Genomic DNA, 57,671 nt, shown 5'->3' with positions numbered 1-57,671 from the left:
TTTTGTAATTAATCCTTTTATGTAGTTTTGGCGAACAGAGCATAAAAGGGTTTAGTTAAGATTCGAGTTAAGTATAGGGTTCATATTTGCACCCTGTCAATATAAAAAGATAAATATATGAAACCTTTTTTATTACGAGAAAGAGAAAGGCTTAACCTAAAACAAAAAGATGTCTTTGAGTCTGTAGGTGTGAGTAAGGTAACTTACTACCGCTGGGAGTCGGGTTCTCCAATCCCATCAGACAAATTAGCAGAGCTTGGAAAGATCGGATTTGATATACATTTTGTAGTAACAGGCGAACACTCAAAAGGGTTAATTAATGAAACCTTTAATGAGCAGGTATCAAAAAAGAAGCAATTAGTAAAAGCGCCTAGCGCTGATTTTCTGCCTGCAAATCTATTTTATGTACCAGTTGTTGATGTAGAAGCGTCAGCTGGTCATGGCGCAATTGTGATCAGTGAAGAATATACTGATAAGAGCATGGTGTTTGATTGCCAATGGCTATCTAAACGCAACTTAAATAAGAGTAACTTGGTGGTTATAACGGCCAAAGGTGACAGCATGCACCCAACCATTATAAGCGGCGAGTCACTAGTGGTTGATACATCACCGTTAGATAACTTTGTAGATGGTATTTATGTAATAGACTTAGACAGCCATCTACTAGTAAAACGTCTACAGAGGCAATTTACAGGCGGTATTAAAATACTGTCAGACAACCCAGCCTACGAGGCTCAACTCGTACCGCAAGAAAGCTTAGATCAACTACACATAGTTGGCCGAGTTGTGTGGATGGGGAAAGATTTATAAAAGTTAAATTACGATATATGGATTTAATAGGATAAAAATAATAAGCAAGGATGCGGCAACACACTTCAGTTACCCCTCCTTATAATTTAAAAATAAAAGTTAGGAACTGCTATGGCAATAAAGCATGTGATTGTTCATCAGGTTAGGCGTGATAAAACAGGTGATAAGTTAACAATTCAATTACGCGATAAAGAAAATAGCCTTGATGGTTTAGCTGGAAAACTATCAGAAGATTTACTCGATTTATTTAGCAGTGCAAGCCTAAGTATTGGTGAGTTTCAGGTTTTAGATGATAAAGAAGCTCAACCAGTTTTTGAGCAAAAGCTTAATAAATTTTATGATGAAAAAAATAATTGTTCTAACTTCCCTGAGTTAACAAAAGTACTAGCGAAACGCTATGAAAGTATTCTTGTAAGCAAGCAGTTGTACTCAGTAAAAGGAGGGTATTTAGTTTTTTATCAATACGAAAGTAGAGGGAACAACTGGCTCGCAGTTGCAATATTAAATAAAACGGATGGAATTGATATTTCAAATAAATTAGATGTAATTCCAAGCCAAGTTTTAGATCTAAAAAAGTTACACCTCGGTGCTGCAATTAATCTAACACAATGGCAGAGTGGTCTTAGTACCCGTTATATACGTTTTAGAACAGGTCTTGCTGTTGAGGTAAGAGACTATTTCGAAGACTTTATTGGCTGTCAACGTGATAAAGAGGCCGCTAAGCAAGAAACTAAAGCTCTTAAAACAGCAATAAGAACTTTCGCAACTGAAAAATATGATTTTAACGAAGCACAAATTTCAGGAAAAGTTAGTGTTGCGCATGATTTTATAACAGAACAACAAAAGCTGGGTAACCAAGTACTTTTAAGCCAAGTTGCAAATCATGTTTTCCCTGATAAGCCTGATGAGTTTATCAAAGATGCTCGGGATAAATTTGACTTACCAGAAGACCTTGCGATTCATAAAGCAAGTTTACGCTCATATAAAAAGATATCAGGGCGTGGCAAAGGTATGGCAATTAGTTTTGATAGTGATATGCTCGGCAAAGAAGTTTTATATAAAAACGATATACTTACAATTAAAGATATACCAGCTTCGTTGAAAACTTCTTTAGATGAAGAACTTGCTGCAAGAGAAAAAGATTTAGGCTAATCATGTCCGCTAACATAACCGATGTTTACAGCATAATATTTAATAGGCTCCAAGATAAAGTTTTTGGAGCTGATACTATTATGGGTTGGTTACAGCTTGATGCTGAGTTACTAGCTTACTTAGAGATGCTGGAAAATGCTGAACTAACGGATGGTGGTTCATATAAATATACTAAAGCAGGTAAACCATTGGGGGAAAAAGCTTTAGAGTATATTAGTGAAAAGTTCTTTGCTGAGGATATTCTTTTTAAGGTGGAACTGCATCGTAGAAAAATACATAAGAGCTTTGTTGTATGTAATAACTGGAATGAATTATTAGCTTATGAAGAGTGTGTGAAGAAACCTGTCGATAGTGTTTTTTTTGTTGATAAAAATGAAGTTTTTAACAAAGTACAAAGTTCTGAAAAGTTTGTTAACTACCACAACGTCAGTAAAGTTTTTAAATTAATAAGTAATTTAGCTAAGGAAACTGAAGGGGGTGATAGGACAATATTTTATGAGCGACCTTTAGTATTTGAGTTCACGCTGACGGAAACTGATTTAGAGCATCCAATTGATCTCGATGTGTTAAATAAAATACTAGGCAAAGATTTACATAAAGAAGCAATTACTTGTTTGTTTTGTAAAGAGTTGGTGAGTTTTTTAAAAGATGTTGATGTTAAAAAGCGTTTTAGTTATTTGATACAACATTTGAGCTCGCTAATATTCAACGTTCAGCTGAGCTATCAAGGGTATGTTGAAAACTATACTTTTGATAAGGTAAGAAAAGAGTACCAAGAGAAACGTTCTGAGTATACTCAGAAAGTTTATGATGTATTTGATAATGTAGCAACAAAGCTTTTATCACTCCCTGCCGGTATTTGGTTTGCTACAACGCAAGTTGAAGCCAGCACTTTTGGCAGTATGGAGTTTGCTAAAAATGTTACAGTTTTAGTTACGGTTGCTTCATTGGTCGCAATTTTAGTTTTTAATTTATTCGGACAATTATCAACCCTTAAAGTGTTAAAAACAGAATATGTGAGTGTATTTGATCAATTAGCAATTAGTTTTGAAGATGATGCTACTGATATTCGTAAAGCTAAAAATGAAATTTTAAGTGCGGAAACCAAAGTACAATTGAAGTTAGGTTTTTCGATATTTGTCTCATTTGTTTTACTTGGCTTAACATTTTGGCTGTTTTGTAAAGCTTATAGTTAATCTCTTCTATTTAAGCCTTCAAAACCTGAACCTACAAAACCTGCTAATTAACCCCCATTTTTACTAAAACCCTTTAATTTAGCCCCCCAACAAATAGCGCCACACTGGCGCTATGAAAAAACTTATTCCAGCCGACCTTACCCCGCATTACAGCCGTGCCTTTTTATTTTGCATGGACTGGATTTATGAGGCAGAAGGAGGCGACTCTGATCATAGTGCCGATAAAGGTGGCCGTACTCGCTTTGGTATTAGCAAAGGCGCTTACCCTGGTGTGGATATACCTACTTTAACGTGGCCGCAGGCTATGCGTATTTACCACCGTGACTTTTGGCGGGGTAGCCGCGCTAAAGAACTGGCTGAGCATGGCTTACTTGAACTTGCCTTTTTACATTGTGATGCCGCCATAAACCACGGCGTGCCACTGGCCAATATGCTGTTACAGCAAGTACTGGGCGTAAAGGTAGATGGTATTTTAGGCTCGCGCACCCTTGCTGCGGCCATTAACCACAACCAAGAAGATTTACTGGTTGATTACTTTGCCCGCCGTGCCAGCAAGTACAGCCGCATTGCAGTGAATGACCCTAGCCAAATAACGTTTTTATTTGGCTGGCACCGCCGCCTATTTAAGCTTGAAAACCGCATTGAAAAAGCCACTACGCTGGAACCTTTTTATATTGGGGTTGCAGCATGAAGAGCATTCCACTTTATGAAAAGCGCGGTTATGACCTGCGCATTAGCACCTTTGCTAATGGCGAAAACCCCGACCCTCAAACCGTTTGCCCCACAGGCAACCCCACATTAAAGAACGCCTTTTTAAAAGGTTGGCACTCAATAACGGGTGTGCGCCTTGACGTAGAGGCGCGTGTTTTGAATTCAAAAAATACAGTAAGGAGTTTGCCCCGTGGACGAATACGTTAAGTGGTACCCGTGGGTGCAAGGTTTTGTGTTGGTGGTGTTTTTTGTGGTGGTTTACGCACTTAAAAAATCGTTTGCCAGCAAAGACGATGTGAACAGCCAAGACAAGCGCCTGCAAACCGTTGAGCAAACCTATGTGAAAAGTGAAGACTTTACCAAAGTGAATCAAACCGTGCAGCGCATTGAGGTTGAGATAAAAGATTTACCGAAAGACGTAAGTAGGTTGACCCAAGAAGTCACTAAGTTGCAGAGCGAAACCAAACACCTACACGATATTTTAAAGCGTATAGAGCACCCACTTAATTTAATTGTTGAGTCAAAAATTATAGGTGATCGAAATGGCAAGTGAGTTTCAGGTAGAGGTATGGCTGCTTTTTTGTTTGCTCATTGCGGGTGCATTGTTCTTTTTGTATGTGTTTTTTCGGCTTGGTTATGTACTGGGTATGTTTTTAGGTGCGTTTATTTTTAAACGATTTTTTAAGGATGGGGACAATGAAAGAGCTATTTGAAGCTGATCAGCGTTTAGTTATTTTGCGTGCCTTAGCTGAGGCCGCAGGCTATAGCGCTAACTGTAGCATGTTGAGCTGTGTGCTTAGCTCGTACGGGCATCAATTAAGCCGCGACAAAGTACGCGCGCACATGCGTTTTTTAGAAGACGTTAACACCATCACCATTGATGTGGTGGGTGATAAAACCTTAGTGGCTAAAATTACAGAGCAAGGGGCTGATGTAGCCGCAGGGCGTAAGTTTGTAGATGGCATTAAACGCCCAGCACCTGGGGGCATTTAATTATGGCACGCGGCAATAAGATAGAGCGCCTGCCTGATCACTTACGTGAAAACCTACGTGAAATGCTGGCAACCAAACAACACACCTGCCAACAAATAGCCGATGCAATTAACGAAGAGCTAGCGGCGCTATCTGGCGTGCAAACTGATGTTGAAAGCATTGATGACAATACCGTGTGGCGTGAAAAAAAACGTATTGAGAGCATTGCTGACGAAATACGCCGCAGCCAAGCCTATGTTGAGTCGTTATCTAAACAATGTGATTTAACCAGTATTGGTGACACTGGCCGCGTGCTTATGAGTTTGCTGCAAAGTGCGGCGTTTAAAACAACCAGCAGCTTAATGGGCGGCGAAGACCCCATTGATGCTGACACACTTAACGACCTTGTAATGGCCGTTGCACGCTTACAACGCAGTGCAAACCACAACGCCGACTTAGAAAAGCAAATAGCAGAAAAAGCCCGTAAACAGGCGCTAGCTGAAGCACAAGCTCAGGCTGAAAGCGCAGGTAAAGCGGCTGGTTTAAGTTCTGGCAATATTGATTTAATACGCCGTGCAATTGCAGGAGAGCGTTTGTAATGGCTATGAATGAAGAAGAATTAACAGCGATTTTATTACCGTATCAGGCGGAATATGTGTGGGATCAATCGCCGGTTATTCTTTATGAAAAGTCGCGTCGTATTGGTTTAAGTTGGGGCGAGGCGGCGGCCAGTGTGCTTGATGCCGCTGCAAGTAAAGCCGCTGGCGGCATGGATTGCTGGTACATAGGTTATAACAAGGATATGGCCGAAGAGTTTATTCGTGACTGTGCCAACTGGGCTAAAAGCTTTAACGAAGTATGCGGTGATGTAAGTGAAGAGATTTACGCTGATGAAGGTAAAGACATTCTTACCTATGTTATTCGCTTTGCTAGTGGCTTTAGGATTACCGCGCTTAGCTCGCGCCCGTCTAATTTACGGGGTAAGCAAGGGCGAGTAATTATTGATGAGGCAGCGTTCCACGATAACCTAGATGAACTAATAAAAGCGGCATTCGCGTTATTAATTTGGGGCGGTAAGGTACGCATTATTAGCACCCATGACGGTGAAGAAAACCCCTTTAATCTATTAATTAAAGAGTGCCGCGCAGGCACTAAGCCGTATAAGGTTTACCGCACAACGTTTAGAGAAGCATTAAGCCAGGGCTTATATAAACGCATTTGTGCAATGAAAGGCACAGAGTATAGCCAAGCACTAGAAGACGAATGGGCCAATGGTATTTATGACTTTTATGGTGATGGCGCTGCAGAAGAACTTGATGTGATCCCAAGTGCGGGCGGCGGTGTTTACATTAACCGCTTATTGGTTGAGCGCTGCCAGCACCCAGACAGTAAAGTGATCCGCCTAGAAAAACCGGATGACTTTGTAACGAACCCTGAGCGAACTAGCATTATTGGTGACTGGTTAATCGATACCTTAAAACCATTAATAGATGCTATGCCTGGGCAACGCACTGTGTTTGGCCAAGACTTTGGCCGTAGTGGCGATTTAACCGTACTTTGGCCCATGCAGCAGCAAAGTCACATTAAGTACCACACGCCTTTTTTAGTTGAGCTGCGCAATATTCCATTTGATTGCCAAGAGCAAATAGTGTTTTACCTGCTGGATAACCTACCGCTGTTTTTTCATGGCAAGTTTGATAGCCGTGGTAATGGCCAGTCGATTGCTGAAAAAGCCATGCAACGTTATGGCCCAAGCCGTATAGATTGTGTGATGCTGTCGCGCCCTTGGTACAACCAATTCTTTCCTAAATACAAAGCCGCGCTTGAGGGGCAGTTTATTACTGTGCCTGAAAGTGAAGATGTAGTGGCCGACCACCGCCGTGTGATTTTAGAAAAAGGCCAACCCAAAATGGATGATGGCCGCGACAAAGGCAGTGATGGTAAATGGCGACACGGTGATACAGCCGTTGCTGGGGTGTTGGCTAATGCCGCCACATTAGAAGAAGGCGAACCCGCCGCAGGTGCCACGGTTGCAAAAAATAAGCAGTCAATTAAAAACCAGCCATCGCGGTTACAAGGGCGAACAAGACCAGGCGGCTTGTTTAAGCGAATTACCGGTTATTTAAAAAATTAACGCTGACGCGCTCAGCGCGATTTTAAGGCTGTGTTGAGTGCGTTGAATGGCATTGCACGCAAAAACGAATTTAAAGCCGCTTAGGCAAATGTAAAAGATTTACAAAAGGGTTGAAAAGCTATGTTTGGTTCTAAAAAACGCAAGGCAAAGCAAGAGGCAGAATTTGCGGCAAAAATTGCAGCAATTGTGACTGAAACAATTGCCACAAAAAATTCAGTAAATGAAAATACTAGCACGTTTAAAGAAGCCGCTGGGGCGATGGCGGGCAGTATTGACGCAGACGATCACTTGTATTCTAAGTTGTCGGCAGATTCTAACCGCAATTTAAGTGGCCCTACGCGGGTGCGCATGAACAAAATAGCCCCATACCTTTGGCAAAGTAACATGATTGCCAACCGTATTATTGAATTACCGTTGGCTTATTTGCTAGCCGAGGGCGTTAAAATTACCAATGACGATGAAGACTACCAAGCGGTAATAGAGGCGTTTTGGACTCACCCGATTAATAACATGGCCATTAAGCTTGAAAAGAAAGTGAGAGAGCTGGCGATATTTGGTGAGCAGTTTTACCCTGCGTTTGTAAACCCCTTGAGTGGTGAAGTGCAACTGAGTTATTTAGACCCCGCCCACGTTGAAGAAGTGATTTACGACCCGCGTAACCCAGAGCAGCCAGTAGGCGTTAAAACCAAGCGTATGAGCAATGGCCGTCATTATTTTTATAAAGTGATCATCAATGGCAGTGAATCGGTATTTACCAAGCAAACCCAGCGCCTACGTGAAGGTTTTGCTGATGGCGATATTTTTTATTTTGCTATTAATAGCTTTTGCGCCCATGGACGGGGCAACTCCGATTTAACCGCGCAGTGCGACTTTTTAGATTTGTACGACGACTTTATTTTTGGCGAAGGCGATCGTGCTGAGAACTCCCGGGCGTTTGTGTGGGACGTAACCCTTACAGGCGCAGATAAAAACAAAGTGACTGAGCGCGCCTCAGAAATCGAAAGTAACCCACCGCGCCCAGGCTCTGTAAATGTGCATAACGATTCAGAAGTGTGGAAGGCAGAAAGCCCCTCGCTTGGCACAGGTGATACCGAAGCTCTGGCAAAGTTATTTAGAAACCACATGCTAGGTGGTGCCACCATGCCCCCGAGTTGGTTTGCTGATGGTGGAGACGTTAACCGTGCGAATGGTGAAGCCATGGCCGAGCCAACCTTTAAAATACTTGCTATGCGCCAGCGCTATATTATCTACATGCTGCATGAAATAGCGACCTTTGTAATTCGCCAGTATTACAAAGCTACACTAGGCCAAGAGCCTGACCGCACGATTGAAGCCGATGTGTTTAAGTCAAAAGTGGTGATGCCAGAAATGACCGCTAAAGACATTAGCCGTTATGCCGCTGCGCTACAGCAAGTGGTGGTGGCTGTAAATCTTGCGATTACACAGGGCATTATTACTGAAGAAACAGGCTTAAGTGTGATTGCCTCAATTGCTGATCGTCTTGGTGTTGAGATAGACCCAGCCAAAGAGCTTGAGAACGTAAAAACTGAAATAGCGCAAAAAGCAAAAGACCAGGCAAAGGCCGATACCTTTAATGCCTTTGATGGCGCTGACGATGAAAACGCTGATGAAGCCGCTAATGAAACAAACAACGATACAGAGTTAACTGATGACGCCGAGTGAGCGCACAGCAGCGTTTAATAAAGCCCGTACCACTCAGCTCAAGGAGTTGCTTAAAAACAAGCAAGGGCTGTGGGATTCGTTATTGCGCTTATTAGAGCTGGCTGAAGAAAACACCCAAACCATATTGCAAGGACAACCAACCGATTGGCAGCAGTGGCATTACGGTAAATTGCAGGGGCAAATTAACCAGGTGATGCTGGAACTGGGTGAGCGCAGCGCGGCGCAAATTACGGCGTTTTCAAAAACCACATGGGTGGCGGGCATTAACTTAATTGATGTGCCACTTAAAGCCGGTGGTGTAACAGTTAATGCGATGACGCAACTTTTACAGCACCGCCAGCTTGTGGCCATTGACAGCTTTATGGTTGATCGGATTAAAAACGTACTCAGTGGTAAGGCCGATTTTATACGCTCGCAGCTGGGGCTGGTGATGATGGGCGCGCAAGATGCCAACACCGCTAAAAAAGCCATAGCGGAGAGCTTAGGTGATAAAAAGATGTGGCGGGCTAAAACCATTGTCAACACCGAGCTTAGCCGTTTATACAATGTTGCAGGGCAAATGCGTATGACCGAAATTGGCGATGCAGTACCAGGCATGGAAAAAGAATGGCGTATGGGTAAACGTAAAGAACACCGCGCTAATCACTTGGCTGTACGCAATACCCGTGTTGCTGCAAGCAAACCATTTACGGTAGGCGGTATTGAAATGATGCACCCACACGACCCCAAAGCACCTGCTAAAGAAACCGTGAATTGTAGCTGCTTTACAGTGCCGGCAATGGCGCATTGGAAAGTTGATCCGAAACTGACTGTTAAAACTTAGGAGAGAAAGATGGCTTTATTATTTTTGTATGCGTATTTTTTTGTAGGGTTTGGCTTTGCGTTAGCGTCGTGGTTAGAAGCGGCCTCTACCAATGCTAAAAGTAAAAAAAGTGTACCGGCCTTTTTTAAGGTGGGCACACTTTTTATTTTATGGTGGCCATTTATTGCAGTGTATTGTTACCGTGCTCATGTGAAGCGAACTGTGCCACCTATCGATTGGGATGAACTGAGTAAGTAAAAAACAAGTGTAATTATGGTGGCAAGCTGGGTATTATTTTAAAGGGACTTTTACTATTTTAAAATTAAGCCATCATAAGGACACGTTTAAATGGAAAGATTAAATAACGTTTGGCAGCAAGCTTTAGATAATAAAGATTCGGCCACTGCATTACTTGCGCTAATTAATGAACACAATGATTTGCTGTATTTATGGAAAGAACCAAGCTATGAAGATGAACCGATTAACTACCATGTAAAAATAATTGAAAAGCTCGATAACCCATACAGAAATGAGAACGATGAGTTGTTTGATGATTACCAACCAATTTTGATACCCGATACAAATAATGACCTTGCTTTATTAATAAAACAAAGCGGTGTTACGCCCATGAACTGGGGTAATGAACTCGCCTAATTTTCCTAAAACCCTTTAATTTAGCCCCTCCCCACATTCCCTTACATTAAAAACTCATTAGCCAAACTAACAACCATTGAGGGCGACATAATGAGTTTTTTTACCACCTTACTGCTGAAATTGCCTGCTGTATTAGACATTGCAGCCAGAGCACTCGACATTATTGAAGATGTGCAAGAGCTGGGCGACGACAACAAACCTAAAACCGATGACCGAGGTCAGCCGGTTATTAAACAACAAACCCGTAAAGTACAACCTGAAGAAGTGTTTGATTTTAAAGTTGAGCGCGAAACAGGCGTAGTTAGAGCTTTAACCAATGCAGGCCAACGCGTGCAAGGTGTATTAGCGGCTGCTGATATTGCCCAAGCGATTTTAGTGAGCGATGGCGAATACGCCGCAGACGCAAGTGCGGGTGAACTTGCTGAAAAAGAGGCTAAGGAAAAAGCAGATAAAGAAGCCGCTGATAAGGCTACTAAGGAAAAAGCAACAGCTACTAAAGCTGCGGCTAAGTAAGGGGCTAAATTATGTTGACCTTATTACCTGCTGGCATTGGCTTTTTAGGCAACCGCGCGTTTGTTGAGGCTAAAACATCTGATTACCGTGATGTGATGGACTTAGTGCGCCGTGAGCTTATAAAAGTGATCGTCCCTAATAATTCGCACCGTGATAGTTGGGTAGATATTACCGCTTTTTACCCTGAACAAGTGGTGGTTAATAAAGATGGCCGTTACTGGGCATACGCTTACACAGTGAACGAAGCGAACCAGGTTACGTTTGATGCACCAGTTGAAGTGGTTAAAGAGTTTAAACCCGCAGGTGTTGTAAAGCTGACCGAAGCCTGGTTTGACGAAAGCCGTTTTATTGAAGCCAGTAATATTAAGCCAAGTAAGTTTTTAGTGACGCTTATTGAAGTTGGCAAAAGCTTAAATGGTGTGAACTACCCAGCCCACGTTCTGCGTGAAGCGGCCCCTTTGTTTAACGGTGCCAAGTGTATGGTGAAATCAGATGATGACCATATAAAAGGCGGCGCTCAACACTTTAACAACCTGATTGGCCAGTTTGCTAATGCTCAGTTTGTTGAAGGGATTGGCGCAGGTAAGCAAGGTGCTCTGCAAGCTGATTTAACCGTGCTAGAAAGCTCAGGTTATGCAACTAAGCTACGTGAAGCCGTTGATAACAACATGCAAGAGCTGTTTGGCTTAAGCATTGATGTAGACGGTAAAGCCACTGGCAAAGGCGCTAACCGCACGGCTAAGCAATTCCTCAAAGTTAATTCCGTCGATTTGATCATGGTACCTGGTGCAGGTGGTCGGATCGTGTCATTTAAAGAAGCTCATAATCAAGGCAATGTCATGAATGAACAATTGTTGCGCCTAATCGAAGCGCTTAAAAAATCGAACCCCGCGTTAGCTGCATCTGTGACAGCTGACGATGATGAAACCGCTATTGTGCAATTAACCGAAGCGCTGGCAAAACACGGTGCGCCAGAGCCTAGTAACGGTGAAGGCTTAACGCTTGCTGATGTGAATAAAGTGATTGTTGCAAGCCAACGTTTAGTTGAAGCAAAGCAAAGCGCGGTGGCGTTGATTAACCAATCGACTTTGCCAGACGCCGCCAAAACACGCTTAGTAGAAAGCGTGCAAAGCAAAGACGACGTAACCACTGAAATGGTGAAGGGCTTAATTGATGCTGAAACCACGTATTTAAAACAGTTTACTGAGTCGGGCAAGGTGAATATGCCAGGCGGTGCGCAGTATTCAGATAACCCAAGCGGCATTGAAATGCTGAATGCGTTATTTGACCCAGCTAATAAAGACGTTGTGAGCTTAAAAGAAGCTTACATTGACCTTACCGGTGATAAGCACTGTACAGGGCGTTTAAGTGATTGTAGCCGCACCCGAATGGTTGAAGCGCTTGATAGCGATAGCTTACCTAATGTGTTGGCTGATGTAATTAACCGCCGTGTAGTTGAGGTATATACCAGCCTTGAGAAGTACCAGCTGTGGCGCAAGATTTTCCGCGTGAGTAATGCAACTGACTTTAAAGATCAGAATGTCACTGAATGGGGTGGCTATGGTGACTTACAAGCGGTGCTTGAAAGTGGCGCTTACCAAGAGCTGGCAAAACCGACTGACACGAATGCGAAGTACAAGGTGAGCAAAAAAGGTGGCCTTGCCACTATTACCATGGAAATGATTAAAAATGATGATCGCAACATCATTACGCAAATACCTAACAAGCTGGCCCGTGCTGCTGCACGAACGCTCAGTAAGTTTGCATGGGACTTTTACATTAACAACCGCAATGCACCGGATGCTAAAGCGCTGTTTCATGCGGACCACAACAACCTGTTTAGTGCTGCGCTAACGCAAGATGAGTTAATGGCTCACTGGCGCGCAATTATGAACCAGCAAGAGCTTGATACCGGTGAGCTGCTTGAAATTGAACCGGCATTTTTACTGTGCTCACTGGGCAATGTTGATGACGCGTTTAACTTGTTCCAACGCAATGACAACAACGACAAGGCGTTTGCTCAGCAACTTAACCTTGAAGTGTTACGTGTGCCTGGTGCGACTGATCCGAATGATTGGGGCTTAATGACCGACCCAGGCGAGCTGGCTAACTTTGAAATGGGCTTTTTAGATGGCATGGAAAACCCTGAAATCTTTACGCAAGACATGCAGAACGTGGGCTCGGTGTTTACGAACGACCAAACCACAATGAAGATCCGCCATATCTATGGTGGCCAATGTACTGACTACCGTGGTGCGACTAAAGCGATAGTTATTTAATTTCCTTGGTGAACTGGTGATGGGATGACACGTTGCGCACGGATGCGCTTTATAAGGGTTTTTATTATGTATGCAACACGATTGCCAAGTTATGTACAAGACGAGCAAGGCATTTTAAGCGCTGAAGAAATCAATAACGCGTATGCCGATATGCTTGCTAAGTACCAAAAAGACACGGGCAATTTAGATATTGCAATTGAACATGTTGATGCCTGCTTAAAGCTGGCCGCAGCAAGTTGTATTGATATGTTAGCGACCTATTTTGCTAACAATGATAACAGCACAATTTCCAGCGATAGCGTTGACCACGGCAGCAAAGCCGACAGTTACCGACGCATCGCAAACGGCTACCGCAGCCAGTACAACGCGGTAGTGATCAATGACAATAAAAGCTCTGCGTATGGTAAGCCGGTTGCGTTACCTAAACGCCAACGGTTGCGCTGATGACGGTACGAATTACAGCAAAGGGCTTTGATGCCTTAACTGAGCTTTGGCAACACTCCCCCGCGATTGTGCAAAATGAGTTGTCGAGCGCGATGAATGAAGCCGTGGCTTATGCACAGTACCAAATTGTAAGCCGTACACCCACCGGTGCCGGTGAAGGTGGACACTTAGCGGCCAGTATAAACAGTGAGGTGATAATTAACCCGAGTGTGCAAATTGGTTATGTGGGTACCAGTAAACTTTACGCTGAAGCGGTAGAGCTTGGCACTAAGCCACACATGCCACCCATTGAGCCGTTAGTGAACTGGGTAGAGGCAGTGCTGAACCTTGAAGGCTTAGAAGCTGAAAAGGTAGCCACGTTAATAGCACTCAAAATTAAGTCACGCGGTACTGAGGGGCAATTTATGTTTAAAGAAGGCTTAGAGGCCAGTGAACCTTATATTCAAGAGCGTTTTAACCAAGCAATGAAAACGCTGCTGAATACATTGGGAGGCGGTAATGCTTGATCAACTTAGAGCGGCCATTGTAGCGGTATTAAACGGAGCCAACATTGGCACGTTTTACCCTAAAGAGCGTTTTAGTAAAAACATGAACACGCTGAAAGAGATGTATGGCCAAGGTGAGGGCATTGCCGGCGGTTATATACGGTTAAAGCGCCGTAAGCGCCAAAACCCGTACGCTACCCGAACCACTAAAACCTATACGTTTGATGTGGTGTTTTTACAAAGCTTTGTTGATGAAGACAGCAGCCAAGTTGCCTTTGAAGATGCCATTGACGCATTAGATGACGCTTTTGCGGTTGATCCGCTGTTGAGTGATTTGGTTGACGATTTAGACGATGGCGACGACACCGGCCTTATTTTAGATGACCAAACACCGGTGATGTTTTGTGGCGTGTTATGCCACCAGGCACGAATGCATTTAACCGTGAACGTGAGTAGTTAGGAGAACATGATGAGTAAAACACCCAGCCACGGCGGCAGCTATACCAAAGATGCAAAAGGTGAGTTAACCCTAGTTGCGCGTACACAGCTGGTTGCCACGGTTAAAAAACCAGTTACTAAACCCGTAAAAGCAAAGGGGAAAGACAATGATTAAGTGGAGCCAAACCAGCCTTTTAGCCGCAATAGAAGCGACCTATGGCACGTTGCCAGCGGTGCTAAATGCGATGCTAACTAAAGATATTGAAGTACGCCCATTAGAAGGCGAAGAGGTTGAACGCGGTTTAAATACGCCGTATTTGGGCGCTGAAGAAACCATGTTTACCAACGAGTATGCGGGGATCAGTTTTAAGGTTGAGCTTGTTGGCTCGGGCACGTTGGGCTTAGCGCCAGCGTGGGGGCCACTAATGCGCGCCTGTGGTATGGCTGAGGTGATTGTAGCTGATACCAGTGTTGAATATACGCCTGTGTCTGACTCAGTTGAATCGGTGGCGATGCACTTTCAGCTTGGCCGTAACAAGCACACGCTGTTAGGTGCCCAAGGCAGCTATACCATTGAGCTTGAAAAAGGCATTCCTTATTTGTCGTTCGATTTTAAAGGGCTTTACGTGCCACCCAGTGATAACGCATTGCCGGCTGCTGACTTTAGCGCATGGCCTAAACCAATCCCGCTGGGTGCTGGGCGTACTACTGACTTTTTACTGCATGGCTTTGAGGTTGTGCCGTCAAAACTGAGTATTGATAGCGGTAACGAAGTGGAGTTTGACCCAACGCTTACCACGGCAAAAATTGAATTTTTAGACCGTGCAATGTCTGGCTCGGTCAATATTGCTGCGCCTAATGTGGCTGATATCGACTTTTTTAGCCGTGCTCTTAACTCGCAAACAGGCAACTTACAAATTAAGCACGGCCCTGCAGGTGGCCACCGCGTAACGATTAGCTGCCCTAAAGTGCAAGTAAAACAACCTAAGTATGTTGAGCGCACTAAAAAAGCAGAGATTGAGATGGCACTGGCTATTTTACCAAGCGCCGGCAATGACGAATTTAGCTTGCTACTCGATTAACTTTTTTAAACCAATTTAAACACCAGGAGAAAACAATGGCTTTTTCAATCGTGACTATGCAGAACCTAGAAGTTAAGCAGCCGGTTAAATTTACTTTTGACGGTGATACTCATGAGTTTACAGGCAAGTTTAAGCTGCTTGATGATGACAGTAATGAGCAGATGGCCAATGGCGGCGACCATGATTTTATTAAAAAGATTTTGGTGGGCTGGGGTGATGACTTTGTAGGCGAAGACGATAAGCCATTGCCATTTAATGCAGAGAACTTGGCTGCGTGTTTAAAAATAAGTTGGTGGCGCACCGCTGTGATTGACGCTTATTTTGTAGCGGTTGCCACGGCCGGAAGAAAAAACTACTAGAGGCTGCACGCTATTGGGTAGCCGATGAACACCCAGACACAACCCATTTAATAGATGTATTAACTCAGCAAAACGCACCAAAGCATGTAATTGACCAAGTTAAAGCGCTCGACCCAGACAAAGAATTTAATGTGTTTAGGTGCAATGCGCTGGCCCTTACTGCGTTTTTAACGGTGTCAACACAATGGCAAGGAGACGGAAACGGCATTAGTTACAGCAATGCCGCCGTGGCATGGAAGCTGGCTGGGTTAGAGATTACGCCTGATACGTTTGCAAAGTTTCAGGTATTAGAAGTTGAAGCAATCAACGCAGCACGAGAGCAACATGAGCCGATATAATTTGAGTTTAAAAGTACTGTACGATGGCCGAGCAATTAGCCAAGGTACGCGTACTAATGCAAACGATATACGCTCGTTACAGCAACAAGCGCAGCAGCAAGTTGCGCAAAATCGTGCGTTAGCCACCAGTAATAACAGCGTAGCGCAAAGCTATAGCGGTTTAGCTACGGCCGTTGGTGGCTTTATGGCGCTTAATTTTGCCAAGCAACAAGTGCAAAATATTGGCCAAATTCAATTACTCAATGCCCGTTTACAAGGGCTTACCTCATCAAGCCAAGAATACGCCCAAGTGCAACGTTACTTGATAGAAACAAGTAATAAGCACAGCCAAGTGTACTCAGCCATGGCCGATAGTTACACCAAATTACTCGCACTTAGACGTTCAGGCATTGTGACTGATACTGAAAGCAAGCAATTGCTTGAGGGTATGAGTAATGTATCTAGTCAGTTAGGTGCAACAACAGCACAATTATCACAAAGTTTATTTGGTATGGCGCAGGGTTTTACAGCTGGCACGTTACGCGCTGAAGAACTTAACCAAGTAACAGAGCCTTTACCTGGGTTATTGCAGAGCCTAGATAAAGCAGCTGGATTAGTGTCTGGTGGTTTTAGGCAAATGGTTGTCGACGGGAAGATTAGCAGCCAATTCTTTAAAGAAACCTTGATCAAGGCATTCACAGATTATGAAGGAGCTGCTGAGCGTATTGCTACAACAATACCTGCGGCACTTAACCGCACAGAAACCGCCTATGAGCAGCTAATTAACCGTGTTGAACAGCCAGTAAGTATCGCGCTTGTGCCGGCGATTGATGCTGTGGCAAGTGTGTTAAATGAACTGACAACCAATCAAGAATTGGTTGAGGATATTACCACTGCCGCCACAGCTCTTGCCATTGTATTGGGTGGGCGTTTAGCAACGAGCCTTACTGTTAGCGCTGCTGGGTTTGCGAAAAGCACAATTGCAAAAGCACGGCTAGCCCAAGAAACTGTTAAGTTGACTGCAGCAGAGCTTGCAGCGGCACAGGCGAACTTACGCAGTGTACAAACAACCGTTAATTTAACGGGCGCGAGTAACATTTTAGCCCCCGCGAAAGCGCGGTTAACTGCGGCTACTGTTGCTCATACTGCGGCTGTTCGTGGTTCTAATGTTGCAATGCGAGCACTCGGTGGCACCATGAGTTTACTAGGCGGGCCTGCTGGTTTGATCATGTTGGCAGCGTGGGGGATTTATGAATTTGCGAGCAGCTCTGATGATGCCACTGAATCAGTTAACAAGCTAAAAGAAGCCAGTAAGGATTTAAACCCGTATGCAAATTTAACGGGCAAACAAGCACAGGGCTTGTTGTTGTTGGCGCAAGGACGTTTACAGGGAGCGATTCAATTAGCTGATGAAGCCCGCCAGCGTTTTAATAATCCGTTTTTAAAAGGCAAGTTTGACGATGTGCAAGCAGCAGAACAACGTGTTACTGATTTAAAAAATGAAATTGTTGCGCTGCAATCTGTAGTGGGTAAGCCAGCAGGCAAAGCGCCTGAAAAAGGTCAAGACCCAAAAGAATTAGCTAACTTTCAAAAAGCGAATGTTAATTATCAGCAGCGCTTGGCATTGCTGGGTAAAAATACCGAGCTTGAAAAAGTTAACTATGAAATTGCCAGCGGTAAATACGCCAAGTTGTTACCTGCTCAGCAAAAGGAGTTGCAGAACCTTGCTGCGTTAATCGACCAAAAAAACAAACAAGCTGATACAGAAAAAGACTTTAGCCAGCTTGAAACTGATTTACTGACTGAAGAAGACCGTATTCGCCAGTCGTACACGCGCCGCGTTGATATTGCACGCACCGCACTTGATGAGCAAGGTAAAGACAGCACCCGTTATGCTGAAATTGAGCTGCAACTACGCACGCAACGTGATGCCGCACTTGATAAGTTAGAGGCTGATAAAGCTGCACGCGATGCACAGCGCAAAAATGAATTACGCCAACTTGAAGACCAAACCCGCCGCGACCGCTACGAAACTGAAATAGCTGAATTACAGGGCTTTCATAGTCGTTTGGAAGCCGAAGAAGCCGCACACGAAGACCGTAAACGCCAAGTGCAACTTAGATACGCTGGCAACTATGGCCAAGTAGTACAGCAATTTGTTGATTTAGACCGTGCCAGCTGCAAAGACCGTGTTGCGATTGGTTTAGATATTGGCTCAAACCTTGCTGAGCAAGCCGGAAAACACAGTAAAAAAGCCTTTAAAGTTCAACAAACATTGAACATTGCTAAAGCATTAATGAGTACCTATACCGCTGCAGCGGCAGCGCTTGAATTGGGCCCTATTGCTGGGCCAATTGCTGCAGGTGTTATTACTGGTATGGGGCTTTTACAGGTTAAATCTATAGCTTCACAAAAACCGCCAGGTTACCAATACGGTGGTTATACCAATGGCAATAAGCTCATTGAAATTGGTGAGCGCAATACGCCTGAGCTGCTTGAGCTAGGCGGTAAAAACTATATTGCGGGCGGTAATGGTGGCCGTGTGTTTAACCCAAGCCAATTACCCACTGCTAAACAAGCACCAGGCACAGGCGGCAATACGGTTGTAAATGTAACTGTGCAACTAATAGAAGATGCCAGCCGCAGTGGCCAAGTAGAGCAAGAACGCACCAACGACAGCGAATTTGTTATTAAAGCCTTTGTGGCCGATATCCGCCAAGGCGGCGATGCTGCAGGTGTACTCACATCAACATTTGGCTTACAGCGAACAGGAACTTAATGATGGTTAATTACCCGTTGTCGCTGCCTTTACCGCGCTTAAAAGAAGTGTCTTACAAGCGACAGTCAAACATATTACGAACAGAAATGAGCAGCGGCCGTGCCCGCCAGCGCCGCAGGTTTTTAAGCGTACCGACATTTATGGAAGCCACATGGCGCTTGAGAAAAGACGAAGCCGTAGCATTTGAAGGCTTTGTTGACCACGGCGTACAGCTTACAGGCTGGTTTTTGATGGATATTTTAACGCCCCACGGTGTAGTTAAGCACCAGGTGCGATTTGTTAAAGACCCACTAGAGAATTTTAAGCCAATCAGCGCACTGGTATGGCAATACCAAGCACAGGTTGAGGTTAAAGAATATAAAGCAGCGAGTGAGGAAGAGATGGTTGCCCAGCTAGTGGCACCGCTCACTTACGAGCAGTACTGTGACTCAATTCAAGAGTCGATTAATAATTATTTGGAGTAGAAACATGAGCGACTTTCTTGAATTAACAGACCAATTAAGAGCATCGGTTGAGCAACTCAACCAAGTACTGCAAGGCGATGAAAACACAACAGTAACGATAAATGGTGAAGAAAAGCCAAGTATAAATAAGCTTATCATTGATACACTTAATTCAGTTGTTCAACTGGTTACAGACGCAGCAGCTGATATTGATGCGGTGAAATATGAAACGACTGCAGCGGGCATTGCTGCGACAACCAACGGTCAGTTTTTTAGTGTTGTTAGTGCTGATGATGATGCGTTTTTGAAGTTATATAAAAATAACGCGGGCGTAGCTGAGTTCTCTAAAAAATATCCAAATGACAAAGCACTGGATGCGTTATATAGCACTATTGTTGATGAATTTTTTGTAAATTATGTTGCTGCTGGTGATTTTATTGGCGGCTCACCCGAAATGCGCTCTAATTCAATCGGTCCACCTTCAGCTTTTGTTAATTTAGATAATCAGCAAGACTTAATAGAGCGTGGTTATCGTAAAGGCATTCGCTGGAAATTAGGTAATGATTTTGCAAGAGCGTATACGGGCATCGATATAAACAACAAGTATATTGCTGGTTGTGTGCTTATTTACTCTGAAAACCCCGTCAACTTACCAGACGCAGGGAATGTTATACTTTCTGAAGATGGCAGCGGGACATTGTCAGTATTAACCGAGAATATAATCGGGTTTATGCAATTAACTCCGCAACTTGTTTTAGCATATGAGTATGGTCGTGTTGATCAAGTTGGCGCCGCTAACATTTTAGTTGGCTCATCAACAGCACCAACTGATAACACTCGTTTCGCTACAGGATTTTTTGCAACACATAAAGACATCCCATTCGATATAAAAGCGTTACTTTCTCAAGTACTGATTAAAGATAAACTTCGCTTAGACAGCTATAAAGTGTCTCAAAGCCAAGGCTTTTCAACCCCTGATGATATTAATAATGCGCTAACCGCTTACGGGAGTAATGGGCTGCCAAGCGCATTGAATAATAATTTTAAGAAGCCCTTTGCAAATGAATTTGTTGAAGGAGACTTTATAGCAGGTGTTCCTCAGATTAGATCAGGTTCTAAGGTTGCTGATTTAGCACATATCACCGATTTTAAAACCCGTGGTTTATCTAAGGGATTAAATTTGAGAACAACTGGTAATGAATTTGTTCTTACTCATGATATTGATGAATTAAATGGTCAGTATGTATTAGGTGCTTTTTATATTCACAGTGAAGATGAGGAATTTCCTGTTAGTTCATTTGTATATTCATCAACTGCAGGAGGCTCGTTAAAAGCACTAAGCTCGCCTGGTTATACGTTAGTTCCAATTAATGATAAATTTAAGCTGTTGCTGTACAAGGGGCAGGTTAATGATAATGAAGCTGTAAATCTTGTTATAGGAACAACCCATCAACCAGTTAGCCCTTTACTTTACACAAGTGGTTATTACTTAATTACTGACAAAGAAGAAATTAGCTTCGCTGATGCGATAAATAATATTTTTATTACTGATAAGTGCCGTCAACAAATTGCAACAAATAAAATAGTAGAAAAACCAAATCTAGTATTGAATGGTGAAGATGAAGATTCATACTTAATTGGTTATCAAGGAAATAATGAAATTAAACGGGTTGTTAGACCATACCCTAATGCTGACGACTTCTCACAAGTTAAAGTGTTTAATTTTAATGGTGATTATATCAATGAGCAGGTTGTTAAAACAGGGAGTGATGATGTAGCACCGCAACGAGCAATGGACACAACAATTGGTGCTAATCATGGCTATTCTATGGGCAAATACTCTGCTAATGACCATGGTAAAACGGATGCTGATATTGGCAGTATTTATGCCATAGGCGCTGAAAAGTTCGTGATCGTTGGTATAAATGATTCAAATAGCTTGTGGATAGCTCATCAGTTTAATAATTCAACAAATGCGTTAATTAGCGGTGTATTTAATCATTTATCAGGTGGGGCGGATACGAGTTCATTTAATGGTGCGTACCAATCGTATAGTAATCTTAGACCTGCCTTTCAAAATAGAAAAATAACAGTTTTAGCTGACGGTAAAAAAGTAGACATTGGAAATCACAACTTTAAAACGAATGTAAAATTTATCGAAAGCTACGATGTGTTGAGCCGAGATGAATTAATTTCGTGGTTCATTGAAGATAGAGATGCAAACGATTTTACGCCATCAGGTCGTGAAGCGTCATATACAGTAAGCATGGTGTATGAGTTTGACCAATATGCAAACTGTACTATTTATTCTGATATTGTATTTTTAAAAGCAATTAATGTTCAAGATTTAATGTTTTTGCAAGCTATGCGCCAAGAACTAGATCGATACTACATACCAAAAGCAGCACCTTTTAATCAGCAGAGTACTGATTTTGATTATGCGATGATCGAACCCGCGAGAAAAACATCAAGTAACGGCCTAAGCTCGATATACATAGATGCAGCAAAAATGGCTGAAAATAAAATAGTGGATCGTTATATCGGTTTGAATGATGACTCAGCAACAGCATTTGCCATGGGTTATTTGCCGATAAAATCTGCATCACCCGATATCAGAAAGCCAAACACAACAGACAAAGCGTGGGAGATCAGAGGGAATTCAGACAAGATGTACCCGCGTGTTGTTGATAGAGAAAACTTTGTAGCTTCAGTTGGCGAGTGCTACAGCATTATTGGTTATCGAAATGTATTCAAACGCGAAAGTGGTGTCACTGCTAAATATCCAGTTAAAAGCTCATCGGGCGATTATTACTATTTAGATTGGCATGATATATCAGCTGCACAACGCATTGAATTACCCAACGAGTACCACGGCCGTGAATTAGAGATTATTGAGCAGCTGAATGTCACACTGCACACTGAGCTGGTAACTGACTCAATATCAGTTAGCATTGATTGTGTTGGTAGTTATGCATATTTAGTTTTTAAAACTAAATAAACTGGAGCAAGGATATGTCCCAAGTACTCCAACGGGTTTACGCCAGCGCTCCTACTAACGACCTGCCGATCCATACATTGGAACTGCAAGCTGATTCGTTTGGGGTTATCAGACTCTGTAATGGGTTTGATAACGTTAATGCTGGCATTGAGGGGGGCGAAATTGTACTTTTTGAAGCGAGCGGGATGGGGGTTTCGCTCCCATCTCGCGCTGTTAAAGGCCGCCAAGATTTACAGTTTCAGCTTGATAATGTATCAGGTGAAGCGCTAGCAAAAATTGATATTGCTAAAGAAGCTGGCGATAAGATTAAAGTGATATACCGCGTTTACACAGCAAGTGACTTAACTGAACCCGCCGAGCCTCCAGTTGAAATGACCGCTGTTAGTGTACAAGCTACAGCAATGCGGGTGAATGTAGTTGCATCATTTAATGACTTGGTTAACAGAGCATGGCCAAGAGACCGCTATACACCAGATGTTGCACCTGGTTTAAAGTACTTTAGTTAATTAATACTATGAAACATATTAACGATTACCTTAATGTACCGTATGTCGATGGTGGTCGAGATATGACTGGGCTTGATTGTTGGGGCCAGCCACGCCTTGTGCTTCACAACGTATACGGAAAGCCTTTATTTAAGTCGTTTGGCCATGTTAGTCCTGATGATAAAAACAACCTCACTAACTCATACAGACAAATAGTTGATCAATTTAAACCTTGCTCAGCTAAAGAGCAGGCTATTGCGTGTGGTTTTAGAGGGGGAAACTTAATACATATGGGGTTATGTGTACTTACTGATGGCCAACTACAAATACTGCATACATCACGCAAAAAAGGGCCATCTATTATAAAAGTATCTGATTTCTACAAGCTATTTTTTGAGGTTAAATTCTATGAGTACACAGGTTGAAATTAAGGTTTACCCAAACAAGCTTGATGATAGTTTGTATGAGTCATGCACTGGTCTAGTTGGTCAAACAGTAAACTCATGGTTAAAGGCAAACGTGCCAGCATATGCAGAGCTAGAGCAGCCTCTATTTAGTGTAAATATAAATAACAGACATGTACTTCCTTGTGAATGGGATACGTGCACTTTTAAGCACAATGACAACATAAAATTTATTGTTGAATCGAAAGACCCTGCCACAATTGCGTATGCGGTTATTGCTGTTATCGCAATCGGTGTTGCTATCTATGCGACTAACCAAATACCTGATAATTACAACTCCACTGTGCCAGACGGCAGCAGTATTTATGATGTTAATACACAAGGTAATAAGCCTCGCTTAATGGGGGTTATTCCAGAGATAGCTGGTCGACATTTAATCTTTCCCGATTACCTTACTATGCCACGACGTGAGTACATTAATAACGAGCAATGGCTTTACCTTATGTTATGTGTAGGTAAGGGGGAGTATGAAGTTTTAGATGATGAAGTATTCATTGGTAATACACCTGTTACAGGTAAACCTAATGATGTTGATTATCAAATTTTTGGACCAGGTGAAGATGTTACTGTGCATGAGGCTCATCGCAATGTTTATACTTCTAGTGAAGTTGGCTCTACGGCAGGAAGTACGGGGATAGAATTAAAAGGCCGTGTAACAAACACTGGTGGTTTGAATGGTCGATATATATGGTCATTTGAAGGTAATAAATTAGTAGTTCATCGCGAAGATTTTGAGCCGGAAGTTGGCACTATTAGATATAAAACAACGCCTCCTTTTTCCGTTGGTGAAACACTTAAAATAGAAGGATCGTTAAGTGGTCAAAATGATGGGTACTTTGAATTGCTTAATGCTAGTACATCAGGCAGTGAAGTAAATAAAGTCGATGGTCAAAATCAGGATGATCCTAGTTGGAGTTCGTTTGTCACTGAGCTTAATTCAAACGCCAATGTATTAGTTGAAGGTGGTGGCGGGGATGGCCAGTTTAACGGCCCTTTTTTTGCGTGCCCAGCTGGTGAGAAAACTCAGAAAATATGGGTTGATTTTACATTGCCTCAGGGGTTGGGTGAGCTCGATGATGAAGGTGATTTTCTAAGCCGTTCAGTAACTGTAAGAATCGAATATCGTGACGAAGGCGCTCAAGAGTGGTCTTTTGTTGAGGAAACATATAGTAATTCAACTAACGATCAACTGGGCAGAACCTTACCTATCGAGCTACCCACTAAAATTAGACCTGAAGTACGTATTAAGCGTGTTACTGCTGCAAACGATGATACGCGTATTAAAGATGAAATTTACTGGACGTCTTTAAAAGCTGAACTTGATAGTGCAACTAGCTATGAAGATATGACAACAATTGCAGTTAAAATTCGTGGTACCAATGCACTTGCTGGCTCTGCGGAGAATAAGTTTAATTTAATTGGTACTCGTATTTTGCCTGTATATGAAAATGGTGCATGGAGCGAGCCACGGCCTACTACCGACATTGCTCCATTCTTTACTCACGTTATTAAAAGCTCAGGACACAGTGATAGCAAGATTGGTTTAGATGAAATTAATACACTGCATCCGGTTTGGCATAATCGCGGCGATGAATTTAACGCTGTGTTTGATAGTGGTAGTACTATGTTTGAAGTACTAAAGCGTGTGCTAGCGGTTGGGTTTGCAGAGCCCACTATTGATTATGGCCGTATCATTCCTGTAAGAGATCAGCAACGCTCTGTGTTCCAACATATGTACCAACCAGATAACTATATCGGACTTTTAGAGCGCACCATTACGCTGATTGATGATGATGAACATGACGGTGTTGAGGTCGAATACTTCTCTCCAATCACATGGAAGTCAGAAACGATTTTATGTTTATTACCTGGTGACTTAGGTGTTAACCCTGAAAAAATAAGAGCGTTTGGTATTACCAATAGAGATAAAGCATATCAATTCGGCATGCGTAAGCGCCGAGCCCGCCGCTATCGCAGAACAAGCTTTACCTTTAAAACTGAGATGGATGCATTAAACTCTCGTTACTTAGATTACTGCGCATTAGCAGATGACATACCAGGATATGAACAGACAGGACGGGTTGAATATATAGTAGGGCGCTCTGTGTATGTTGACGCTATATTAAAGTGGCAAAGCGGACAATCACACATCTTAGCGCTAAGAAAGCCTGACGGTACTTTATCTGGCCCTTACACTGCGACTATCGGCTCATCAAGCAATGAAGTTATAATTGATAGTGACATAGACTTTGCACCAGTGTTTGATGGTTCAATTGAACCACCTTTATATATGTTCGGGATTACAAACAAGTGGTGTAATGCTGTGCTGATAAGAGATATCAAGCCATCGTCAGTTGATAAAGTTAATGTTACTGCAGAGCTGTACGATGATAGAGTTTATCTTGACGATAATAGTTTAGCGCCTACTTAACATAATAAATATTCAGCCAATCAGCAGACAAAATTAAAGCAGCTTAAAGTCTGCTTTTTACTTTCATATACTCAAACAACCTTTAAAATACTTAAACACTTAGTTTTCGCAGTTTTCGTGAAATTGCAGCGTCAATTTTCGCGGCTTGCATCATCTGTAGGAAAGCTAATGGCTTCGAGCCGTCAGCAGCGCAGTGTTAACCTTCGACATGCGTTCACTGCCATTTTCTAATCTTGAAAACTAGCGCCCTTTATAGTTAAAAGCCAAACTACAGCGCAGCATACCGACTTTTTTGTGTATGATAGAAATTGAACTAGTTTCAAGATACTAATGTTGCAACGTTTTTATAAAATCAATAATGAGAGAAATAATGTCTGATACAAATTTGCCACAGCATTCTATTTTCGATGACTTTATTGCATCGGTTTGTCATGAGCATGTGGAAATTTTATATAAAGACGATGATATTTTATTGATCAATAAACCCAGTGGCTTACTGAGTTTATCTGGTAAAAATCCGGCCAATTGGGATTCTGTGCATTATCGTTTAGTGAATGGGCAGCCAGGTCTGACTGCCGCATTTCCGACAGCTAAATTGCCGCATCGATTAGACTATGGTACTTCAGGTATTATGATTGTAGGCCTTAACTCTGAATCAACTAAGCTCCTTAATAAGCAGTTTCAATCAGGGACAATAAAAAAACACTATATAGCCATGTTGGATGGCTGGTTATTAAATGACGTAGGTCAAATAAACGCTGCAATAGTCAAAGATAAATTACTCTTTCCATTAGTTAAAATTTGTAATGTGACGGGTAAGTCTGCCGTCAGTGACTATTTAGTATTACAGCGCTTAACATCACCGCCGCGTACTTTAGTGCAATTTACCCCTGTGACGGGGCGTACACATCAATTACGTATTCACAGTCAGAGCATTGGGCACCCAATTATTGGCTGTGATCTGTATAAAAACCAACATAGCCAACAACTGGCTGAGCGCTTACAATTACATGCCAGCGATCTGTTTTTTGTACACCCTCGAAGCTTCAAGCAAACGCACCTACATTGCCCACAGCCATTTTGATTGTAAGAAAAAACAACTTAACTTCCGTGTTTATCTTGCTATAGCTTACTTTTTTGCTCTTTTGACTTGAAGTTAACAAACCGCGCCCCATATTAAGTGCATAACGCAGACACTTTGCAAATTGGAGATATATAAATGACTGCAGCACAAAAAGAAACATTAGGCTTTCAAACAGAAGTTAAACAACTATTAAACTTAATGATTCACTCACTTTATTCTAATAAAGAAATTTTCTTACGTGAGCTTGTGTCAAATGCCTCTGACGCGGCTGATAAATTACGCTTTTTAGCACTTTCAAATGGTGAACTATACCAAGGTGACGCAGACTTACGTGTACGTATCAGTGCCGATAAAGAAAAAAATACCGTAACTATTTCTGATAACGGTATTGGTATGACTCGTGATGAAGTGATCAGCTCGTTAGGTACGATTGCTAAATCGGGCACCGCTGAGTTCTTCAAAAACTTAACTGGCGACCAAAGCAAAGATTCGCAACTGATTGGTCAGTTCGGTGTTGGTTTTTACTCTGCATTTATAGTTGCAGACTTAGTGACTGTTCGTACTCGCAAAGCCGGTGAAGAAAAAGGCGTTGAATGGCAATCACAAGGTGAGGGCGAATACACGCTAGAAGAAATTGAAAAAGCAGGCCGTGGTACTGAAATTACTTTACACCTTCGTGAAGATGAAAAAGAGTTTGCTGATGAATGGCGCCTACGTAGTATTGTAACTAAGTACTCGGATCATATTTCAACACCAGTACAAATGTACAAAGCCGAAGTGCCTGAGTCAGAAGGTGAAGATGGCGAGAAAATTCCAGCCGTACCTGGTGAGTGGGAAAGCATTAACCGCGCCACAGCAATGTGGACGCGTGATAAATCAGAGCTATCTGATGATGAATATAAAGAATTTTATAAGCATGTAAGCCATGATTGGGAAGATCCACTGAGCTGGGCTCACAACAAAGTTGAAGGTAAAACTGAATACACAAGCTTACTGTATATTCCTAAAAAAGCACCATTTGATTTATGGAATCGTGACCGTCAAAGTGGCTTAAAGCTGTATGTACAACGTGTATTTGTAATGGATGATGCTGAGCAATTTATGCCTAGCTACTTACGCTTTGTAAAAGGTTTACTTGATTCAAACGATTTACCGCTAAACGTATCGCGTGAAATTTTACAAGATAACAAAGTAACGCAAGCAATCCGCAAAGGTTGTACGTCACGTACCTTAAAACTGCTTGAGCGTATGGCGAAAAATAAAGCCGACGATTACCAAGTATTTTGGAATGAATTTGGTCAAGTGATCAAAGAAGGTCCAGCAGAAGATGCAGCGAATAAAGAAGCGATTGCTAAGTTACTGCGTTTCTCATCAACACATACTGATGAAGAAGCACAAAACGTTTCATTAGAGCAATACGTTGAGCGTATGAATGAAGGCCAAGACGCGATTTACTACGTTGTTGCGGATTCATTCACTGCGGCGAAAAGCTCTCCACATCTAGAGATCTTCCGTAAGAAAGGTATCGAAGTACTGTTGATGAGTGACCGTGTTGATGAGTGGATGATGAGCCACTTAACCGAGTTTGCTGAAAAACCATTTAAGTCAATTACCCGTGGTGACCTAGACTTAGGTAGCTTAGATGATGAAGAGACCAAAAAAGCGCAAGAAGAGTCTGAAAAAGAAGTTGCAGGCTTAGTTGAGCGCATCAAAACAGCACTTGGCGATAATGTTAAAGATGTACGCTTTACGCATCGTTTAACTGACTCACCAGCCTGTGTGGTCGCTGATGACAACGACATGAGCTCACAAATGCAAAAGCTAATGGAATCAGTAGGTCAAGCTGCTCCAGAAGCAAAACCAATTTTTGAGCTTAACCCTGAGCATCAACTTGTTAAGCATTTAAATGTTGAACAAGACGAAGACAAATTTGCACAGTGGTCACATGTACTGCTTGATCAAGCCTTGCTTGCAGAGCGCGGTACATTAAAAGATCCAGCAGGTTTTGTGACTCGCTTAAATAAATTAATGTTAGATTTGAGTAAGTAATTGCTCAAAAACTAACATTTTAATAAAAAGGGAACTTCGGTTCCCTTTTTTTATGATCTCAACGTAGTCAATTGGTATAAGTTGCTTGAGTATCTGCGGCGCTTATGGAAGAATTCAAGCTTTATAATAAATCATACTGATATGCTTTTTGTAAAATCAGTATCAAACGAGGACAATGATATGCGCATTATTCTTTTGGGCGCGCCGGGTGCAGGTAAAGGCACTCAAGCTCAGTTTTTGATGGATAAGTACGGTATTCCACAAATTTCAACTGGTGATATGTTACGTGCTGCAATTAAAGAAGGCACACCACTGGGTCTTGAAGCGAAAAAAGTAATGGATGCAGGTCAGTTAATTTCTGATGACATCATCATAGGTCTTGTTAAAGAGCGTATTACTAAAGCTGATTGTGAAAAAGGTTTTTTACTAGACGGTTTCCCACGTACCATCCCACAAGCTGATGCAATGAAAGAAAATGGCGTAGTTGTTGATCACGTTATTGAGTTTGATGTGGCTGATGAAATTATTGTTGACCGCATGGGAGGACGTCGCGTTCATCCTGGTTCCGGCCGTGTTTATCACGTAGTTTACAATCCGCCAAAAGTGGAAGGTAAAGACGACGTAACAGGTGAAGATCTGATCATACGTGCTGATGACACAGAAGAAACAGTACGTAAACGTTTAGGTATTTACCATGAGCAAACAATGCCATTGGTTGATTATTACCAAGCGGAAGCTAAAGCGGGTAATACGCAGTATCATCGTTTAGACGGTACCCAAGCTGTTGAAGCTGTTAATCAGCAACTTGCTGAATTATTGGGTTGATAATTCAATCAATAAAAAAACCGCCGATTGGCGGTTTTTTTATGACTGTTATTTGCAAGATTACAACGCGGTTAAAGCACTTATAACAGGGTCATATTTTGGTTCAGTTGATAAATCGGCTACCAACTGTTTATAAACAATTTTATGACTTGCATCTAATACGAACACAGCTCGGGTAAGCAGGCCCATATCTTTGATGATCAGACCATAGTTTTGACCAAAGTCACGCCATACTGAATCAGATAAGGCAGTAATTTTATCTATGTTCTCGGCTTTGCAAAAACGTTTTTGTGCAAACGGTAAATCAGCACTAATGGTGAGCATGGCTATATTTGGAAATTGCGATGCAACCTTTTCGTTAAAATGCTTGGTTTGAATGCTACAAACACCAGTATCAAGACTTGGAACAACGCTGATTAAAACGGCTTTACCTTGGTAATCGGCTAAAGTAATTGGCGTGAATGAGCCATCAACCACTTTAAAATCTGGTGCTTTATCGCCTAGTTTTACACCTTGTCCTAATAAAGTGATTGGCTTAGATTGTGCTGATACTTTTCCCGCATCAAGCGTATTTTCGGTCATATCGGCGGCAAAAGCCATTGAACAAAAGGCACTTAAAGCAAAAGTGAGTGAACGGAGCATAAGGTATTTCCTTTAGAGTTAACGCAATTAGGCTGAGTGTATTATAATCATTCATGGACACCAAGAGTTTAATGCAATTTAAAATTGTAATGCATGGTTACATTGATTAACATAAAGCAGTGGTAAATGTTTACATTTTTAATAATAAAAATAAAAGCAATCAGAGAGAGACTATGTCAACATCGGTACTAATTTGTGATGATTCTAAGCTTGCGCGCCGTCAGTTAGCTCGTTCGTTGCCCGATGATTGGGATATTAAAGTTGAGTTTGCTGAAGATGGCGTGCATTGTATTGAGCAAATTAAAGCGTTAAGCCCGGAAATCTTATTCCTCGATTTAAATATGCCGCAAATGGATGGCTACGAAGTACTGCAAGCAATTCAAGAGCAAAACTTGGATATACTAACCGTTGTTGTCTCTGGCGATATTCAGCCGAATGCGCATCAACGGGTGCTCGAACTTGGCGCGATAGACTTTATTCAAAAACCATGTGATGCCCAAAAGCTTGCCGACATTATCGAACACCATGGAATTAAAGATAAAGCAATGCGCGAGCGGCTCTCACACCGCTTAGGTGAGCAAGTTGACCCAGATGTTAGGGATATATACCAAGAGCTGACTAACGTGGCAATGGGTCAGGCAGGAGACTTATTAGCACGGCTATTAAATGTATTTGTTGAACTGCCTATTCCTAATGTCAATATTCTCGAAGTTAATGAACTTGATATGGCGCTGCGCTCAATTGATGCTAATGCAACAACCTCAGGCGTATGCCAAGGTTTTATTGGTGGTGGTGTATCCGGTGAGGCATTGTTGCTTCTAAATGATTCTAGCTTTAAAGAAATTGCGTCCTTGATGAACTATCAAGGGGAGCTCAATAAGAAAATTGAGCTGGAGTTATTAATGGATATTAGTAATATCCTGATAGGTGCAATCTTAACTGGATTATCTCGCCAATTAGACATGACCTTTAGCCAAGGACACCCAGTGGTGTTAGGGCAACATTGTGATGTGTCTGATTTAGTTAAAGCAAACAAATCACGCTGGCAACGTACTCTGGCAATAGAAATTAGCTATGGTATTGAGAACCACAATATTAACTGTGACTTGATGCTGTTATTTACCGAAGACTCACTAAAAACTTTGAAATACAAAGTTGCTTACCTATTAGAAGACTAACATTATGCCTGCTGCTGATTTTAATATGAATGAAATCCATTGGTTAATGGATATGTTTAATACCGTAGATGTTGGTTTAGTGGTATTAGATAGGGACTATAAAGTGTGTATTTGGAATGGTTTTATGGAAAACCATTCGGGTATGTTACCCAGCGCAGTAAAAGATAAAGATTTATTTGATTTATTTCCATCAATTGATGAAAAGTGGTTTCGCAGTAAGTCAGAGTCTGTGTTTATTTTGAAAAATCGCTCATTTACTATTTGGGAACAGCAGCCATACATTTTCCGCTTTAAAAATTACCGTCCAATCACGGGTAAAGCAGACCATATGTTTCAAAACGCGACATTTATTCCTCTGTCAAATACGATGGGAGAAGTTGGCCATATTTGTATCATTCTTTATGATGTAACTGATATGGCGGTGAATAAAAAAGAGCTCGAAGAAGTAAATCGTAAACTTGAACAAATGAGTCAAACAGACGCACTAACAAAATTGACTAATCGAGGTCATTGGGAAGATACCCTACGCAAAGAATTTCTTAGGATCAAACGCAGTGGTGGCACAAGTACTTTATTGATGTTTGATATCGATCACTTTAAAAAAGTAAATGATGAACATGGCCATCGTTGTGGCGATGAAGCACTGCGTAACATTGCTGATTTACTGCGTAAAACATTGCGTGAAACAGACATTGCAGGTCGTTATGGCGGCGAAGAATTTGCGGTAACGCTGTTGGACACGGATCGCAAAGGTGCTGAGATATTTGCTGAGCGTTTGCGTAGTTTAATTGAAAATTCATCTTTTTACTTTGGCGAACAACAAATTAAAATGACGGTAAGTGTTGGTTTTGCCTGTTTTCAAGATGAATTTGAGCGCTATGAAAAATGGATTGAAGCGGCAGATAAAGCTCTTTACTTTTCAAAAGAAAATGGCAGAAACTGTATCACGGCGTATAAAGATTTGAGTTAATCTTGATGAGTATAAAAAGCCTTTAAGGCACAATAGTAAAAGGTTTAACTAGCCAAACTAGGTTGCTTTTAATAGGCATAAAAAATGACGCAAAATGCGTCATTTTTTATATTATCACTAGCAATTATCTAACATTCAGGAGGTAAAATAAGCAAGTCTGTTTTTAGTAACCGCATAACTTTTTCAGCGGTATTGCCAATTAACTTACCTTTTATACCTATGTTGCCTACTGAGCCCATGATCACAAGACCTGCATTAAGCTTAGCTGCAATACTTGGGATCACTTGCTCGGCTAAGCCCGCTTTTATGTGAAGGTTATTTTTAAGATCGTGCTCAAGAATTAAATTACGTTGAATGACAGGTAGTTTCTCAAAAGCATTCAGTACTTGTTCGTCTGAAAATACAATGCCTAAGTCTCTTAAAATTGGGGAAACATGAACGGTATAACAAGTATAAAACTGACAGTCATAATGCTTGGAATAAGCTAAACCAGTTTCAATCATATCTTTGTTTAGTTTGTATTTAGTGGCTTTTTCGCTACCTAAATCAAGTGCAGCTAACACATTGGTGTTATTGCGCCAGGTATTATCCGCAGCTAAATAAAGTGGTAGTGGGGTAAAGCGGATCAACTGCCAGTCAAGTTCACTAAATTGACAATGTTCGTCAATATGGCGCGTTTTTATCACCATCTCATAGTTTTCAAAGTCACTCTCATTGGCTAACCATTGCTCGGGCGCTTCATGCCAAATAATATTTAATGAATAATCTGATTCTGACAATTCGCTTTCAAGTAGTGGTACTAATTCTTTTTTGAGAGTAGCCAACCTTGTTTCTTGAATTACTTGCAATTGTTCAGCTGGCGGCGAGAACAAAATATTACCAGCACTTTCATAGGCAAAGGCGACAATATCAATATGTTTTTGCTTACCAATTGCTTTGTGTTTCGCGTGCAAAATAGCAGTACGTGCAAATTCTACTGAATCAATTAGTACGAGAAGCTTTTTATCCATTCTATTCACTCTGTTGTATGGCGTGAATCATCTGATGGACATTGCCCGAGTATATTCAATTCGCCAGAGGTTGACTCTTGTTCCAGTTTTACCTTAAAGCCCCATAGTCTGTAAAGGTGTTTTAATACCTCATGGTGAGACTTTGCCAGTGGAATATCCTGATGTGGCACGTAGCGCAAGGTTAAAGAGCGATCACCTCTAATATCAACATCATAGATCTGAATATTGGGTTCGTGATTACTGAGGTTATATTGTGCTGAGAGCGCAGTCCGTACCGCGTGATAGCCGCTTTCATCGTGGATCGCACCAACTTGTAGATTCGGATCTTTTTCGTGATCGATAATAGTGAATAATTTAAAGTCACGGATAAGTTTGGGTGATAAAAATTGACTAATAAAACTTTCGTCTTTAAAGTTTTCCATTGCAAAGTGCAGCGTATCTAACCAGTTGCTCCCGGCATATTCTGGAAACCACTGTTTATCTTCTTCGGTAGGGTTTTCACAAATACGGCGGATATCCACCATCATATTAAAACCCAGCGCATAAGGGTTAATACCCGAATAATAATTACTATTGTAAGGGGGCTGATACACAACATTAGTATGACTTTGTAAAAACTCTAACATGAATGAGTCAGTGAGTTTCCCTTCATCATATAAGTGATTCAAAATAGTATAATGCCAAAACGTTGCCCAGCCTTCATTCATTACTTGGGTTTGCTTTTGAGGATAAAAATATTGTGAGATTTTACGCACAATACGAATTATTTCTCGTTGCCAAGATTCCAGTAATGGCGCATTTTTTTCTATAAAATACAAAATATTTTCTTGTGGCTCTGAAGGAAAATGACGCTCGTGTTTTTTAGTTTCCTGTTGATGTGAAGGTATTGTGCGCCAAAGTTCGTTCACTTGTGATTGTAAGTAATCTTCGCGCTCTTGTTGGCGTTTTTGTTCTTCAAATAAAGATATTTGCTGTGGGCGTTTATAACGATCAACACCGTAATTCATAAGTGCATGGCATGAATCGATTAGGTTTTCGACTTCATCAATGCCATGTTTTTCTTCGCAACGAGCAATATAATTTTTTGCAAATAATAGGTAGTCAATAATAGAGCTGGCATCAGTCCATGTTTTAAATAAATAATTACCTTTAAAAAACGAGTTGTGCCCGTAGCAAGCGTGCGCCATCACTAAAGCCTGCATTGGAAGGGTATTTTCTTCCATTAAATAAGCAATACAAGGATTCGAGTTTATGACAATTTCATAAGCCAATCCCATTTGTCCGCGTTTGTAATTTTGCTCAGTTTGAATAAATTTTTTACCATAAGACCAGTGACTATAGCCAATAGGCATACCAACACTGGAATAGGCATCCATCATTTGTTCTGCGGTGATCACTTCAATCTGATTAGGATAAGTATCGAGGCGATAATGTTCAGCAACCCGCGCTATTTCGTCTTGGTATTGTTGTAGTAATTCAAATGTCCAATCTGGCCCATCGCTCATTCGTTTATTGGTCATATAAATACCTCGCTGTACAGCCTAGGCTGCCCCTTGGTGTTGACGGCTCTTCTTGAATAACTCACGGAAAATAGGGTAAATATCTTCAACATTGCGTATATGTTGAATAGCAAAGTTATTATGAGTTTGACAAATATTTTGATACTCACGCCATAGGCTCTGATGGGCGCGGGTAGTGATCTCAATATAAGCGTAATAGCGAATGGTACTGAGCAACTTGTTGCGTAAGATCTCTGAGCATTGGGGAGAGTCATCAGCCCAATTGTCGCCATCTGAGGCTTGTGCTGCATACACATTCCACTCGCCAGCGTTATAACGCTCGGTAATTATCTCATTCATTAACTTCAGTGCGCTGGAGACAATTGTGCCGCCAGTTTCTTGGGAATAGAAAAACTCCTGTTCGTCGACCTCTTTGGCTTGGGTATGATGGCGAATATACACCACTTCAATGTCTTTATAACTGCGGGTCAAAAATTGATAAAGCAAAATATAAAAACGTTTTGCCATATCTTTGGTTGCTTGATCCATCGAGCCCGACACATCCATAATACAAAACATCACCGCTTTACTAGTTGGATGAGGCTGTTTTTCATAGTTACGAAAACGCAAATCGTAATTATCAATAAAGGGCACTGCACTGATGCGTTTTTGTAATGCGGCGATTTCTTGCTCCATTAATGCAATAGCAGCTATATCTGGTTCAGGCTCAGCCATTAATAGGCAAAGCTGTGCTTCAAGCTCTGCTAATTGACGCTTTTTACCCGCGCTCATCGCAACACGCCTTGCAAGTGAGCCCTGAAGTGAACGCACAATATCAATATTACTCGGCATACCATCACTACAAAAACCAGCACGATGAGTTTTCATTTGCACGAGTTTGTCTAACTGGTTTTGCTGTAAATTTGGCAGTTCTAAGTCTTCAAACAGTAAGTCTAGGTACTCATCTTTAGAAATCGAGAAGACAAAGTCATCTTCTCCTTCACCAGAGTCACTCGCTTCACCTTCGCCGGCTCCACCACCTTGGCCACCTTGCGGGCGTTTAATTTTATCACCGGTTGAGAACTGATCGTTACCAGGATGAATTTGTTCTCTATCGCCCCCTTTACCTTGATGAAAAGTAGGTTCACTTATATCCCGTTGCGGAATTGAAATACTCTCACCGCTACTGGAATCAGTGACACTGCGTTTATTTATTGCATCTGACACCGCTTCTTTGATCTGTTTTTTATAGCGCCTGATAAAGCGTTGACGATTTAACGTGCTCTTATTCTTACCGTTCAGGCGACGGTCTATAAAATGCGCCATAAAGACCCCCTAAAAATACACAGCTGCGTGTTATTGCGATTTACGCACGCGTAAATACCACTCTGATAACAAACGAACTTGCTTTTGGGTATATCCTTTTTCCACCATACGATTGACAAAATCTTCATGTTTTTTCTGATCTTCTGCGGATGTTTTCGCATTGAAAGAAATAACGGGTAATAGTTCTTCAGTATTGGAGAACATTTTTTTCTCAATCACAGTGCGCAGTTTTTCATAGCTGGTCCACAATGGATTTTTACCGTTGTTGTGCGCCCGTGCACGCAATACAAAATTAACGATTTCGTTACGGAAATCTTTTGGATTTGAAATGCCGGCTGGTTTTTCAATTTTTTCAAGTTCGGCATTTAATGCTTCGCGGTTGAATAGCTGGCCGGTATCAGGGTCGCGATACTCTTGGTCTTGGATCCAAAAATCAGCATAAGTGACATAGCGGTCAAAAATGTTTTGCCCGTACTCAGAGTAGGACTCTAAATAAGCTGTTTGCAGTTCTTTACCAATAAACTCAACATACTGCGGGATTAAATAGCCTTTCAAGTGGCTTAAGTAGCGTTCTTCAACGTCGGCAGAGAATTGCTCTCGTTCAATTTGTTGCTCTAATACATAAAATAAATGCACTGGGTTTGCCGCTACCTCAAGTGTGTCAAAGTTAAACACGCGCGATAAAATTTTAAATGCAAACCGAGTTGATAGTCCGGTCATGCCTTCATCAACACCGGCATAATCTCGATACTCTTGATACGATTTAGCTTTAGGATCGGTGTCTTTCAAGCTTTCGCCGTCATATACCCGCATTTTTGAGTAGATACTGGAATTTTCGGGATCTTTTAACCGTGATAGCGTGGTAAATTTTGCCAATGTTTCCAGTGTGCCTGGCGCGCAAGGAGCATTATATAATTCACTATGTTCCAATAGCTTGTCGTAGATTTTTACCTCTTCAGATGCACGTAAACAATACGGCACTTTGACGATGTAAACACGGTCTAAAAAGGCTTCATTGTTCTTGTTGTTTTTAAAGGTCTGCCATTCTGATTCGTTTGAATGAGCCAAAATCATGCCATTAAAGGGCAGTGCACTAATACCTTCGGTGCCATTATAATTTCCCTCTTGCGTGGCTGTTAAAAGCGGATGCAATACTTTGATTGGCGCTTTAAACATCTCAACAAATTCCATTAACCCTTGATTTGCAAGACATAATGAACCGGAATAAGCATAAGCATCAGCATCGTTTTGAGCAAAATGTTCTAGTTTGCGAATATCAACTTTACCGACTAAAGCGGAAATATCTTGGTTGTTTTCATCCCCAGGTTCAGTTTTTGCAATAGCAATTTGATTTAAAATAGAGGGGTAGCGTTTTACCACTTTAAACTGGCTAATATCACCATTAAATTCAGATAAGCGCTTAGTGGCCCAGGGTGACATAATGGTTTTTAAGTAACGGGGCTTTATTCCGTATTCTTTTGCCATCAGCTCAGCATCTTCATTAGGATCAAAAAGCGCCAACGGGTGGTCATTGACCGGTGAGCCTTTAATTGAGTAAATAGGCACTTGTTGCATTAAATATTTTAGCTTTTCGGCAATCGATGATTTACCACCGCCTACAGGCCCAAGTAGATAAAGCACTTGTTTACACTCTTCAAGGCCTTGCGCGGCATGTTTTAGGTAAGAAACGATTTGTTCAATCGCATCCTCCATACCGTAAAAATCATTAAAGGCAGGGTAACGTGCTACTACTCTGTTTGAAAATAATCGACTTAACCGTGCATCCTTGGAAGTATCGATCATTTTTGGCTCACCAATGGCCGCTAATAATCGCTCTGGTGCGCTGGCATAAGCCGACTTATCAGTTTTACAAATCTCTAAGAACTCAGCGATACTATACTCTTCTTCTTGTGCCGCTTCGTATCGTGCTTGGTAATGCTCAAAAATACTCATGGAAACCTCCGAAAAACCTGCTTAAACTAGGTGCTTACAAATTAAAAAAGAAGCAAAGGTTATTTAAAGCTTAGTCACGAATTTGATTTTTTGTGCAATAAAATTAAAAATTTATGTTAGAAAACAAAAAAGACGCCGGAGCGTCTTTTAAATTGGGCTTGCTCAGAACGGGCAATCAATTATGCGAAGTTAGCGTTCGCGAATTCCCAGTTAACAAGCGACCAGAATGCTTTTAAGTAGTCTGGACGAACGTTACGGAAATCAATGTAGTAAGCATGTTCCCACAGGTCCACAGTCAGTATCGGTGTTACACCGTCTTGAGTTAGTGGCGTTGCAGCGTTAGAAGTATTAACGATGTCTAAAGAACCATCAGCTAATTTAACTAACCATGTCCAGCTTGAACCAAAGTTGTTTACTGCTTTATCATCAAAAGCTGCTTGGAATGCTTCAAAAGAACCCCATTTAGCATTGATAGCATCTGCAACAGCGCCTGTTGCTTCGCCACCGCCATTTGGAGATAGGCTGTTCCAGTAAAAAGTATGGTTCCAGATCTGTGCTGCATTGTTAAATACGCCACCTTCAGAAGAACATACGATTTCTTCAAGTGATTTACCTTCAAATTCAGTACCTGGGATTAAACCGTTAAGTTTAGTCACATAAGTGTTGTGGTGCTTGCCGTGGTGAAACTCTAATGTTTCTTGTGAAATATGTGGCTCAAGTGCATTAATTGCATATGGTAGTGACGGTAGTTCAAATGCCATTTTTTATCTCCATCTTCTTTTGGTTGATAGTTCAAATAGTAATAGTTAATGCCTGTTCAAACAGGGTAGTTACCTATACCAAATGAGATTATAGTGTTACTATAATTGTTGAGTATTTTACTCAAGTTTTAGCAAACAGCAATGCCAAACAGCAGTGCAAATGCAAGACTATTTCGATTGCGGCTTTATTTGCCCACTTTAAGATACATATATGAGGCTTAATGAAAATTTTTCAAGCCTTAATATGTTCAGCTATCGTCACTTTTGAGGTTGTAGATGGAAACCATTGATAAAATTAAACAGCAGATTTCTGAAAATCCAATTATCCTTTATATGAAAGGATCGCCTAAATTACCAAATTGTGGTTTTTCTTCACAAGCATCTCAAGCATTAATGTCATGCGGTGAACCGTTTGCCTATGTTGATATTTTACTAAATCCTGATATCCGAGCTGAATTACCAGCATATGCCAATTGGCCAACATTTCCACAACTGTGGGTTGATGGCGAATTAATTGGTGGTTGTGACATTATCATTGAAATGTTTCAACGTGGTGAATTACAACCACTGATCACCGAAACAGCAGCTAAATATAAAGAAGCTGACGCTGAGTAACGTTTATCAGCAAATCAACAAAAAGCCGCTTAATTGCGGCTTTTTTGTGATTGTTTGTTAGGACCGTGGGGCAGAATGACATGAACACTAAGCCCACCGTGCTTACGATTGTGTAAGCTAATTTGACCATGATGCGCTTCGACTATTTCACGGCACAATGCTAACCCCAAACCACTACCAGCGACTTTAGTTGAATAAAATGGGATCAATGCATTGGCCATCACTTGCTCACTCATACCTTTACCTTGGTCGTTTACACTGATATGTGTGCCTTTAATATTCTGTGTAACAGTGACACTTATATGTTCGCTTGCAGAGCCTGATTCGTGAGCATTTTTTATTAAGTTGATCAGTAGCTGCTCGACTTGAGTCGGATCAGCCAGTGTATGCACGTCATTACTTATATCGAGCATAAAACACCATTGATTTTGCAGTTGTGTGAGCAACACTTGCCAATTAATTGCGCTTGGCTGAGGAGTGGGCAGTTTGGCAAATTTGCCATAGCCTTGTACAAAGTCGTTTAAATGTTTGATGCGTTCAGAAATGGTAGCAAACACGCGGCTAAGTCTGGGTTCGTCTACTTTTTCACTGAGTAACTGGCCGCTGTGCAGCATTGACGACATGGGACCCAGAGAGTTATTAAGTTCGTGACTAATGATCCGAATGACCTTTTTCCACACCTCCACTTCTTGACGGCTAAGTTCGCGGGTGAGTTGTTTAAAGACATATAAGTAATGGTATTGATTGTTAAGTAATAACTTACCGGTTGATAAATGCCACGCTTGAGATTCTTGGTCTTCAGTATCTAGCGTAAATAAACCATCACTACCGCGCGTTAAAGCATTGTTTAACTGTGGATGAGCATTTTCAAGCAGGTGTGCAAACTGACTCCCTTCAAGCGCTGTTTTGGCATTAAAAAGGTCTCGGGCACTGTAGTTACTATAAACAATAAAGCCTTTATCATTTTTTAAAATAACGGCTTGGGGAGAGCTTTGTAGCACTTTATCAAGCATCAGCTCGCGCTGATAGAGCCATTGTTTCTCTTGGCGTAATTGCTTTGCAGTTTGATTATACAATTGACACAAGCGGCCTAATTCATCGTTACCGTTATAAGCTAGTAAGGTGGCTAATTCACCGTCTTTAAAATTAAGCAAACCAGTTTCAAGTGAGTGTATGCCTTGCACCAGAGTGCGGCTGAGCCGAAAAGATAAATAACTTGCCAGCAGTGATGTGAGCAGCGTTGTTATTAGTAGTGAAGGCCAGCTTAAATGGGTTAACCAGCAGATGAGCCAAACAGGAATAAGTGCAGAGATGTTACATATCAGCACTATTTTACGAGTGAGAGACAGTGCCGGTTTATTTTTTTCCATTAGTAATCAATCTCAAATTTCTGCAAACGGCGGTATAGTGCTTGACGACTTAAACCAAACTGTCTGGCAACTTTTGCGATCACTCCTTGGTGCTGACGCATAGCTTGTTCTAGTTCTACTCTACTGGGTTCTTGTTTAGCAAAGTTAGTGTGCAGCGGTTGCGATTGTAGAGCAAAATCATCGAGGGTAATGTCGCCATTAGGTTTGAGTACGGCTGCGCGTTTACAGGCATTTTCTAGCTCACGAACGTTGCCGGGCCAATTGTGCGCGAGTAATCCTTGCTCTGTTGTAAGCGATAATTCGCGCTCGCCTAAGAAGTGTTTAGCAAGCGCTAAAATGTCATCTGGTCTTTGCGCTAAACTGGGTAAATTTAGCTCAATCACGTTGAGGCGATAATATAAGTCTTCTCTAAATCGACCTGCATGAATAGCCGCTTTTAAATCTTCATTGGTAGCTGAAATAACCCGAACATTTACTTTTTGTGTTTTTGTTGAACCGAGTCGTTCAAACTCACCAGTTTGTAACACGCGCAGTAGTTTCATTTGCCCTGATAATGGCAGGTTACCAATTTCATCTAAAAATAGCGTACCACCATCAGCTGCCTCAAAGCGACCAATTCGCTGTTTGGTGATGCCAGTATAAGCACCCGCTTCAGCGCCAAATAATTCGGCTTCAATTAAATCATGGGGCAGGGCTGCGGCATTGATGGTCAAAAACGGGGCATGGTTTAAGTGAGAATTGGCTTGAATAATTTGTGCAATGCGTTCTTTACCACTGCCATTTGCACCTGTTATTAGCACAGAGACATCTGACTTAGCGACTTGTATTGCCATATTGAGAATTTTATCCATGGCGGTACTTTGATACACTAAACCAACTAGGTTGGCATCGGCTAAACTTGATGTTCGCTCTTGCTGGTGGCGCGCATACATTACATTTTGTTGTTTTGCTTGGCCAAGTTCGATTAAGTTATTAACACAGGTGAGGAGCTTGCTATCGTCCCATGGTTTAGGTAAGTAATCAGCGGCGCCGGCTTTGACTAGCTCTATGGCGCTGGCCAGTTCAGTCCACGCGGTGATCAAAATAATCGGTAAGTGCGGGTTGAGAGCTCTTAGTTGATAAAACAACGCTTTACCTTCTTCGCCAGAGGTGGTGTCATTGCTAAAATTCATATCTTGAATAACCAGCGCGATACGTTGGTATTGCACTATTTGTAAGGCTTCAAGCTGCGTTTTTGCAGTCACAACCTGATAGTCATGAATTTCTAACAGTAATGACAAGGCTTCTAATATGGCAGGGTTGTCATCGACAATAAGTATTTTTTCCATGTGAATTTAATCGCTGTTTTTGTTATCTTTATTTCAAAATGCTACACGGTATTAAACCAGTGTAGCATAGGTTGGGAGCTGCTTTATATTGTTCGCGTGGCGATACTCGGTGATATGTTGGCGGCACGTTTTGCAGGGCCAAACACGGCAAGTAAGCTCATAACAAACACCATAATGGCAGTGCCTGCGATATAGCTCGGTGGCAGTACGGCAATTGAAAAGTGCTGCATTAATAATTGACCAAGTAACAGCGCCGCAATAATGCCAAGGAGCAAGCCCACGCAGCAGATCATCGCATTTTCAACTAAAAAGTAGTTAATAATGGCTGATTTTCGGGCTCCTAATGCACGGCGAGTGCCTATTTGCTTGGTGCGTTTGCTGATATTAAATAAGGTTAAGCCAAAAATCCCCAATGCAGTTACCAGTACTAATATCGTGATGAGCACAATCAGCATACGCATCATCAATTTGTCTGCTGCAACATATTCGTCTTTAAGTTGATCTAAGCCATTGATATTGTTTATCACCCGTTTATTGTAATTATTTAGCATCGCGGTTTCGATTTGCTTCATCACAGCTGCACGTTGACCAGGCTTGGTTCTGACTGCAAATTGTGCGTAAGTTTTGCCTTGAATATAAGGGATCAGCGCCACATTATTTGGGTGACTATCTTTAAGCCAAGGGCCTTTCATTGGCGCTGTGATTCCGATAATTTGTAGCGGTAAGTCACCAAAATAAATGGTTTTTCCTAGGCCATCTCCCTTTGGGAAAAGCTCATTGGCTAACGCTTCGGTAACGACAGTGACATTGGTTGTTCTATCTGTTGGCGAATTTGAAATGAGTACTTCATCTTCACTAAAATTACGCCCGGCAATCAATTTTACGCCATATGTGTCTAGGCCGTGTTCATCAATATGAAAGTAAGCGGTGCGCACACTTAGGCTTTCTTGTGGTGCTGGTTTCAAACTAAAGCTTGATGCACTGCCACTACCGGATAGGGGAATACTGCTGCTTTGTGCTGCATTTACAACCCCAGGTAGGGCTCTTAACATCGCTACGTCTAATTCAAACTGTTGGCTGGCATCAATATCTTTACCAAAGGTCATTACATTAAATTTAAATAAGTCTTGCTCTGGATATCCGGTATCTTGGTTTAAAAAAGCGATTTTATCTTGAATGATAAACGCTGCATTGCTGACAATAGCCGTCGTAATCGCAATTTGAATTAAGAGTAATATTGCGCCTACCTTTGAGCGACACAGTGCATGAAATATAGGTTTGATTTCTAACATGAGTAGCTCCTTATTGGCTCTTTAAGTAAATGGCAGGGTTGGTTTTACACACTAACCAAGCAGGGTAAAGCCCAGCAACAATGCAAGTAGTTATTGCGATAACTGGGGCACTCAATAACATGACTAAATCCATCGAGGCTATGTTTTTGTAATATTCGTAACTTTGTCTTACCCCGAGTAGGCCAATTTGTGCAAGTACAATACCTAGCAAACCGCCGATAAAACCAAGCATGGCTACTTCTACTAAATGCTGTAGAAAGACTTGTCGCTTACTTGCCCCTAAAGCACGGCGCACGCCTACCTCCGGTGCCCGACGCAAAAACTTCGCTAGCAATAAACCAAGGATATTAGCTAAGCACACAGCTAAAAACATAAAGCTTAAGCCGACCAATATTTTGTTGTCTTCACTAACCACATTGTTGTATTGCAGCCATTGATTCACATCACGTAGCTTATACTCGGGCTTTTCTCGCGTAAAGCGGCCACGCTTTTTTTGCTCTGCAATGTAAGAATTAAGGTAATTGTTGTAGTTTGCTTTTTGCTCCGCGTTATCTAGTTGCGCCCAAAACTGGATCCACACTATTTCCGATTGCATTTTATCGGCGTAGCTGTAGATATTATCATGTTTCCAAGCGTTGCTTTTGCCCCAAGTAGTGAGCTCTTTGGTTTTGACTAAACTAAACGGTAAAAATAAATCTTCAGGTTGATTAAATGCACCATTATTTAAATCATAATACTTAAGGTTAAGTGACCAGTCAGCGATCACACCAACAACTTCGTAGCTGTAATCATCTAAGTAGATCAATTGCCCAATTGAGTTGTTTCCTGCAAACAGTTTATCGTTGAGTTCTTTTGAAATCACCACCACAGGGGCGGCAGATTGCTCTTGTTGTTCGCTCCATACACCGCCATAAATAAACGATACATCGAACATCGTAAAAAAATCAGGCGTGGTCATGCGTGCTTCACCAGTAAACGGCTTTACTTTGTCTGAGTCTAAATAAACTGAAAAACCAGTACGCATCATCGCGACCTTTTTTTCAGGAACAGGCGCATTCTGCAAATTGACTGCATCTTGATAAGTCAGTTGCATAGGAAGGTTATCCTCGGTCCACCACGTATGGCCTTCATCCATGGTTTGTAATTGCACAGTATAAAGTTGATTGCTTTTTTCGGGAATAGGATCCGCCGACATCATATGATAAACGCTTAAACTGGTCATGGTTACACCAATCCCAATAGCAATGGCTAGCACCATTAACATGCTTACCAGTGGTGTGCGCTTAAAACTACGCCAACTTAAATCGAGGTAATGTAATAGCATAAGTTACGCTCCAGCCACATTTTTTAGGTTTTGCGCGCCTTGATACAAGGTAAAGTCGGCAAGTTGACCATCAACCACTTGAATATTACGAGGTGCTCTGCGGGCAAGTTCTGGGTCATGAGTCACCATAATGATGGTCGCGCCGTCACGGTTAATTTGCTCCAGCAATTCCATCACTTGACGTGCCATTAAGCTGTCTAGGTTACCTGTTGGTTCATCGGCTAATAAAAAGCGCGGCTCACCGGCGAGGGCGCGGGCAATCGCTACCCGTTGCTGTTGACCACCTGATAACTGTTGCGGCAAATGTTTAGCGCGTGAAGCTAGACCTACTTGTTCTAAGCACTGTTCAATACGACGTTTACGCTCGCTTGCTTTAATACCTCGGTAGCGCAGTGGCACTTCAATGTTTTCATATAAATTTAAATCAGGGATCAGGTTGAAGCCTTGGAAAATAAAACCAATTTTTTGATTGCGACAATCCGCTCGTTGATTGTCGTTCAGTTTGCCAACATTAATACCATCGAGCAGATATTCACCACTGCTAAAAGGTTCTAACATGCCTGCGATATTTAAAAAGGTGGTTTTCCCGGAGCCACTAGGGCCAGTTACAGCGATAAATTCGCCTTCTTCTACTTGTAAGTTAAAGTCGCGTAATGCATGGGTTTGCACCATTTCTGTTTGATACAGTTTACTAATATTGTTCATTTTAAGCATGAGTTGATCCTTGTAATATGGTTGTTCTTATCTCAGTAATAATGTTGGCGCTTGTTTAAAGTTATCGTAACTGGAGATGATCAGCTGATCGCCTGAGCTAACACCTTGTAGCAATTCTATTGCGTTGATGCTGCTTGCCCCGGTTGTGATATTTACCAGTTGTGCGGTGTCGCCGATAACTTTGTAAACCTGCGTACCACCTTGCTGCATAAACGCACCGCGTTTGATTTGTAAAACGTCATCACGATTTTCTAATAAAATGCGCGCTGTTAATCGCTGGTTTTGGCGAATGCCTTTTAGCTCTTCGTCAAAGCGTACTCGAGTAGTTACTTCACGATTGTTAACTTCCGGCGAAATTGCCGACAACACACCAGTCACTTTTTTTGCCCCGAGTGTGAGCTCAACTTCCATTCCTAAACCGAGTTCGTTGGCGTAACTTTCAGGTACTTGCAGTTGTGCTTCAAAATTACTTAAATCAACCAGCGTCATTAACGGCTGACTTTGGGTAACGGCTTCTTTTTGTTGTACAAGCAGGTTACCAACAATACCGGTGACGCTGGCTTTAATAGTTAAGTTTCTGACTTGACGATTTAAATCATCAACGATCAGTTGTTGGCGAGCGAGATCGCGCTCTGCAGCTTTGAGTTCAAATGCTAGTGTATCTTTAGCAAGTTCAACTTCTTGTTGAGCGTGTTTGTAAGAAAGCTTGGCTCGGGCAAGATCATCAACTGCTTTTTCTAAATCAATTTGGCTGATCAAGTTTTTTTCGATAGAAAGCTTAGCACGGCGATTTTCCCTGTCTGCTGCATTGAGCTCTACTTGGGCGAGATCAAGCGTTTTGGTTAAGCTTAACTTTTGTCGGCGTGCTTCTAAGTGCTTACGTTGTAATTCACCATCAAGGCGGGCTAACACCGATTGTTGCTGTTTTAGTTCATTATTGAGTTCTGGGCTATCGACTAAAGCAATAATGTCATCTTTATTTACTTTATCACCGGCTTTAACTTGTAAATCCACATATCCACGTTCTGGGCTATAAACCTTAGGAGCATTTGCAGCAACAATTTTACCGCTGGCGGCTACATCACGTACTAAACGACTAATATTAACGGTAGCAATCTGTAAAGAAGCCCGGTCAACAGAAATACTGCCTTGATTGTTACCCATAAATGCTTGTGCACATAAAGCAAGTACGGCAAGTGATAGCGCCAGCACTATTAATGGTTTTTTGTAACTCCGTCTTTGCGTAATACTTACATCTTGTCCGCTGGTATCTTTTATCATGAGTGATCCTTAGCTATGTTTATTCTCGCAGTAAGTGATCATCAAGCTCACTACTAAGACAGTGATTGGTGAAACTAAAAATAAACTGAGAATAAACATAAGTTGTGTCCTGTAATTATCTTTTAATGTTTATTCGAATATCATGCCACTATTTAATGTCATGATTTTAATGAAATAATTATTTATTCTTAAATTATTTGGTGTCCGCGGACATAAATTGTGTCCGCTGCGGACACTTTACTATGGCGGCTAAGAAGCTGCCGCAGGCGTCAACAGGGTGAGCAAGCTAAAAACTTACTAACTAGCGTAAATTATGCAAAATGTGACTGTTGTGATGATAATTATGCATTAATTAGTGGCTTTAAATTTACCCATAAAAAGACACTGGAAAGAGTATTTACTCTAATGCGCACTGTGGTATCGACCTTGAACGACAACAAAGAGATTCAATAAAAAAGAAAGCATTTATTTTCGCTACACAACTCAGTGAATATTTATTCATTTTTACTCTGGTTTACGTTAACGTAAACTGCAGGTTTGCAGAGCGGTTATTTTACAACTTGTTAAATATGACACCAGTGTCATAAAAAAATAACGGGTAAAATATCGCTAAATGTTAAAAATAGGCATGAAATAAAAAGATTGTGTTGTGGTGAGAAATATTCAAGAATGTGAATATGTATTCAAGGCGCTATTGACTCAATGTACAATTGGCGATAGTTTTGACTGTCTGCTAGCAAACCGTCGAGAAGGTCATTCATAGCTAGCTGTTGTAGCAAGGGGAGGGGTCTATGTTATACGACTCAAAATTAGAAAAAGATAATTGTGGCTTTGGCTTAATAGCCCAAGTTAATGGTCAGGCAAGTCATCGTTTAATTCGAACAGCGATCACTGGCTTAGACCGTATGGAACACCGTGGTGGTATTTCTGCCGATGGTAAAACAGGCGATGGCTGTGGCTTATTATTACAAAAGCCAGATAGCTTTTTTCGTGCTATTGCTGCTGAAAAAAATTGGCACTTGGGTAAAAATTATGCCGTTGGCATGATTTTCCTAAACTCAGATCCAGTACTTGCGCAAGCTGCAAAAGATATATTGAGTGAAGAACTCGAAAAAGAAACCCTCAATATTCAAGGTTGGCGAATTGTGCCAACAGATGAATCATGTTTAGGGCCAATTGCAATCAAGCAGTTACCTAAATTTGAACAGATTTTTGTTAATGCACCAGAAGGCTGGCGCCCAAAAGATTTAGAGCGTCGTTTATACGTTGCGCGCCGTCGTGCTGAAAAGCGTTTAAGCGAAGATGAAGGCTTTTACATTGCCAGCTTGTCAGGGTTAGTAACTATCTACAAAGGCTTAATGATGCCGGTGGATTTGCCTAACTTCTATTTAGATTTAGCTGATATCCGCATGACCAGCGCAATTTGTGTATTTCACCAACGTTTTTCAACTAATACACAACCGCGTTGGCCTTTGGCTCAGCCGTTCCGCTATTTAGCGCACAATGGTGAAATCAACACCATACAAGGTAACCGCCAGTGGGCTCGTGCTCGTTCATATAAGTTTGCATCGCCGCTTATTCCAGATTTGCAATCAGCAGCACCCTTTGTCAATGAAACCGGCTCAGATTCATCAAGCCTAGATAATATGCTTGAGTTGTTTTTAGCTGGTGGCATGGATTTATTCCGTGCTATGCGAATGCTAGTACCACCTGCATGGCAGAAAAACCGTGCGATGGATGATGACTTACGTGCATTTTACGACTTTAACTCTATGCACATGGAACCATGGGATGGCCCTGCTGGTATTGTGATGTCTGATGGGCGCTTTGCCGCGTGTAACTTGGACCGTAATGGTCTGCGTCCTGCACGTTATGTGATCACTCAAGATGGCTTTATTACCCTCGCTTCTGAAGTGGGGATTTGGGATTACACTGCGGATGAAGTGGTTGAGAAAGGCCGCGTTGGCCCTGGTGAGCTATTAGTTATTGATACTCAGTTAGGTAAAATTTGGCACTCAGACGAAATTGATCGCGATCTTAAATCTCGCCATCCATACAAAGCATGGCTTGAGGCCAATGTTAAGCGCTTAACGCCGTTTGAGCAGCTATCAGAGCAAGATGCGGGCAACCGTTCATTTGATGATGAAACATTACTGAAATATCAAAAAATGTTTGGTTACACCAATGAAGAACTTGATAGCGTTATTCGCGTAATGGGTGAAATTGGTCAAGAAGCAACCGGTTCTATGGGGGATGACACGCCATTTGCAGTGCTTTCTGAAGGTAACCGTTCATTGTTTGATTACTTCCGTCAAAAGTTTGCGCAAGTAACTAACCCGCCAATCGATCCACTGCGTGAAAACCATGTAATGTCGCTGGCGACCTGTATCGGTAGTGAGCAAAACGTGTTTAACGAGACCACCGGCCACGCTAAGCGTCTACAGTTTGATACTCCAATTCTAATGTATGCAGACATGCAACAATTATTGAGCGCTGATCAGGCTCATTACAGCTATTGCAAAATCGATATCACCTACAGCAAAGAAGAAGGCCTTGGTGATGCAGTAATCCGTATTTGTGACGAAGCGCAAGAAAAAGCAGCTGGTGGCTGTGTCATGTTGTTTTTGAGTGACCGTAATTTTGATGAGAATAAATTACCAATTCCTGCCGCTATGGCTGTTGGAGCGGTACAAAAGCGTTTAGTTGATAACAATTTACGTTGTGAATCAAATATCATCATTGAAACAGGTAGTGTCCGTGACGCGCATCAATTTGCGGTATTAATTGGTTTTGGTGCAACGGCAATTTACCCGTACTTAGCATATGAATCACTGGTTGCGATGAGCGACTCTAAAGTGATCAACAAGAGCTATTGCCAAGTTACGCTTGCTTATCGTAATGCAATCAACAAAGGCTTGTACAAGATCATGTCAAAAATGGGCATTAGTACCGTGGCATCGTATCGTTGTTCAATGTTGTTTGAAGCAGTTGGTTTGTCGGATGCAATTGTTGATACCTGTTTTAATGGTGTGGCAAGTCGCATTAAAGGCGCGTGTTTTACTGATTTTGATGATGACCAACGCAAGTTACATACTTTGGCATTAAGTAAACGTAAATTACTCAGCCATGGCGGCTTATTAAAGTATGTGCATGACGGCGAGTATCACGCGTACAACCCAGATGTTATTCAAACGCTACAAAAAGCGGTGCGCTCAGGCGAATATTCTGATTACAGCGTATACGCAGATCTTGTTAATAAGCGCCCAATTGCCACATTACGTGACATGCTTGCACTGAAACTGCCAGCAGAGGGGATCAGTATTGATGATGTTGAGCCTGCAACTGAGCTATATAAGCGTTTTGACTCGGCGGCAATGAGTATCGGTGCATTATCGCCAGAGGCGCATGAAGCGCTTGCAATTGCGATGAACCGCTTAGGTGGCTGTTCAAATTCAGGTGAAGGCGGCGAAGACAAACTACGCTATGGTACCGAGAAAAACTCTCGTATCAAGCAAGTCGCGTCAGGTCGTTTTGGGGTAACACCACATTACTTACGCAGTGCTGACGTTATTCAAATTAAAGTAGCGCAAGGTGCAAAACCAGGTGAAGGCGGGCAATTGCCGGGCGAAAAAGTAACCCCGTATATTGCTAAGCTTCGTTACTCGGTACCGGGTGTGACCTTAATTTCGCCACCACCGCATCACGATATTTATTCGATTGAAGATTTAGCTCAGCTTATTTTCGATTTAAAACAAGTAAACCCTAAAGCGTTGATCTCAGTAAAACTAGTATCAGAGCCAGGTGTGGGCACAATCGCCACTGGTGTTGCTAAAGCATATGCTGATTTAATTACTATTTCAGGCTATGACGGCGGTACTGGCGCAAGCCCGCTAACGTCGGTTAAATATGCGGGTAGCCCGTGGGAGCTTGGTCTTGCTGAAACACAACAAGCGCTGGTTGAAAACGGTTTACGTCATCGTATTCGTTTGCAAACTGATGGTGGTTTAAAAACCGGCCTTGATATCATCAAAGCAGCTATTTTAGGTGCAGAGAGCTTTGGTTTTGGTACGGGTCCTATGGTTGCGCTTGGTTGTAAGTACCTGCGTATTTGCCACCTAAATAACTGTGCAACCGGTGTAGCAACGCAAGACGAAACATTGCGTCAAAAACATTTCCATGGCCTACCAGAAATGGCGATGAACTACTTTAAGTTTATTGCTCAAGAAGCCCGTGAAATTATGGCAAGCCTTGGGGTTGCCAAACTAACAGACTTAATCGGTCGTCTTGATTTACTCGAAGCGATTGAAGGTAAAACGGCAAAGCAGCAAAAAATTGACTTATCGTCAGTGATTGCACAGCCGAATAACCCAACTGGTGAAACCTTATACTGCAGCGCACCTAATACGTCACATTATTTAGGTAAGTTGAATGAAACCTTACTTGCTAAAGCTCAACAAGCAATTGATGAGAGCAGCGGTATTTCACTGGTCAGCCGTATTTGTAACACTGACCGTTCGGTGGGCGCGATGTTATCGGGTTATATAGCTGATAAGCATGGCAATCAAGGCATGGCGGCTGATCCTGTCTCGATTGAGTTACACGGAACCGCTGGTCAATCATTTGGTGTATGGAATGCTGGTGGCCTAGAAATGACCCTAGTCGGCGATGCTAACGATTACGTAGGCAAAGGCATGGCGGGCGGTAAGCTGGTTATTCGCCCACCACTGGGTTCGTCATTTGAAAGTCACAAAGCGACCATCGCAGGTAATACCTGTTTATATGGTGCAACGGGTGGCAAGCTGTTTGCTGCAGGTTGTGCTGGAGAGCGTTTTGCGGTTCGTAACTCAGGCGTGCAAGCGGTTGTTGAAGGCGTAGGTGATAATGGCTGTGAGTACATGACCGGTGGCGTAGTTTGCGTGTTGGGCAATGTAGGCGTGAACTTTGGTGCAGGTATGACCGGTGGCTTTGCCTATATTTTGGATGAGCGTAATGACTTTGAAAAACGCATTAATCCAGAGCTAGTCGAAGTGGTGCTGTTAGATGAGCTAGCGTCACACCAAGAGCATTTGCGTGGTCTAATTGCTGAGCATTTAGAACTAACAGGCTCAAGCCGTGCAGAAACTATTTTAGCCAGTTTTGAAACGTATTTACCAAAATTCAAACTAGTTAAGCCAAAATCAAGTGATGTGAAAAGTTTACTCGGGCATCGCGCCCGTAGTAGTGCTGAACTTCGTGTTCAAGCACAGTAAGGGGGTAGTATGAGCGAGAATGTATATCAATTTATAGACGTGCAGCGGGTTGATCCCCGCAAAAAGCCAATTTCGTCACGTAAAAAATCATTTGTTGAAATTTACGAACCCTTTTCAGAGAAGCAAGTAAACTCACAAGCGGACCGCTGCCTAGATTGTGGTAACCCGTATTGTGAATGGAAATGCCCAGTGCATAACTATATCCCACAGTGGTTAAAGTTAATTCGTACTGGCCGTATTCTTGAAGCTGCGGAGCTATCACACCGCACAAATAGTTTACCAGAAGTGTGTGGCCGGGTGTGCCCGCAAGATCGTTTGTGTGAAGGTTCATGTACATTAGACGAAGAGTTTGGTGCAGTAACAATCGGTAATATTGAAAAATATATTACTGATACTGCATTTAAAATGGGCTGGAAGCCTGATATGTCGTACGTGGTATGGACCGATAAAAAAGTAGCTATCATCGGTGCCGGCCCTGCAGGCCTAGGTTGCGCTGATATTCTAGTGCGTAATGGTGTAAAACCAGTGGTATTTGACCGTCATCCAGAAATTGGTGGCTTGCTTACTTTTGGTATTCCATCGTTCAAACTTGAAAAACAAGTCATGCAAAAACGTCGTGAAATTTTCACCGAAATGGGGGTTGAGTTTAAACTTAACACTGAAGTTGGTGTTGATATCACTATGGATGAAATATTGGCCGAATACGACGCAGTATTTTTGGGAGTGGGGACTTATCAAAGCATGCGTGCTGGCCTTGAAAACGAAGATGCACCAGGTGTACATGATGCATTACCGTTCTTAATCGGTAATACCAACCGCGTAATGGGCTATGATGAGTCTAACCAAGCTTATCTTGATATGGCTAACCAAAAGGTTGTGGTACTTGGTGGTGGTGATACCGCGATGGACTGTGTACGTACCTCAATTCGTCAAGGTGCGGCAAAAGTAATCTGTGCTTATCGTCGTGATGAAGAAAACATGCCAGGTTCAAGACGTGAAGTGAAAAACGCCAAAGAAGAAGGTGTTGAATTTACTTTTAACGTGCAACCAACCGGTATCGTACTAAACGACAACGGCCATGTTGCAGGCGTACAAATGGTAAAAACCCAAATGGGTGAACCAGATGAAAAAGGCCGCAGCCGCGCAGAAGTAGTACCTGGCTCAGAACATGTGATTGAAGCCGACCAAGTAATAATGGCATTTGGTTTCAAACCACACAAAATGGATTGGTTAGAAAAGTACGATGTAGAGATAAATCACTGGGGCGGTATCAACGCACCAGAAAAAGGTGAATTTACCCATCAAACAACCAACCCTAAAATCTTTGCCGGCGGCGATATAGTGCGCGGCTCAGATTTAGTAGTTACCGCAATCTTTGAAGGGCGTAACGCCGCTGAAGGGATCATGGACTACTTGAAAGTGTAACGTTTTAAAGGTTTAAGAATGTAAAAAGCAAGCCAGATGGCTTGCTTTTTTTATGGCTTGGATAGTAGAGTTTTAAGCGCTAAGTCGTAAGTTTTAAGTTTACTCGGTGTTAAATTAAGCAACGTAGGTAGGGTGACAACTAAACCCAACGAAAAAATAGCTAACCAGTTAACACAGGCAAGAGGAACTAAGAAATGATAGACCCTTTTCTTTTGATGATATAATTCTGAATTGCGATGATACTCAGAAACAAAGCTGAAGATTATTTATCATGCTGCTGCCTTTTAATACACTTTGTTTATGGTCAGAATTGCGCGGTGACTGAGTATCGTTAATTCCCCTCTCACATTTTACGCCCAATTAGATTAGTGTTGGCACTATGGTGATAAATGAATTGTTTTTATTGAAAAAGATAAATTAAAAAATAATGATTTTAGTTATTTAAAAAAGTGATGCAGGTTAAGCTACATATGGATGAACCCAAGAAAAAATTAAAGCAGCATTTAGAGACGTATACACCGACTTGTATTGCTATTTTTAAACGCTTTATTTCGAAGTACGAAATCACGATGAAAAATGAGACCGGACGTGTAGAGTGTATTTGCGAAGTGTTTGATGAGCATAAGTTAGCGCTGACATTTATTACCTGTACTGATATGGCAAACCATAGCCAAGTGCTTGAGGATTGCGATGAAGCTTTTATGGCGAAACATGAGTTTATCAGTCGCGAATATCATGCACAGTATATGGCTTATTTAAAACAGTATATTGCAAAAAATGATATTGATGAAGATGAGTGTGATGCTTATGATAGTATCAGCGAACCCATTATTATTGAATGGCTGTCGCAATGTTGGTTGATGGCTAATAACGATAATAACTCAGACTATAATCTTTTTTATTTTATACACCGTTATCCAAATGAACCGATAATAAACTTAGTTAATCAAGAAAAATTATCGCTATATGAGTTAAATAGTGATAGGTAGATAACGTGTGTGTTTGGGCTCATATAATAACAATAGGTTGAGTGTATGAATCTTATGAAAAATGTGATGAAACTGACTTTTGATAATATCACCTTATCTATAACACAAGAATGCCAGTTTTTTCGATATAAGAGCAAAGCGCCATATGGTTATAAATCCCAACTCATAGCTTGCATACTTAATAGTCCCGCTGTTTCCTGTTGATCCATATCATCCTTATACATTTGCCTAGCTATAGTGAATACTTCATAAGTTAGGCCGTAGCTTCTTACGTATTCTATAAAATCTAGTAACTCAAACCTATCTACGTCGCCGTTTATTAGTTTATCTTTAAAAAACTGTATATCGTCATCCATCTAGTTCTCTTTTAATTAGCACATAACAAAAACATCAAAATGATTTAGTACGTTTTTGCAATTGTTAAGGATGTTTATTATTATCACTTAGTTAAATATTAAAGATAAGCTAAATTTATGTGTTTGATACTTTTATATTTGAATATGAGTATAGTATTACAAAATGGAGCTAACTTTACAGCTAGTAAATACTTGTCATTAGTGACTGAATAGTGATTTTTATCAATGTTACTACAACCAACTTACATCTCATTGTGAAATTCACTAATTTTTCTACTGTTAAGTAGGCAGCTTTTCAACGTAACTAATTATCAGTTATACTGATAATGAAATTCAATGATTATCAGTAATCTAAGCAGGATTAATAATCCTTAGTTTTGCTCCTTCGTTGTATATTCAACTAATAATTTCTGCTTGTAAACGAGGTTTGACAAAGGAGTCAATTATGAAAAGTCGTGAAGTTTCGCACTTTTTTCTTGGAAGAGTTTCTGATCATTCAAAATACAATTCCTTCCTTGAAGAGCGTTATGGTTTTGATGATGATATTCCTCTTTCAAAATTTTGCGAATCACAGGGAGAAGTTTTTATCGATCATGACTTCATGGAAATTGGATCAAGAGATCAGGAGTCTTCATTAGAAACTTTTTTTAAGCCGTATTCATATTCTGAGCATTGGTTGCATGATGTTATTAAAACAGCAGAGGAATTTGAATTATTAGATGCTAACGTGCTTCTATTTTTATCAAAGGAAGAAATTGATAGGCCAAGAACAGTCAAAGGTGATGGATTTGAATTGATATATATGGGTGAGTTTAGTTATCCCACTTAAAGTATGGAGAGCTATTCGGATAGCAATTTTATAAATATGGCTAAATAGCTTTTATGGTTTTAAAAAGATGTTAGCCTACCTTAAATTTCGAGTTTTTTGGTGTACTCAAACTTGAACTTTGATACCGTTGCAAGTCTCTCTGGAGTATAAATAGTTTTATATGTATTGGGGTAGTATGAAATATTTCTCAAGTATTATGGCGTTGTTAATTTCGTTTCATCTTATTGCTCAAGAAATTAAAGTTAATTCAGGAATTTATTCAGACTACTATCATATAAAATATGAAATTACTTCAGGCAAGTATTCTGTAAACACTGAATATGGATTCAATAAAGGGGGTCAATTTGAAGTGTTTGTGCCAAAAGAGTACTTTCCGATCACGGCGCCAATGTGCAAAAAAAATATCATAATTCGTATGCCTTACTCTAAGTCTGAAAAACGTAAACGTGCTCTTTACAACGCACTATTATTATCAAAAACGATGACCGTTATATTAGAGCTAAATCCGTATGTTAAAGTCTTACAAAAAGAGCCATTACAGGTTGAGTTAGAAAACTGTAATGTATTTTTTAGGCATAAAGCGGGGGATTACTTTGATCAGCTCTAAAATACGTGATAGATAATTCACGCGGTTGATGCTTTACACACTTGAAAGTCTCTTAGTTTCTGTGTGAGTTAAAATTACTCAAAGATGACTTTAAGTCGTATATTTGATTAACTTACTTGATATATTTGACATAAATTTTAAGTGGAAACTTATATAAAAATTAGGATCGTAATGGAAAACTTAACGAATGAATCTTACACTTTTAAAGATATCGACGACAAAATTTTAATTTTAGATTATATAGGGGATTCAAAAGACGTTGTTATCCCTGATTATATTAATAACAAACCTGTGGTTGCAATTATGCGTGAAGCGTTTGACAATAAAAAGCTTGAAGCTGTTGTGTTACCAAAGTATTTAGAATTTATAGATGAAGATGCCTTCTATCAAAACCAAATTAAAGAAATTGTTATTCCTGCTAGCGTTATAAAAATTGGTGGTGGGGCATTTGGACGTAATAAAATAGAAAAGCTGACTATTGAAGCGGAAATAGATTCTCTTCCTATGTTTTGTTTTGTCGGGAATAACATAGAAAACTTGACTATACCGGCTTCTGTAACGTCAATTAGTAATGATTGCTTCGGTGAAAATAAATATCTTAAAAAAGTTACTTTGCCTGAATGTTTATTAGAGGATAAAAAGAATATATTTGGTGGTTGTGATATCGACAACATTACTTTTATTCCAATTTAAAGAGCTCGATTTATAGAAAGACGAAGGTCTATAACTCTTTGTTACCTACATGGATGTGGGTAAGGGACGCGGTAGTTTAATTGCTCGATTTTTTACTTGGCCCACCAGGTTATAAATCTCGCGCCGCGATTACCCCCATATTGAACGAATTTTAATCCGCAAGGGGTGGGTTGAAGACAGGTTACTAGAATTGACTAAGGTATTTTGCATTGATGTATGTACTTATGCAGTCATGAGTAAATCAGAGCTCATCTTTTTTAACCAAGCGGTTGAACAATACCGAGAGCGCTTAGTAAGCATCAGTTGGTTTATGAAGATATTAAATGAAGACAGTGCCTGCCAGTAAAGCGAATAAAGAAGATAACTGCACAGGGCGCTTTTATTCGCTGCCATCCGTGGCGCTCACACTTCGGGCTGCCTAATGGCATTCAAATTTATTCTCTATAAATTTGTGGGAAGGATGCTTCAAGTTACAAGCGCTTCTTGATGAAGCTGCAGAGGCATTCTGTATGGTATATGTTGATTTAGACCCTATCAGGGCCAAAATGGTGCGTATTCTCATGACTTTGATCACCGATTCTCATCAGCTTTGATCACTTGATTTATCATTTTGTAGAGCCGTTTTTAAATTAGCTTAACTGATCATCATCAGTCAATTTATTTAACTGTTT

General features: G+C 41.3%; 53 protein-coding genes and 1 pseudogene. 41 read left to right on the top strand and 13 right to left on the bottom strand.

Going from position 1 to position 57,671, the window contains the following annotated elements; all coding sequences use genetic code 11:
• The first annotated feature begins 117 nt into the window (after positions 1–117).
• From H5200_RS12140 to adk, 31 genes are all read left to right on the top strand, one after another.
• Positions 118–810, top strand: coding sequence for a S24 family peptidase (locus tag H5200_RS12140; protein WP_182761578.1), 693 nt, complete (start codon positions 118–120; stop codon positions 808–810).
• Between the two features lie 111 nt (positions 811–921).
• Positions 922–1,962 (top strand): nucleoid-associated protein, encoded by a 1,041-nt coding sequence (locus H5200_RS12135; RefSeq protein WP_182761577.1) that lies wholly within the window; start codon positions 922–924, stop codon positions 1,960–1,962.
• Between the two features lie 2 nt (positions 1,963–1,964).
• Positions 1,965–3,158, top strand: coding sequence for a hypothetical protein (locus H5200_RS12130; RefSeq protein ID WP_182761576.1), 1,194 nt, complete (start codon positions 1,965–1,967; stop codon positions 3,156–3,158).
• 112 nt (positions 3,159–3,270) lie between these two features.
• Entirely contained in the window at positions 3,271–3,849 is a 579-nt protein-coding gene (locus tag H5200_RS12125; protein WP_182761575.1) for a glycoside hydrolase family 108 protein, read from the top strand.
• Between the two features lie 210 nt (positions 3,850–4,059).
• On the top strand, positions 4,060–4,422 hold the full coding sequence (locus H5200_RS12120) for a DUF2730 family protein (RefSeq protein WP_182761574.1): 363 nt from the start codon (positions 4,060–4,062) through the stop codon (positions 4,420–4,422).
• Complete coding sequence (locus tag H5200_RS12115) at positions 4,412–4,582, top strand: hypothetical protein (protein WP_182761573.1); 171 nt, start codon at positions 4,412–4,414, stop codon at positions 4,580–4,582. The genes H5200_RS12120 and H5200_RS12115 overlap by 11 nt, the downstream gene beginning before the upstream one ends.
• Positions 4,566–4,862, top strand: coding sequence for an ArsR family transcriptional regulator (locus H5200_RS12110; RefSeq protein ID WP_182757778.1), 297 nt, complete (start codon positions 4,566–4,568; stop codon positions 4,860–4,862). The genes H5200_RS12115 and H5200_RS12110 overlap by 17 nt, the downstream gene beginning before the upstream one ends.
• A 2-nt stretch (positions 4,863–4,864) precedes the next feature.
• Positions 4,865–5,440: a phage protein Gp27 family protein gene (locus H5200_RS12105; RefSeq protein ID WP_182761572.1), complete on the top strand. Its 576-nt coding sequence runs from the start codon at positions 4,865–4,867 to the stop codon at positions 5,438–5,440.
• Positions 5,440–6,975, top strand: coding sequence for a hypothetical protein (locus H5200_RS12100; protein ID WP_182761571.1), 1,536 nt, complete (start codon positions 5,440–5,442; stop codon positions 6,973–6,975). Before H5200_RS12105 ends, H5200_RS12100 begins: the two co-directional genes overlap by 1 nt.
• Positions 6,976–7,095: 120 nt before the next feature.
• Positions 7,096–8,658: a hypothetical protein gene (locus H5200_RS12095; protein WP_182761570.1), complete on the top strand. Its 1,563-nt coding sequence runs from the start codon at positions 7,096–7,098 to the stop codon at positions 8,656–8,658.
• Positions 8,645–9,481 (top strand): hypothetical protein, encoded by an 837-nt coding sequence (locus tag H5200_RS12090; protein WP_182761569.1) that lies wholly within the window; start codon positions 8,645–8,647, stop codon positions 9,479–9,481. The genes H5200_RS12095 and H5200_RS12090 overlap by 14 nt, the downstream gene beginning before the upstream one ends.
• 9 nt (positions 9,482–9,490) lie before the next feature.
• Positions 9,491–9,718, top strand: a complete 228-nt coding sequence (locus H5200_RS12085) for a hypothetical protein (RefSeq protein ID WP_182761568.1) — start codon at positions 9,491–9,493, stop codon at positions 9,716–9,718.
• 90 nt (positions 9,719–9,808) lie between these two features.
• Positions 9,809–10,114: a hypothetical protein gene (locus tag H5200_RS12080; protein ID WP_182761567.1), complete on the top strand. Its 306-nt coding sequence runs from the start codon at positions 9,809–9,811 to the stop codon at positions 10,112–10,114.
• A 90-nt stretch (positions 10,115–10,204) separates the two neighbouring features.
• Positions 10,205–10,627, top strand: a complete 423-nt coding sequence (locus H5200_RS12075; protein ID WP_182761566.1) for a hypothetical protein — start codon at positions 10,205–10,207, stop codon at positions 10,625–10,627.
• An 11-nt stretch (positions 10,628–10,638) separates the two neighbouring features.
• Entirely contained in the window at positions 10,639–12,906 is a 2,268-nt protein-coding gene (locus H5200_RS12070) for a hypothetical protein (protein ID WP_182761565.1), read from the top strand.
• Between the two features lie 66 nt (positions 12,907–12,972).
• Positions 12,973–13,350, top strand: coding sequence for a hypothetical protein (locus tag H5200_RS12065; RefSeq protein WP_145236453.1), 378 nt, complete (start codon positions 12,973–12,975; stop codon positions 13,348–13,350).
• Complete coding sequence (locus H5200_RS12060; RefSeq protein WP_182761564.1) at positions 13,350–13,856, top strand: hypothetical protein; 507 nt, start codon at positions 13,350–13,352, stop codon at positions 13,854–13,856. Before H5200_RS12065 ends, H5200_RS12060 begins: the two co-directional genes overlap by 1 nt.
• The gene (locus tag H5200_RS12055) at positions 13,849–14,295 is read left to right on the top strand and encodes a hypothetical protein (protein WP_182761563.1); all 447 of its coding nucleotides are present in this window, start codon (positions 13,849–13,851) and stop codon (positions 14,293–14,295) included. Before H5200_RS12060 ends, H5200_RS12055 begins: the two co-directional genes overlap by 8 nt.
• A gap of 6 nt (positions 14,296–14,301) precedes the next feature.
• Complete coding sequence (locus H5200_RS12050) at positions 14,302–14,448, top strand: hypothetical protein (RefSeq protein WP_182761562.1); 147 nt, start codon at positions 14,302–14,304, stop codon at positions 14,446–14,448.
• Entirely contained in the window at positions 14,441–15,355 is a 915-nt protein-coding gene (locus tag H5200_RS12045) for a phage tail tube protein (RefSeq protein ID WP_182761561.1), read from the top strand. The genes H5200_RS12050 and H5200_RS12045 overlap by 8 nt, the downstream gene beginning before the upstream one ends.
• A gap of 35 nt (positions 15,356–15,390) precedes the next feature.
• Positions 15,391–15,714 carry a hypothetical protein gene (locus tag H5200_RS12040; RefSeq protein WP_145236468.1) on the top strand — a complete coding sequence of 108 codons (324 nt, stop codon included), beginning with the start codon at positions 15,391–15,393 and terminating at the stop codon, positions 15,712–15,714.
• 131 nt (positions 15,715–15,845) lie between these two features.
• Positions 15,846–16,052, top strand: coding sequence for a hypothetical protein (locus tag H5200_RS12035; protein WP_145236472.1), 207 nt, complete (start codon positions 15,846–15,848; stop codon positions 16,050–16,052).
• Positions 16,039–18,810 (top strand): tape measure protein, encoded by a 2,772-nt coding sequence (locus H5200_RS12030; RefSeq protein WP_182761560.1) that lies wholly within the window; start codon positions 16,039–16,041, stop codon positions 18,808–18,810. The genes H5200_RS12035 and H5200_RS12030 overlap by 14 nt, the downstream gene beginning before the upstream one ends.
• Positions 18,810–19,274 carry a hypothetical protein gene (locus H5200_RS12025; protein WP_182761559.1) on the top strand — a complete coding sequence of 155 codons (465 nt, stop codon included), beginning with the start codon at positions 18,810–18,812 and terminating at the stop codon, positions 19,272–19,274. Before H5200_RS12030 ends, H5200_RS12025 begins: the two co-directional genes overlap by 1 nt.
• A gap of 4 nt (positions 19,275–19,278) precedes the next feature.
• Complete coding sequence (locus H5200_RS12020; protein WP_182761558.1) at positions 19,279–22,251, top strand: hypothetical protein; 2,973 nt, start codon at positions 19,279–19,281, stop codon at positions 22,249–22,251.
• Positions 22,252–22,265: 14 nt separating this feature from the next.
• A complete protein-coding gene (locus H5200_RS12015; protein ID WP_182761557.1) occupies positions 22,266–22,757 on the top strand; it encodes a DUF1833 family protein in 492 nt (163 codons plus the stop codon).
• Positions 22,758–22,765: 8 nt separating this feature from the next.
• Positions 22,766–23,161, top strand: a complete 396-nt coding sequence (locus tag H5200_RS12010; protein WP_182761556.1) for a hypothetical protein — start codon at positions 22,766–22,768, stop codon at positions 23,159–23,161.
• Positions 23,145–25,631 (top strand): host specificity factor TipJ family phage tail protein, encoded by a 2,487-nt coding sequence (locus H5200_RS12005; RefSeq protein ID WP_182761555.1) that lies wholly within the window; start codon positions 23,145–23,147, stop codon positions 25,629–25,631. Before H5200_RS12010 ends, H5200_RS12005 begins: the two co-directional genes overlap by 17 nt.
• A 370-nt stretch (positions 25,632–26,001) precedes the next feature.
• Positions 26,002–26,715 carry an RluA family pseudouridine synthase gene (locus tag H5200_RS12000; RefSeq protein WP_182761554.1) on the top strand — a complete coding sequence of 238 codons (714 nt, stop codon included), beginning with the start codon at positions 26,002–26,004 and terminating at the stop codon, positions 26,713–26,715.
• Between the two features lie 135 nt (positions 26,716–26,850).
• On the top strand, positions 26,851–28,764 hold the full coding sequence (htpG, locus tag H5200_RS11995) for a molecular chaperone HtpG (RefSeq protein ID WP_182719486.1): 1,914 nt from the start codon (positions 26,851–26,853) through the stop codon (positions 28,762–28,764).
• Between the two features lie 180 nt (positions 28,765–28,944).
• The gene (gene adk / locus H5200_RS11990) at positions 28,945–29,589 is read left to right on the top strand and encodes an adenylate kinase (protein WP_149982783.1); all 645 of its coding nucleotides are present in this window, start codon (positions 28,945–28,947) and stop codon (positions 29,587–29,589) included.
• Positions 29,590–29,649: 60 nt separating this feature from the next.
• On the opposite strand, the gene tpx is transcribed toward adk, so the two are convergent.
• Positions 29,650–30,231, bottom strand: coding sequence for a thiol peroxidase (gene tpx / locus H5200_RS11985; RefSeq protein ID WP_149982782.1), 582 nt, complete (start codon positions 30,229–30,231; stop codon positions 29,650–29,652).
• 173 nt (positions 30,232–30,404) lie between these two features.
• Here tpx and H5200_RS11980 point away from each other — a divergent pair, with 173 nt between their 5' ends.
• Both H5200_RS11980 and H5200_RS11975 read left to right on the top strand, forming a co-directional pair.
• Positions 30,405–31,409 (top strand): response regulator, encoded by a 1,005-nt coding sequence (locus tag H5200_RS11980; RefSeq protein WP_149982781.1) that lies wholly within the window; start codon positions 30,405–30,407, stop codon positions 31,407–31,409.
• 4 nt (positions 31,410–31,413) lie between these two features.
• Positions 31,414–32,379 carry a diguanylate cyclase gene (locus H5200_RS11975; RefSeq protein ID WP_182719485.1) on the top strand — a complete coding sequence of 322 codons (966 nt, stop codon included), beginning with the start codon at positions 31,414–31,416 and terminating at the stop codon, positions 32,377–32,379.
• A 128-nt stretch (positions 32,380–32,507) separates the two neighbouring features.
• On the opposite strand, the gene H5200_RS11970 is transcribed toward H5200_RS11975, so the two are convergent.
• The 5 genes from H5200_RS11970 to H5200_RS11950 form a co-directional block, all read right to left on the bottom strand.
• Positions 32,508–33,389, bottom strand: a complete 882-nt coding sequence (locus tag H5200_RS11970; protein ID WP_149982779.1) for a universal stress protein — start codon at positions 33,387–33,389, stop codon at positions 32,508–32,510.
• Positions 33,390–33,394: 5 nt separating this feature from the next.
• Positions 33,395–34,909 (bottom strand): SpoVR family protein, encoded by a 1,515-nt coding sequence (locus H5200_RS11965; protein WP_145242153.1) that lies wholly within the window; start codon positions 34,907–34,909, stop codon positions 33,395–33,397.
• A gap of 21 nt (positions 34,910–34,930) precedes the next feature.
• The gene (locus tag H5200_RS11960) at positions 34,931–36,214 is read right to left on the bottom strand and encodes a YeaH/YhbH family protein (protein WP_145242150.1); all 1,284 of its coding nucleotides are present in this window, start codon (positions 36,212–36,214) and stop codon (positions 34,931–34,933) included.
• A gap of 30 nt (positions 36,215–36,244) precedes the next feature.
• Positions 36,245–38,167, bottom strand: a complete 1,923-nt coding sequence (locus tag H5200_RS11955) for a PrkA family serine protein kinase (RefSeq protein WP_149982777.1) — start codon at positions 38,165–38,167, stop codon at positions 36,245–36,247.
• A gap of 179 nt (positions 38,168–38,346) precedes the next feature.
• Positions 38,347–38,928, bottom strand: coding sequence for a superoxide dismutase (locus tag H5200_RS11950; RefSeq protein WP_145242146.1), 582 nt, complete (start codon positions 38,926–38,928; stop codon positions 38,347–38,349).
• Between the two features lie 276 nt (positions 38,929–39,204).
• On the opposite strand from H5200_RS11950, the gene H5200_RS11945 reads away from it, so the two are divergent.
• Entirely contained in the window at positions 39,205–39,543 is a 339-nt protein-coding gene (locus H5200_RS11945; protein WP_064665960.1) for a Grx4 family monothiol glutaredoxin, read from the top strand.
• Positions 39,544–39,572: 29 nt separating this feature from the next.
• Here the strand turns inward: H5200_RS11945 and H5200_RS11940 are convergent, their stop codons facing one another.
• From H5200_RS11940 to H5200_RS11915, 6 genes are all read right to left on the bottom strand, one after another.
• A complete protein-coding gene (locus tag H5200_RS11940; protein WP_182719483.1) occupies positions 39,573–40,913 on the bottom strand; it encodes a PAS domain-containing sensor histidine kinase in 1,341 nt (446 codons plus the stop codon).
• Positions 40,913–42,241 (bottom strand): sigma-54 dependent transcriptional regulator, encoded by a 1,329-nt coding sequence (locus tag H5200_RS11935; protein ID WP_182761553.1) that lies wholly within the window; start codon positions 42,239–42,241, stop codon positions 40,913–40,915. Before H5200_RS11935 ends, H5200_RS11940 begins: the two co-directional genes overlap by 1 nt.
• A gap of 83 nt (positions 42,242–42,324) precedes the next feature.
• On the bottom strand, positions 42,325–43,533 hold the full coding sequence (locus H5200_RS11930; RefSeq protein ID WP_182761552.1) for an ABC transporter permease: 1,209 nt from the start codon (positions 43,531–43,533) through the stop codon (positions 42,325–42,327).
• Positions 43,534–43,543: 10 nt separating this feature from the next.
• On the bottom strand, positions 43,544–44,857 hold the full coding sequence (locus H5200_RS11925) for an ABC transporter permease (protein ID WP_182761551.1): 1,314 nt from the start codon (positions 44,855–44,857) through the stop codon (positions 43,544–43,546).
• A 3-nt stretch (positions 44,858–44,860) separates the two neighbouring features.
• Positions 44,861–45,571 (bottom strand): ABC transporter ATP-binding protein, encoded by a 711-nt coding sequence (locus H5200_RS11920; RefSeq protein ID WP_182740608.1) that lies wholly within the window; start codon positions 45,569–45,571, stop codon positions 44,861–44,863.
• 27 nt (positions 45,572–45,598) lie between these two features.
• A complete protein-coding gene (locus tag H5200_RS11915; RefSeq protein ID WP_182719478.1) occupies positions 45,599–46,852 on the bottom strand; it encodes an efflux RND transporter periplasmic adaptor subunit in 1,254 nt (417 codons plus the stop codon).
• A 791-nt stretch (positions 46,853–47,643) separates the two neighbouring features.
• Here H5200_RS11915 and gltB point away from each other — a divergent pair.
• The 3 genes from gltB (at position 47,644) to H5200_RS11900 (ending at position 54,515) form a co-directional block, all read left to right on the top strand.
• Complete coding sequence (gene gltB, locus H5200_RS11910) at positions 47,644–52,101, top strand: glutamate synthase large subunit (RefSeq protein ID WP_145242134.1); 4,458 nt, start codon at positions 47,644–47,646, stop codon at positions 52,099–52,101.
• A gap of 9 nt (positions 52,102–52,110) precedes the next feature.
• Complete coding sequence (locus tag H5200_RS11905; protein WP_182761550.1) at positions 52,111–53,526, top strand: FAD-dependent oxidoreductase; 1,416 nt, start codon at positions 52,111–52,113, stop codon at positions 53,524–53,526.
• A 470-nt stretch (positions 53,527–53,996) separates the two neighbouring features.
• A complete protein-coding gene (locus H5200_RS11900; protein WP_182719671.1) occupies positions 53,997–54,515 on the top strand; it encodes a hypothetical protein in 519 nt (172 codons plus the stop codon).
• A gap of 149 nt (positions 54,516–54,664) precedes the next feature.
• Here H5200_RS11900 and H5200_RS11895 read toward each other — a convergent pair whose 3' ends face one another.
• Positions 54,665–54,871: a hypothetical protein gene (locus H5200_RS11895; RefSeq protein WP_182719672.1), complete on the bottom strand. Its 207-nt coding sequence runs from the start codon at positions 54,869–54,871 to the stop codon at positions 54,665–54,667.
• Between the two features lie 445 nt (positions 54,872–55,316).
• On the opposite strand from H5200_RS11895, the gene H5200_RS11890 reads away from it, so the two are divergent.
• From H5200_RS11890 to H5200_RS24020, 4 genes and pseudogenes are all read left to right on the top strand, one after another.
• Complete coding sequence (locus tag H5200_RS11890) at positions 55,317–55,700, top strand: immunity 22 family protein (RefSeq protein WP_182719673.1); 384 nt, start codon at positions 55,317–55,319, stop codon at positions 55,698–55,700.
• Between the two features lie 175 nt (positions 55,701–55,875).
• Positions 55,876–56,307, top strand: coding sequence for a hypothetical protein (locus H5200_RS11885; RefSeq protein WP_182719674.1), 432 nt, complete (start codon positions 55,876–55,878; stop codon positions 56,305–56,307).
• 171 nt (positions 56,308–56,478) lie between these two features.
• On the top strand, positions 56,479–57,000 hold the full coding sequence (locus tag H5200_RS11880) for a leucine-rich repeat domain-containing protein (protein WP_182719675.1): 522 nt from the start codon (positions 56,479–56,481) through the stop codon (positions 56,998–57,000).
• A gap of 115 nt (positions 57,001–57,115) precedes the next feature.
• Positions 57,116–57,548, top strand: a pseudogene (locus tag H5200_RS24020) (hypothetical protein); the annotation flags it as partial.
• Positions 57,549–57,671: the final 123 nt, after the last annotated feature.

Origin of the sequence: Pseudoalteromonas sp. SG43-7, assembly GCF_014164295.1 — a bacterium.
Classification (GTDB): domain Bacteria; phylum Pseudomonadota; class Gammaproteobacteria; order Enterobacterales; family Alteromonadaceae; genus Pseudoalteromonas; species Pseudoalteromonas rhizosphaerae.
This window is presented reverse-complemented; position numbering and strand designations above follow the sequence as displayed.

What these genes read in the sequence shown, in the direction of transcription:
- gltB (WP_145242134.1), top strand. Translation starts at nt 47,644, where the DNA reads ATGTTATACGACTCAAAATTAGAAAAAGATAATTGTGGCTTTGGCTTA.
- adk (WP_149982783.1), top strand. Translation starts at nt 28,945, where the DNA reads ATGCGCATTATTCTTTTGGGCGCGCCGGGTGCAGGTAAAGGCACTCAA.
- htpG (WP_182719486.1), top strand. Translation starts at nt 26,851, where the DNA reads ATGACTGCAGCACAAAAAGAAACATTAGGCTTTCAAACAGAAGTTAAA.
- H5200_RS12040 (WP_145236468.1), top strand. Translation starts at nt 15,391, where the DNA reads ATGGCTTTTTCAATCGTGACTATGCAGAACCTAGAAGTTAAGCAGCCG.
- H5200_RS12065 (WP_145236453.1), top strand. Translation starts at nt 12,973, where the DNA reads ATGTATGCAACACGATTGCCAAGTTATGTACAAGACGAGCAAGGCATT.
- H5200_RS11970 (WP_149982779.1), bottom strand. Translation starts at nt 33,389, where the DNA reads ATGGATAAAAAGCTTCTCGTACTAATTGATTCAGTAGAATTTGCACGT.
- H5200_RS12105 (WP_182761572.1), top strand. Translation starts at nt 4,865, where the DNA reads ATGGCACGCGGCAATAAGATAGAGCGCCTGCCTGATCACTTACGTGAA.
- H5200_RS12140 (WP_182761578.1), top strand. Translation starts at nt 118, where the DNA reads ATGAAACCTTTTTTATTACGAGAAAGAGAAAGGCTTAACCTAAAACAA.
- H5200_RS12135 (WP_182761577.1), top strand. Translation starts at nt 922, where the DNA reads ATGGCAATAAAGCATGTGATTGTTCATCAGGTTAGGCGTGATAAAACA.
- H5200_RS12060 (WP_182761564.1), top strand. Translation starts at nt 13,350, where the DNA reads ATGACGGTACGAATTACAGCAAAGGGCTTTGATGCCTTAACTGAGCTT.
- H5200_RS12000 (WP_182761554.1), top strand. Translation starts at nt 26,002, where the DNA reads ATGTCTGATACAAATTTGCCACAGCATTCTATTTTCGATGACTTTATT.
- tpx (WP_149982782.1), bottom strand. Translation starts at nt 30,231, where the DNA reads ATGCTCCGTTCACTCACTTTTGCTTTAAGTGCCTTTTGTTCAATGGCT.
- H5200_RS12005 (WP_182761555.1), top strand. Translation starts at nt 23,145, where the DNA reads ATGAGTACACAGGTTGAAATTAAGGTTTACCCAAACAAGCTTGATGAT.
- H5200_RS11890 (WP_182719673.1), top strand. Translation starts at nt 55,317, where the DNA reads ATGAAAAGTCGTGAAGTTTCGCACTTTTTTCTTGGAAGAGTTTCTGAT.
- H5200_RS12050 (WP_182761562.1), top strand. Translation starts at nt 14,302, where the DNA reads ATGATGAGTAAAACACCCAGCCACGGCGGCAGCTATACCAAAGATGCA.
- H5200_RS12100 (WP_182761571.1), top strand. Translation starts at nt 5,440, where the DNA reads ATGGCTATGAATGAAGAAGAATTAACAGCGATTTTATTACCGTATCAG.
- H5200_RS12020 (WP_182761558.1), top strand. Translation starts at nt 19,279, where the DNA reads ATGAGCGACTTTCTTGAATTAACAGACCAATTAAGAGCATCGGTTGAG.
- H5200_RS12130 (WP_182761576.1), top strand. Translation starts at nt 1,965, where the DNA reads ATGTCCGCTAACATAACCGATGTTTACAGCATAATATTTAATAGGCTC.
- H5200_RS12030 (WP_182761560.1), top strand. Translation starts at nt 16,039, where the DNA reads ATGAGCCGATATAATTTGAGTTTAAAAGTACTGTACGATGGCCGAGCA.
- H5200_RS11960 (WP_145242150.1), bottom strand. Translation starts at nt 36,214, where the DNA reads ATGGCGCATTTTATAGACCGTCGCCTGAACGGTAAGAATAAGAGCACG.
- H5200_RS12095 (WP_182761570.1), top strand. Translation starts at nt 7,096, where the DNA reads ATGTTTGGTTCTAAAAAACGCAAGGCAAAGCAAGAGGCAGAATTTGCG.
- H5200_RS11920 (WP_182740608.1), bottom strand. Translation starts at nt 45,571, where the DNA reads ATGCTTAAAATGAACAATATTAGTAAACTGTATCAAACAGAAATGGTG.
- H5200_RS12085 (WP_182761568.1), top strand. Translation starts at nt 9,491, where the DNA reads ATGGCTTTATTATTTTTGTATGCGTATTTTTTTGTAGGGTTTGGCTTT.
- H5200_RS12090 (WP_182761569.1), top strand. Translation starts at nt 8,645, where the DNA reads ATGACGCCGAGTGAGCGCACAGCAGCGTTTAATAAAGCCCGTACCACT.
- H5200_RS12075 (WP_182761566.1), top strand. Translation starts at nt 10,205, where the DNA reads ATGAGTTTTTTTACCACCTTACTGCTGAAATTGCCTGCTGTATTAGAC.
- H5200_RS11930 (WP_182761552.1), bottom strand. Translation starts at nt 43,533, where the DNA reads ATGTTAGAAATCAAACCTATATTTCATGCACTGTGTCGCTCAAAGGTA.
- H5200_RS11900 (WP_182719671.1), top strand. Translation starts at nt 53,997, where the DNA reads ATGGATGAACCCAAGAAAAAATTAAAGCAGCATTTAGAGACGTATACA.
- H5200_RS11895 (WP_182719672.1), bottom strand. Translation starts at nt 54,871, where the DNA reads ATGGATGACGATATACAGTTTTTTAAAGATAAACTAATAAACGGCGAC.
- H5200_RS11885 (WP_182719674.1), top strand. Translation starts at nt 55,876, where the DNA reads ATGAAATATTTCTCAAGTATTATGGCGTTGTTAATTTCGTTTCATCTT.
- H5200_RS11925 (WP_182761551.1), bottom strand. Translation starts at nt 44,857, where the DNA reads ATGCTATTACATTACCTCGATTTAAGTTGGCGTAGTTTTAAGCGCACA.
- H5200_RS12010 (WP_182761556.1), top strand. Translation starts at nt 22,766, where the DNA reads ATGAAACATATTAACGATTACCTTAATGTACCGTATGTCGATGGTGGT.
- H5200_RS11965 (WP_145242153.1), bottom strand. Translation starts at nt 34,909, where the DNA reads ATGACCAATAAACGAATGAGCGATGGGCCAGATTGGACATTTGAATTA.
- H5200_RS12045 (WP_182761561.1), top strand. Translation starts at nt 14,441, where the DNA reads ATGATTAAGTGGAGCCAAACCAGCCTTTTAGCCGCAATAGAAGCGACC.
- H5200_RS11980 (WP_149982781.1), top strand. Translation starts at nt 30,405, where the DNA reads ATGTCAACATCGGTACTAATTTGTGATGATTCTAAGCTTGCGCGCCGT.
- H5200_RS11945 (WP_064665960.1), top strand. Translation starts at nt 39,205, where the DNA reads ATGGAAACCATTGATAAAATTAAACAGCAGATTTCTGAAAATCCAATT.
- H5200_RS12025 (WP_182761559.1), top strand. Translation starts at nt 18,810, where the DNA reads ATGATGGTTAATTACCCGTTGTCGCTGCCTTTACCGCGCTTAAAAGAA.
- H5200_RS12115 (WP_182761573.1), top strand. Translation starts at nt 4,412, where the DNA reads ATGGCAAGTGAGTTTCAGGTAGAGGTATGGCTGCTTTTTTGTTTGCTC.
- H5200_RS12080 (WP_182761567.1), top strand. Translation starts at nt 9,809, where the DNA reads ATGGAAAGATTAAATAACGTTTGGCAGCAAGCTTTAGATAATAAAGAT.
- H5200_RS11935 (WP_182761553.1), bottom strand. Translation starts at nt 42,241, where the DNA reads ATGGAAAAAATACTTATTGTCGATGACAACCCTGCCATATTAGAAGCC.
- H5200_RS12015 (WP_182761557.1), top strand. Translation starts at nt 22,266, where the DNA reads ATGTCCCAAGTACTCCAACGGGTTTACGCCAGCGCTCCTACTAACGAC.
- H5200_RS11950 (WP_145242146.1), bottom strand. Translation starts at nt 38,928, where the DNA reads ATGGCATTTGAACTACCGTCACTACCATATGCAATTAATGCACTTGAG.
- H5200_RS12125 (WP_182761575.1), top strand. Translation starts at nt 3,271, where the DNA reads ATGAAAAAACTTATTCCAGCCGACCTTACCCCGCATTACAGCCGTGCC.
- H5200_RS11940 (WP_182719483.1), bottom strand. Translation starts at nt 40,913, where the DNA reads ATGGAAAAAAATAAACCGGCACTGTCTCTCACTCGTAAAATAGTGCTG.
- H5200_RS12110 (WP_182757778.1), top strand. Translation starts at nt 4,566, where the DNA reads ATGAAAGAGCTATTTGAAGCTGATCAGCGTTTAGTTATTTTGCGTGCC.
- H5200_RS12055 (WP_182761563.1), top strand. Translation starts at nt 13,849, where the DNA reads ATGCTTGATCAACTTAGAGCGGCCATTGTAGCGGTATTAAACGGAGCC.
- H5200_RS11905 (WP_182761550.1), top strand. Translation starts at nt 52,111, where the DNA reads ATGAGCGAGAATGTATATCAATTTATAGACGTGCAGCGGGTTGATCCC.
- H5200_RS11880 (WP_182719675.1), top strand. Translation starts at nt 56,479, where the DNA reads ATGGAAAACTTAACGAATGAATCTTACACTTTTAAAGATATCGACGAC.
- H5200_RS11955 (WP_149982777.1), bottom strand. Translation starts at nt 38,167, where the DNA reads ATGAGTATTTTTGAGCATTACCAAGCACGATACGAAGCGGCACAAGAA.
- H5200_RS11915 (WP_182719478.1), bottom strand. Translation starts at nt 46,852, where the DNA reads ATGATAAAAGATACCAGCGGACAAGATGTAAGTATTACGCAAAGACGG.
- H5200_RS11975 (WP_182719485.1), top strand. Translation starts at nt 31,414, where the DNA reads ATGCCTGCTGCTGATTTTAATATGAATGAAATCCATTGGTTAATGGAT.
- H5200_RS12070 (WP_182761565.1), top strand. Translation starts at nt 10,639, where the DNA reads ATGTTGACCTTATTACCTGCTGGCATTGGCTTTTTAGGCAACCGCGCG.